We start from the raw sequence: 56,500 nt of genomic DNA, 5'->3' as shown, positions 1-56,500 counted from the left end.
GGCTCGATCGTCTGCAGTCCGTCCGTGGTGGCGACGACATGGACCTCCCCGTCCAGCACCGCCGCCTCCACACTCACCAGGGGCCCCTCCAGGAACTCCTCGATGATCACGTGGTGGTAGGCCGACGGCAGATAGCTGTACGGCTCGCTCGCCCACTGCCAGGCCTGCGGCAGTGCGGCGGCGTCCGACAGCTTCGTCACCCCTTGGCCACCGGAGGCGGCCACCGGCTTGAGGACCACGGGCAGCGTCAGTTCGGCCAGCGCCGCCCGCGCCTCCTCCAGGGAGGTCGCGATCCGGTGCCGCGGTCCGGGTACCCCGGCGGCGGTGAGGAGTTCGCGGGTGATGCCCTTGTCCATGCAGGAGTGCACGGCGGCCAGGGAGGCGCCGGGCAGGCCCAGCTCCTCGCTCAACGCGGCGCTGAGCTCGACGAGTTCGTCCTCGTGGGTGAGGACTCCGGCGATGTCGTGCTCGCGGGCGTACCGGGCGAGGTCGGAGACCCACAGCACGGGGTCGTCGTAGAGGCCGGGCAGCACATGGACGCGGTCCACGCCCTCGGGCAGCGGGTCGAGCGGCTCCCGCAGCACCAGGTGCACAGTCAGGCCGAGCGCACGGCTCGCCTCCAGCACATAGGAGCGGTAGCGCTCGTCCCAGTCCAGTAGCAGCAGTCTGCGTGTCACAGGAACTCCACCTCGCGCTCGGTCACGGGACGGGCCTCGACCGAAGAGAACATAGGTGCTCCGAAGTGCGTCGTGTCGATGTCGGGGCGCGCCGAGAAGACATTTCCGACCAGGGTGGATTCCGTCGGGTCGAAGCCGCTGTAGCTGACGCAGAAGGACGGGTCCTCACAGCGCGCCAGGGACACCACCCGTTCCAGCACGGGCGGGTCGTCCGCCTCGAAACGCCACAGGGGGTCGGCCCGGAAACCGAGCCTCTTCTTCAGCCGGTACAGACCGGTGGCGACGTCATGGCCGTAGAAGTTCGGGTCGGCGCCGGCGGAGAGCTTCCCGTAACCGAGTTCGGCCGCGACGACGCCCGCCTGGACGTACATGTACGGCGTGATGCCCGGGTCGGGACGCTCCTGGTCGGCGGCGAAGTAGGTGATGCGCAGCATGTCGTTGCGCGGCACCTTCAGACAGATCAGCCCCGCGGCCATCCGGTCGCCGTCGTACAGGTAGAGGCCCACCACCCGGTCGGGGTGGGCGCGGAAGTCGGCCAGGTCCTCGGCGGCGTACAGGGTGCCCCTCGGGAGGGAGGCGATATGGCGCTCGTACAGGCGGTACCAGACGTCGAGGCGTGCCGGGTCGATCGGCGTCTCGACCTCCAGCCGGTGCCCCTGCGCGGTCTTCCGCAGCGCCTGGCGGGTGTGCTTGCGCGTGCGGGCGCCGAGCGTGTCCAGGTAGGCCTCGACGGTGGGGTGCACCGGGCGCGACCAGAAGAGCCACTGGGGCTTGAACAGGAAGCCCCTCGGGGCCAGTTCGGCGCACAGTTGCGGGGTGGGATCGACGATCCGCACCATGTCGATGCCGGGCTCGTCCGGCAGGGTGTCTCCGCTCTCGGCCTCCCGGGCGTCGAGTACGGCGATACGCAGGTCGTGTTGTTCGACTATTTCCATGGTCATCCCTCGTGCGACGGGCCGCCCGCCCCCTGAAGGGCTTCCCTGCGCCACCATTCCTGGCCTTCCTCCGGCAATGTGTGGATCGGGTCCAGGTACTCGTGTCGACGCGCCAACGCGTCCGTGTCGTCCGCTTCCAGAGGAGTTCGGTAGTTCTTGTCCCAGTACGAGATGCCGCGCGTCCGGTCGTACTCGACCGTCTGATGCACCCAGCGCTTTCCGACGTAGGGGACGTCGCAGACGATCCTCGGCGTCGCGAACCCGGGGAGATATCCCATGATCTCGTCCTGGAGCCGCTGTGCCCGGGACAGCGGGATCCGCCAGTGCTCACTGAACGGGATCATGTCGCAGAGGTAGAAGTAGTACGGCGTGATCCCGGCGCCGTCGACCAGGGCGAAGCACAGGTCGAGCAGTTGCTCCGCCGAGTCGTTGACGCCGTGCATCAGGACGCCCTGGTTGCGTACGTCCCGGATGCCCGTGCCGAGTACCGCGCGCGCCGCCCGTGCGGCCAGCGGGGTGACCGACCGGGCGGAGTTGGCATGGGTGTGCACGGCGATGTGCACATCCCGGTCGCGGGCGACCTTCGCCAGGCGCTCCATCCCGGAGAGGACCTCGCTCGACAGCCAGTACTGGGGAAGGGTGACGAGCGCCTTGGAGGCCAGCCGGATGTCGCGGATGCTGTCGATGTCCAGCAACTGCGCGGTGAACGCCTCCAGCCGGCGCCAGGGGACGTTCGCCACGTCACCGCCGGAGACGACGACGTCGCGGACCTCGGGGTGGGCGCGCAGATAGGCCAGGATGGCGGCCAGCCGGTCCGTCGGCTTGATGGTGAACTTCGTCTTGGTGACCTGGGGCGTGTTCTGCCCGACGAGGTCCATCCGGGTGCAGTGTCCGCAGTACTGCGGACAGGTGGGGACGACCTCGGCCAGCACCTTCGTGGGGTAACGGTGGGTCAGCCCCTCGACGGTCCACATCTCCTGCTCGTGCAGTGCGTCCCGGGTCGCCCGTGGATGGGACGGCCAGTCGGCACGCCGGTCGGAGAAGACGGGCAGGATGTAGCGGCGTACCGGGTCCGAGTAGAAGGCGTCGGTGAGGCTGCCGGCCCCCGCGACCGGCTCCCCGCTCGCCATCGTGTTGAGGATCTGCGGCGGAACGAGCAGCGACATCGTCGCGCGCTCGGCGCGGTCGCGCGCCAGGTCGGCGTAGAAGGTCTCACCGACCAGATCGCCGAGGACGGCCCGTAACTGGCGGGCGTTCCTGACGCTGTTCAGGCGCTGCCACTGCTCCGACTCCCATTCGGCCTGGGTGACGTGCCGCCATCCCGGGAAGCGCCGCCAGTCGGGTTCCCCGAGCAGCGGGCGACGGTATGTGTACGGCTGGACCGGTGCGTCACTCAAGTGACGTGCTCCTTCCTTCGGAGTGCTGTGCGCCGTCCCTGAAAGGGGATCCGTGCGCCGGCTGCCACTACGCGTCCGCGGTCCACCAGAGGCTGAAGACCTCCAACGGGCCGGATCCGGTGTTGGTGACCTGGTGCGGCACCCAGGGCGGGTAGTAGAGGGCGTCGCCGGGCCCCACCTCGGTGCTGGTGTCCGAGGAGACGACGGTCCCGGTGCCGGAGCGGATCAGCCAGATCTCGGCGACGGCGTGCTCGTCGCGCACGCTGGTCGCCCCGGGCGGGACGCTGAAGCGTGACCCCTCGAAGGGAAGGGAGAGTGGCGAGCCGGCGTCGGCGGCGATCTCCTCCACCACCATGCCGGGCAGGTTCTGCGGACGACCGAAGGCCGCCCTGATGGGCTGGGGCATCAAGAGCTCCCGGTGGTCGGTGAGTGGTCGGCCGGTGCGGGGTCGTGGTCCCACGCGGCCGTGGTCGTCACGTGGTCGAGGCGGTACACCTTGCGCCCGGTCACGGAGTTGAGGATCTGGGCGCTGCGCCAGGCGGCCAGGCTGAGGTTGGGGTCCGCCACGCCATGGGTGGGCTCGGCGAAGTTCTGCACATAGATGCCGACGCCGGCGGGGCCGTCCCAGCGCAGGGAGTAGTCCCGGCGGACCTCGGGCTCACCGTCCTCGCCGGACAACCGGTCCGACAGCGGGGCCAGGTACGTGGGGAGCTGTCGGCGGTAGCCGGTGCAGAGGACGACTATGTCCGCCGCGTGTGCCTCCTGCCGGTCGTGGTCCTGGTCGTGGACGGTGGCCACCAGACGGTCGCCGTCGGGGTCCAGGGCGAGGACTCGCCGGCTGGAGAGCAGCCGGTGGCGTACGGGTGCGCCGGCCACGAAGTCCAGCTGGTACAGGCGCCGGTAGATGGCCTCCAGCAGGGACTCTGTGATCCCGTCGCTGGCCAGGCGCTGGTGGCGCAGCAGCTCGGCGCGGCGCCGCTGGGGCAGTGAGTGGAAGTGGTCGACGTAGGGCGGTGCGAACCATTCGTTGGTGAACGGCGAGTCGTCCAGGGGCTGGAATCCGGGGCGGCTGGAGATCCAGGTGAGCCGGTCGGGCAGCTCCGTGTCCGTCGCCAGCAGGTGGTTGACGACCTCGGCGCCGCTCTGGCCGCCGCCGACCACGAGGACGTCCTTGCCCCGTGTCCGCGGCCGGACGTGCATGAGGTCCGCGCTGTGCAGCACGCGTGGACCGCGTAACGGCTCGGCGAAGGCCGGCAGCGCGGGCACCCGTCCGCTGCCGAGGACCAGTGACGTGGTGGTGCGGCGGGCCTGGTCGGTGCGCACCTCCAGGCGGTCGCCGCGCAGCCGGACCTCGGTCACCTGCTGTTTCCAGCGCAGGCTGGGCAGTTGGCCGGCCGCCCACCAGTAGTAGTGCTCGAACTCCTGCCGGGAGCAGGTGTCACGGTTGGCGACCAGAGCGCGGAACAGACGCCCGCTCTCGGCCAGGTAGTTGAGGAAGGAGAACCGGCTCGTGGGATCGACCGTGGTGACGAGGTCCTTCAGATAGGACACCTGGAGTTCCGCGTCGGGCACCATCATTCCGGAGTGCCAGCTGAATTCCGGTTTGGCGTCGAGGAAGCGGGCGGAGATGCCGCGTATCGGCTCGGCGAGCGCGGCGAGGCTCAGGTTCGAGGGGCCGATCCCGATCCCCACGAGGTCGTGGTCTTCCATGTGACCCCTTCTGTCGGTGAGTCGTGGCCGCCGTCACCGCGGCGCGAACAGGGAACACACGCCGCCGAGGTCCGCGATCTTGGCGGGGACGGAGATCCCTTCCAGTGCCTGCGCCCAGCGCACCTCGGCGACGTCGCCGGGCAGTTGCAGCCCGGCCCACAGCTGCTGGGCCATGGCCGGAGCCACGGGATGCAGGCCGACCGCGAGGGCCGCGGCCGCCGACAGCTGGGCGGCGACGCGCTGGGCGAACTCCTCGCGCAGACCGGGCTCGTCGGCGATGTGGTCGGCGTCCTCACCGGCCTCGGCGGCCTCCCGTACGAGCACGTCGAGGAGCTGGATGGCGGTGCGCGGCGAGAAGTCCGGCAGGGCGTACGCCTCGTCGACGAGCTCCAGCAGCCGCCGGGTACGGGTCCGCAGGCGCCCCGCCGGTCGGTCCCGCGGGCCGGGGTCCTGCTGCTCGGCCCCCGCGGCCGCGGTCTCGGCGCGGCCCGCCAGTGCGGTCAGCCAGCCGTGCCAGCGCGGCAGCAGGTCACCGTGGAGGAAGGAGTCGAACTCCTCCCGGGTGAAGCTGCTCTGGGCGGCGGTGGGCCGGTCCCAGCACAGATACAGGCGCAGATGGTCGGCGGGTACGGTCTTCAGCGCGTCCAGGATCCAGATCGCGTGCCGTCGGCTGGTCGAGATCTTGAGCCCGTCGAGCCGGTAGAACTCGTTGGACACGAACGCCACGGGCAGCTTCACCGCCGGGTCCCAGGCGGAGAAGATCGCCGGGAAGAGCACGGCGTGGAAGAGGCCGTTGTCGTAGCCGAAGAACTGGACGACCCGGCCGTCGCCGGACCACCAGTCCCGCCAGTCGCCGAGTTCGTCCGCGGCGGCCAGATATCCGGCGGCCATCTCGAACCAGACGTAGATCCGCTGCTCGGTGAAGCCCTGGACGGGTACCTCGATCCCCCAGTCCGCCGGGTGGGACACGGCGATCTCGGGGAGCCCGCCGTCGGCCAGGGACCGGCACAGGGCGGTGAGGTGGCCGTTCATGTCGGCGGTGTGCCAGAACTCCTCCAGTGCCCGGCGGTGCCGCTCCAGCGGGAGGTACAAGCGCTCGCAGTCGCGCGGTTCGCAGGGCTCGCCGCAGATCGTGCAGTGCGGGTCGGCGAGGTTGCCGCAGTCGTTGGGCCGGCCGCAGACCTCGCAGGCGTTGCCACCGGACTTCGTTCCGCAGTGCGGGCAGGCACCCGCCACGTAGGCCTCGTAGGCCCAGCGGTCGCACGGTACGCAGTAGGGCAGGGGTTTGACGCGGGCCACGATGTCGCCGCGCTCGTACAGCGCGGTGAAGATGTCCCGGGTCAGCTTCCGGTGCAGCGGGAGCCGCCGGGGGTGGCCGACGACATCGAACGCGACACCGGTCTCGGTCCAGGCCCGCTCGATGAGTGCGCCGTACCGGTCGGCGGTCTCCTCGGCTGTCGTGCCGTCGAGTACGGCGCGGGACTCGGTGTAGCTCTGGTTGTCGTCGATGCCGGAGAGATAGGCGACGTTCACGCCCAGCTGGGTCTGGTGCCGCGCGAAGACGTCGCCGGAGAGGTAGGGGCCGGAGAGGTGGCCCAGGTGGAGTTCCCCGTTGGGGGTCGGTGGTGTGGCGGTGACCAGCAGATTCGTCGTCACTTCAGAACCTCGTGTTCCGTGGGGCGATGGGCGCGAGGCCGGGGTGGGGAGCAGACCGTGGTGCCGGTGCCCGCCTGTGCCACGGTGGTCGCGCCCTGCCGGACCCGGGCGTAGGCGCGGCTCACCGAGGACACGACGTCGTGCAGGGGCTGGTCCACCTCGGCCACGCGGGGCAGTACGGCGTCGATGCGGGCCGTCAGCCGCGCACGCAGCTCCGGGTCGTGCCCCTGTTCGGTGGTGATGGCGCCGCGGCAGCCCGGCAGGCCGCAGTTGCAGGTCATCGACCAGCCCTCGTCCTCGGTGAACGTGGCGTAGTCGCAGGTCACCTCGTCGCCGGGGGCGATGTCCCGGACGGCGAGACCGAAGTCCAGGCCGGTGTCGAGCACATTGGCCTCGCAGGAGTGGTTCATGAGGAACGCGCCCATGCAGGGCAGCAGGAGGCTGCCGTCGGTCAGCAGATGGCCGTACTTGTCCAGCAGCCCGAACCGGTCGGCGGGCACCGCGTCGAGCTCGCCGGCGGACCAGGTCGGGCACTTGGCGCAGGGGAGCCAGACCACGGTGCCGGCCGGGATCGGTTCCGTGGCGAACAGGCCGACGTTGTCGGTGGTGCTGGGGCGGATGTCGATTCCGGTGGTCAGCATCGGGGTCAGACCAGTTGGAGCGTGGCGGCCAGGCGGCTCTCCAGTTCCTCGACCCCTCGGTGGCTGTCGGCGAGGATCAGGTAGCGCCACTTGCCGTCGAAGGCGAGGGTGTCGGCGGTGAGCACCACGCCCTGCTCGCCGCCCGGTTCGAAGGCCAGGCCCGCCTTGCGGACCAGGTCGAGGCCGGTGGCGAAGTCGGGGGTGCCACCGCCGGCCCGGGAGTCGGCGAGCCATACGGCGTCGGCGGCCTTCTCGGTGCCCAGCAGGCGCCTGACCAGCAGATCGAGATAGGTGCAACCGGTCCGGCGGAGGTTGCTCTCGGTCGTGTAGAGCTGTCCGTCGGTCGTGATGCCGCCGTCGATGTCGAAGGGGCCGCGGTAGCCGAGGCGGTGCAGATGGCCGCCGAAGGCCATGCCGTCCGCGACGAGCTTGTCCACGGCCGGCGAGTTCTCCTCGATCGGGGTCACCTGACCGCTGAAGCTGCCGTTCGGGGTCCGCATCTCGCCCACGTGCAGCACCTTCGGGCCCTCGGCGGTGGCCTCCATCTCCACGGTCACCACGCGCGCCAGGTCCAGCCGCTGTTCCACGAGCCAGCCCGTCGGCTGATCGGCGACGGTGGCCAGATACGCGTCCACCGTGGCTTCCAGGCCGGTCAGGTCCTCCTTCGACAGGAAGCGCACCCCGTAGCCGTTGGAGCCGCGGACGGGCTTGATCACCGCCCCGCCGTACTCGGTCACCGTCTCCCGGGCCGCCTCCAGCAGTCCGGCGCGGTCCTGTGCGACCCGGCCGTCCGCGACCTTGATGCCGAGTTCACCGGCGGCGGCGCGGAAACCGGGCTTGGTGTTGATCCGGTAGACGGCCTCGACGGTCTCGTCCGAGGGCCGGCCCCCGTCGTAGCCGTCGACGGGCGCACCGATCTCGGCGGCCAGTTCGAGCGCGGGCCGGTCCATGGCGAAGGGCTGGAACCGCAGTCCCGGGGCGCCCGCCACCAGTTCCCTGAGGCGGTCGACGAGTCCGGCCCGGCGTACCGCCTCGGTGAGGGTGACCAGGTCGTCGGTGGGGGCGGCCACGGCGGTGACGTCGGACCGGGAGAAGCCCAGCAGTCCGGTGGCGTACTCCCAGAGGGGTTCGGCGGGCGGGGTCGGGAGGACCACCACGTCGCCGGGGCGGGTCAGCCAGACCTTGCGGGGTGAGACTGCGACGAGCGCCTTGGCGTGGCGCGCTGTCGGGACGGTGACCATCAGTTCGTTGACGAAGTTGCCGAAGAACATCCGGGGGTGGGCGCGGTCGGTCATGGCTCAGTGCTCTCCCTGCTTGATGCCGCCGAAGATCGCGTGGCCGGCCTTCATCCAGTACGCGTCGACCTGTGTGAACCCGGCCTCACGCAGCCACTGGAGCTGGTCGCCCAGCGGCGAGGGCCGGTCCAGGGGGTCCGGGTAGTGGTAGTGGCTCCACTGCAGTTCGTGGAACTTCTCGTACGCCTCGGGGGCGCCCGCCGCCTCGCTCTGCCGGCGCACCGACTCGTCCCACATCCGCCGGGCGAGTTCCACGCCGAGCGGGCCGGTGGGGTCGATCAGGTCGGCCAGCACGAGGGCGCCGCCCGGCCGCAGCATGCGGTGCGTGTCGGCGAACAGGCGCTGCTTGCCCTCGGCGTCGAGGTGGTGCACGGCGAGGGAGGAGACCACCGCCCACGGAGCCTCGTCCCGTACGCGCCAGTCGGCGGCACCGAGGTCGAACTGCTCGGTGCGGAAGCGGTCGCCGAACCCGGCGAGTTCCTGCTCGGCACTGCTCAGCATGGTCTTGCTGATGTCGAGGCCGGTGACGTGCGCCTCGGGGAAGGCCCGCAGCAACGCCTCGCTCAGCCGGCCCTGGCCGCAACACAGGTCGAGGATCCGGGCCCCGGCCGGTGGCCGGGGGACGACCGAGGTCACGACGTCGGCCTGGACCTCCCGGTCCGGGACGAAGTACTTCCCGTACGCGATGAAGTCGGCGGAGTCCTGTTCGGTCCAGTCCTGCTCGGACTCGGTCATGCTGGTCCCTTCTGTTGTGGTGACGCCTTCTGTGGACGTGCCCGCTTGGGCCGTCGCCCGGGCGGGCGGGGCCGGGGCCTGTCCGAGAGCCTGCGTCTGCTTCGCGGGCCCGGTCTGGGTCGAGACACAGGCTCTGACGATCCCCCGGCCGTGCCCGCGACGCCTGGCACCGTGCGCCGCCGCGTGGTCGGGCGCCGCGCCCCGCCGCGTGGTCGGGCACCGCACTCCGCCGCTTGGTCGGGCACATCCGGGTACCCCCGTACGAGGGCAGCCCTCCGCCGTGCGACGCACGGCACCGGACGCCGCGGGCTGATCCGGCGCACATGGCCGAACCGGCGCCGGCGGCGACGGGGGTCAGGAGCCGTCGACCAGCGAGTGGCGCTCCAGCCAGCGGGCCAGGTCCCTGGTCGCCGGGGTGACGGCCAGTTCCTCGTCGGTACCGCGGGCCGCAAGCTCGGCCACCCAGTCCGCGGTGGCGGCGGGGAACCGCTCGACCGCGCCGTGCGTCGCGACCAGCGCGTCCTCGCCGCTGCGGACCCACAGCAGGGGTGCGGGGGTGCGTCGGCGGACGGCGGCGGGTGCGGCGTCGGGCAGCGGGTTCCGCGTGGCGATGCCGCGCATGCCGATGGATGAGGCGAGGGCCAGCGCCTCCTCGTCGGAGTCGGCGATCCGGGCGAAGTCCCGGTACTCGGCGAGCCACTCGGCGGGCAGCTGCCCGTCCGCGCCGACGGGCACGTCGATCCACGGCCGGGGGTTGTCGAAGCTGCCGGTGTACATGGCCACGTTGACCGAGAGCGAGGGCTCGGGGGTGTCGCCCACGTGCCAGATGCCGCTGCGCCAGAACATCGCCTGGCCCGGGCCCGGCCGCAGGGTCGTGGTGGTGAGGTGCTCGACCTCGCTGAAGCGCAGGTCGGGGAGGTACTCCTCCTCGACGTTGCCGAGCGGGTCGACGTCGGCGCGGATATCCGTGCCGGCCGGGATCCAGTCGTTGCTGTCCCACAGGTGCATGACCTTCTTGCCCTGGAGGACCATGTGCAGGTTCGTGCACCCCTCCCGGTGGATGCCACCGGGGGTGGCCGCGTACCGGCCGAGGAAAAGCTCGGACTCTATGTAGCCGCAGGGCAGCCCGATCCGGGTGAGGAGCGGAGCCAGCCCGCCGAGCAGTGCCTCGAACAGACCCCGGTGGTACTCCTGAAGGCCCCGGGCGTAGTAGAGCACGGCGTCCGCGCCGCCCTCGGTGGACCGTACGGCACGGTCGAGCCACTCCCATGGCGTTTCCGGCGAGCCGAGACCTCCCGGCCAGGCCTTCGGATCCTTGACGAACTCGCCGTCGACCAGAAGCTTGAGGGCGTCGGTGAACCGGCCGGACGTCTGTGCCGCGCCGGCCGCCAGACCCGCCTGCCACACCAGGTCCTCGTCGAGTCCGGAGTAGTCCCAGTCGCAGACCGTCCAACGAAGGTTTCTGTCGGCGATGACCGGGTTGACCAACGTTCCACGCATAGTGCGTACCTCCCCGTACGAGTGGCTCATTGCTTTCGATGGCGCATGTGCGTGACGGGGCGGGGCCCCGAGGAAGTGGTGGGTGTGGCGACCGAACGTTCACCTCTAGTCCACCGGTATAAACATCGGTGTCGGCCGGAAATTTACTGCTTCGGCCGAGTCCGGATCTACGAGCGATTCTTGCCGGCTCGATAAAGAAACCGAATGGACGTCGAATGGCAAGTTAGCCTGCGCTCCATTCCCGGGTCAATCTACTTTTCAATTATCACGGATGTCCAAATTTTGCCGGATTGCCGAATATAAGGTGAGTGATCCGGGTCACATCGACGAAATCCGCTGCCGCCTGTTGACAGATTCGATCGCCGCACAGTTGACTGACGCAAGTTGCAGCCGCACACCACGGCCCGACCAGCACGTCCAAAAGATGCACGGGGGAGCAAGAATGACCATTTCGTCATGCTTAGAGAGCCGTCTGCCGCAGCGTGAGCGCCTTCTGCCGCTCCGTGCGGGGCAGGTATGATACGCGTCGACATCGCGGTATTAGGTGCGGGAATCATCGGCGGCATGACCGCCCGGGAAATCGCCGCCCGCGCCCCATCGGCATCGATCGCCCTGCTCGACCGGGCGGAGGTGGCCGGTGGCGCCAGCCGGAGATCCGCAGGTTTGCACTTTCCCCGCGGGGGAAACGCTCGCGTCCGCGAGTCGACGGCCTACAGTCACCGTTTCTACGAACAGCTCAGATCCGAGCAGCCAGAGCTGCCCATCTTTCCCGTTCCCATGTCCGTCATCGCCTCGGCGGACACGTTCGAGGCCGAGCGGGAGAAGTATCTGCCGCTTGCCGGTCTGACCCCCGCGGCGGATTTCACCCATCGCTTCGCGAAGGCACCGGCCGAGACCTCCGTCTGGCACGGACACGGCTGCCACTACGCCGACGTCCCCGCGCTGACGGCGCACCTCGTGAACCAGCTGCGCGACCGGGTCGTCGTCCGCGAGGGCGTCCACGTCCAAGGCCTGGAGCAGACCCCCGACGGCATCGAACTCCGCCTCGCGACGGGTGAGTCCATCCGGGCCGGCCGCGTCGTCCTGGCCCCCGGGCCCTGGCTGCACGCCGATGCCTGGGCCCCGCTGGTGGGCCCACTGGGCGCGCGGGTGAAGAAGGTCGTCGCCCTGCACATCGCCGACCGCCCCGGTCCCGACGACCGGCTCGTCGTCCTCCACGACGAGGACGCCTTCCTGCTGCCGCTGCGGGAACGCGGCTACTGGCTGTTCAGCTACACCTGCCAGGAGTGGGACGTCACCCCGGACACCCTGCCCACCTGCCTGACCGGCCAGGACATCGCCGAAGCGCGCGCCGTGCTCGGGCGGTACGCGCCGGACCTCGCCTCGGCCGCCTCGTCCGGCCGCGTGTTCTGCGACGCCTACAGCCCGGACCGGACCCCGCTGGTGCAGCCCCTCGCGGGCGACCCCCGGCTGGTCTTCGCCGGCGCCGCGAACGGATCCGGCTACCGGCTGGCACCCGCGATCGCCAAGGCCGCGGCCGACCTCGTACTCGGGTAGCCGCGCACCCGGGCAGTCCGGTCCGCCCGTACCCCACGCGATCCCCGATCCAACGATGAACTGGAGCACGGACCCCACCATGGCGACCACGCATGGCGATGCGCTGCTGCTCGGACGGCAGATCGAGAAGATCTCCTGGAAAGAGTCGCTCATCAACGAGCTCGAACGTCACCACAACACGGTCGACTACTCGAGCTACCAGGGCGGCACGGTCCATATGATCTCGTCGGGCGTCAACTATCTGCGCCCGCCGTCCGTGATACTGCGCAGCATCGCCGAAGACGCCCGAGACTGGAAGTACATCAACTGCTACTGCGGTCCGCTGGGCGAGTCGATACTGCGCTGCGGCGCGCTCGTCTACGAGGAGAGCCTCAAGGGAAGTCCCCTGGACGCCCCGATCGACTCGGCCCTCACCGTGGGCGCGGCGGAGGGAATCCGGCTGGCGTTCGAGTTTCTCCGCCAGGAGCGGAATACGGAAACCGTACTCGTCGCCGGACCGCAATACTCCATCGTCCACCAGACGATCCTTTCCGCCGGACTGAGATTCCACGAAGTATTTTCCGGAAGCGAAGGGCGTTTCCTTCCCGATCCCGCCGAGATCGACGCCGCGCTGGAATCCACCGGAGCCACCGCACTACTCCTCACCGAGCCGAACAACCCATCGGGCGAGCAACACACCGAGGCGGAGTTCGACGAGATCATCGGTATTCTCGAAAGACGCGGTGTCCAACTCGTCCTGGACAAGATCAGTACCGATTTCGCGGCCCATGAGGAAATCCGCACATTGAATTACGGAGCCGCGCTGGACCGCCATGACCATTGGGCCCGGACTCTCGTCGTGGACAGCCTTGCCAAAAGGCGCGCGGTGAGCGGCCTCAGATTCGGCTATGTCCTCGGCCACGCGGATTTCATCACCTTCATAGAGAACCGGCGCTTCGGCGGCTGCCCGCCCCTGGTGGCGGTCCTCGGCATCGCCCGCGACCTGGCCTTCTCCGGGTACCTGCAGCGGCGCAGACATGGCGTCACCGGGATCTCGGACACCCTGTGGCAGCGCTTCGGGCACCTCAACGAGGAGTCGCGCGCGCTCCTGGCCGTGAGCGACACGTCCCAGCTGGACGAGTACGCCGACGAGGTGCACGACATGTACCAGCTGATCTTCGACAACCGGCGGCTGGTCGAGGACGCCCTGGCCCCGTGGAACGCCGTCACCACGCCCATGGCGGCGGGGTTCAACCACCTCCTCCGCGTGCCCCTGCCGGACCCCGACCCCGCGGTCTTCGGGCGCAGCCTGTACGACGAGGCGCAGGTGGCTTGCTTCCCGCTCGCCTGTTTCACGGGCGACACGGGTCTCGCGGAGGCCAAGACACCCGGCGGGTTCGGCTGGCTGCGGGTCAGCTGCGCCACCGAGCGCCCGGATTTCGAGCGTCAGGTCGAAGGACTGGCCTCATTCCTGGGGAAGTACAGCTGACGACGAACGGGGACATGATCGCCACGGATGACAAGGGAGTTGGTCGGCGCAGATGACAACTGAAGGAACCGCGTCCTCCCCCGCTCAGGAGGACGGCCCGGCACCGGAGGCCTCCGGGGCGGCGAAGGGCCGTTGGCGCGGCGTGCTGACCAACCGGGACTTCATGCTCCTGTGGAGCGGCTTCACCGTCTCGTCGGTGGGGACCTCGCTGTCCAACCTGGCCGTGCCGATTCTCGCGCTCGGCATCTCGGGCTCGCCCGCGCTGGCCGGTCTCGTCGGAGCGGCCCGGCTCGCCCCCTATCTGCTGCTGACCCTGCTGGCCGGCGTTCTCGTCGACCGGTGGGACCGCCGCAGGGTGATGATCGTCGCCGACTTGGGCCGCTTCCTGGTGCTGGCGACCGTGCCGCTCGCCTACGCCATGGACAGCCTGACCGTCCTGCACCTGGCGGTGGTGGCGTTCCTCGAGGGCATCGGGCACGTCTTCTCCAACATCGCGCACCTGTCCGCCCTCCCCAAGCTGGTCACCGACGATCAGCTGGCGTCCGCCAACGCCCTCAACGAGATCGGCGACTCCGCCGCCGGCGTGGGCGGATCCGCGCTCTCCGGCGTGCTGATCGGGCTGGCCCGCAACTCCACCCTCGGCGCGGTCTACGGCTACGCGGTTGACGCGGTGACGTATCTGTTCTCAGGGGTGTCCCTGCTGTTCGTCCGCAGTGGCTTCCAGGACGAGCGGACACCCAAGGAGGACGGCTCGATCATGGCCGACCTCAAGGAAGGCATGTCCTTCCTCTGGCGTCAGCGCCTGCTCCGGCTGCTCATGATCATGGTCACGCTGATCAACTTCCTCCAGGCGCCGTTGAACCTGGCCACCATCGTCCTGGCCACCGACGAGCTGGACGTCAACGCCGGGGTGATCGGCCTGATCCTGGCCGTCGTCGGTCTCGGCACGGTGCTCAGCGCGCTGGCGGCCTCCTGGCTGCGCGACCACGTCGGGCTGCGTGGACTGACCCTCGGCTCGGTGTTCCTGTGGGCGGCCGCGGCCGCCATGATGGCGAGCGCCTCGTCGATCTACATGCTCACGGCGGGCTTGCTGATCACCAACCTCCTCTGGCCGGTCTTCGCGGTGTCCCTGGTCACCTACCGGCTCTCCGCCACCCCGGACGCCCTCCAGGGCCGCGTCAACAGCGCCTTCCGCACGCTGTCGTTCGGCGTGGAGCCGATCGGCGTGGCCCTCGGCGGCGTCCTCATCGCCTCCGCCGGCCCGCGCTTCCTGTTCTGGGGCGCGGCGGTGGGCCTCGTGCTCGTCCTCATCGGCGGGATGGCCGTCTGGGGACGCGACGAACAGGAAACGACCAAGTAGGACCACGACAACGGCGGCCGGCCTCCTGCGAAGAGGCCGGCCGCCGCCGCCGTGCTCGTGGAACCGGGTTGCTCGTGGAACGCCGTCCGTGACGTCAGATGAACGAGTTGATCTCGATCGTCTCGTCCCGCCCGGGACCCACGCCGATCGCGGAGATCGGAGCGCCAGACATCTCCTCCAGCGCCTTGACGTAGTTCTGGGCGTTCTTCGGCAGGTCCGAGAAGGACTTCGCCCGGGTGATGTCCTCGGACCAGCCGGGGAGCATCTCGTAGACCGGCTTCGCGTGGTGGAAGTCCGACTGCGAGTACGGCAGCTCCTCGACGCGCTTGCCGTCGATCTCGTACGCCACGCAGACCGGGATCTCCTCCCAGCCCGTCAGAACGTCGAGCTTGGTGAGGAAGAAGTCCGTCAGGCCGTTCACACGGGTCGCGTAGCGGGCGATGACCGCGTCGAACCAGCCACAGCGACGGTCGCGACCGGTGGTCACACCCCGCTCGCCGCCGATGCGCCGCAGCGCCGCGCCGTCCTCGTCGAACAGTTCGGTCGGGAACGGGCCCGCGCCGACCCGGGTCGTGTAGGCCTTGAGGATGCCGATGACCCGGCTGATCTTCGTGGGGCCGACGCCCGCGCCCGTGCACGCCCCACCGGCGGTGGGGTTGGAGGACGTGACGAAGGGATAGGTGCCGTGGTCGATGTCGAGGAGCGTGCCCTGGCCGCCCTCGAAGAGGACCACCTTGTTCTCCTCCAGGGCCTGGTTGAGGACCAGGACCGTGTCGGCGACGTACGGCTGCAGCTTCTCCGCGTAGCCGAGGAGTTCCTCGACGACCTGGTCGACGGCGATGGCGCGACGGTTGAAGAGCTTGGTGAGGATCTGGTTCTTGGCGTCGAGAGCCGCCTCGACCTTCTGCGTCAGGATCGACTCGTCGTAGAGGTCCTGGACGCGGATACCGACACGGTTGATCTTGTCGGCGTAGGTGGGGCCGATGCCCCGGCCCGTCGTACCGATCTTCCGCTTGCCGAGGAACCGCTCGGTGACCTTGTCCACCGTCACGTGATACGGCGTGATGATGTGAGCATTGCCGCTGATCAGGAGCTTGGACGTGTCGACGCCGCGCTCGTTCAGACCGCTCAGCTCGGAGAGCAGGACCGACGGGTCGACGACGACGCCGTTGCCGATGACCGGGGTGCATTCCGGAGTGAGGATTCCGGAGGGAAGAAGGTGGAGGGCGTACTTCTGGTCACCGACGACGACCGTGTGGCCGGCGTTGTTACCGCCTTGGTAACGGACCACGTAGTCGACGGATCCGCCGAGCAGGTCGGTGGCCTTCCCTTTACCCTCGTCACCCCACTGAGCACCGAGCAGCACAAGTGCGGGCACGCGCGTACACCCCTTCCGGGCGGGGCATGTCCAAGGTCGAGGGCGTACGCGACGGTCGTACCGCCGCGTGCACCGCGACCGCCGTTGGTCGCAGACTGTGGACCCGGATGCCCCGGAATAGACGAAGCCCCTGGCGCAATAGCGCAAGGGGCTCTTGCACAAAGATGCTACCCGAGGAAGCGAGGCAGGACCGAGGTGGCGACTGACGACCAGCTTCTCGTGGTCATCGACCCCCTCGCCCGTCGCACGGACGGTGAGGCGGTTCGGATCGTGAAAGACGTGCTCAGCGCGGGTGCCGAGCACACCAAGGTCTGCCTTCCCGACGGGCCCGAGGAATTCGCACGTGCGCTCGCCAGGCGTGGTTCCCGGCGGCCCGTGGTCGTCGGTGACGACCGTGCGCTGCTGCGGGCGGTGGCTCATTTGCATCGCCAGCGGGAGCTGGCCGGATGCGCGCTGTCGGTGGTGCCGGTCGGGGCCGCCCAGTCCTTGGCGCGTTCCCTCGGGGTGCCGACGGGCGCGGTGGCCGCGGCCCGGGCGGTGCTCGACGGGGTCGAGCGGCGCCTCGACCTGCTGGTCGACGACAGCGACGGGGTGGTGCTGGGCGCGCTGCGCATCCCGGCGCCGCCGCCACCGCCGACGCCCCCAGTCGGGCCCGGGGTCCCACCCCATCCCCCCTCCTGGCTGCGCGTCTGCCGAGAGTCCCTGGTCCGCACCCTCTCCCCGCGCCCCGCACGGGTACGGATCGCGCCCCCGGCCCGGCTCGGCCCGTCCCGGCTGCGGGTGGAGGTGGACGGGGTGACCCTCGTCGACCTGGACCAGCCGGTGGAGGCGGTGTCGATCGCCCCCGCCACGGACGGGACCGGCGGCGCGGACGTCGAGATCCGGCCGGTGTCGGTGGGCGCCGAGGCCACGCCCCTGCGGGCCGTCGGCCATCGCGTCACGGTCTCCGGGGCGGACTTCCGCTACGGGGCGGACTCGATGGTCTCGGGCCCGGTACGGACGCGGACGTGGACGGTACGGGAGGGGGCCTGGGGGCTGACGTTGCCGGGCTGAGCGACGGTGCCGGGCTGAGCGACGGTGCCGGGCTGAGCGACGGTGAGGGCGCCCGGCGAGCGGGCGCCCTCGGTGGTGGTGTCAGCAGCGGACCGACCAGGTGTGCGAGCTGCCCCGGTCGTTGGCGCCCGCGTTGTAGCCGACCTCCTGGCCCGGGGCGAGGCAGATGGTGACGGCCCCGAGCAGCTCACGGCCGTCGTACACCTTCACGTGGTCCGGGACGCCGGGGCCGGAGGTGCCGTGGTTGGCCCAGGAGGAGTCCTGGTTGGACATGTTGCCCTCCCACCAGCGGTCGTCGCCGCTGTGGTCGATCTTCATGCCGTCGAAGTTGGCGTGCGTCCACACGCAGAAGTAGCCGCTGCGGCACTCGGCCGCCTGGGCGTTGACGGAGGTCACGAGGACGGCTCCGGCGGTGAGCAGACCAGCCCCGAGGAGGGCGATGAGTCGCTTCACTGTGGTGCGTTTCCTTTCGGTGGGGGGTTGTCGACGGCGACCGTCGCTACGGGTACGTCGTCGATGTCGATCACGGTGGTGGCTTCGGTGAGGGCGTGGGCACGCAGCCGTCGCCACTCGGCGAGTTCGCTGCGGCGGCCGGCGCGGACCTCGGCGAGCGTGCGGTGGCTGTGGGCGGCTTCGGGCCCGAGGTTGTTGACGATGACGGAGGTGCGGAACCAGCGGCGCTGGTCGCCGTAGAGCCGCCGCTGGGCGGAGGCCAGACAGCCGTCGGTGTGGGCGCGGACGACGTATCCGGTGGTCAGGCGGACCGACAGTTCGGCTTCGCCCGCGCCGAACAGGGCCTCGGTGACCTTGTGGGACGCCTTGGGGGGAGGGCTCTGGCCCGGGCGGGGCGGGGTGAGGCCCCGGCGGGCGAGACAGGCGTCGGTGAGGTGCTGGGTGGCGGCCTTGATGACGTCGTCGGGGGCGGGGCGGTGCGGCGGGGCGTCCGTGCAGGAGGTCAGCGGGCCGGCGGTGAGGAGGAGCAGCAGCAGGGCGGCCGTCGGGCGGTGGACGGGCTGGCGCATGCGGTGTGTTCCCCACTTCGGCACTTCGGCACTTCGGCACTTCGGCACTTCGGCACTTCGACGTGCTGAGGAGCGAGGCATGCCCCGGGTTTGTGGCGGTATGCGCGGCGCCATTCGATCGAGTGAAGGGCGGAATCGGCGCGGAACACTGGGCGAAAAAATTTCTAATGGTCTGGTTGACAAACATTTAACGCCCCGAGACCCTTACTCGACTCATTCGGGCCAGAGAGTTCCGGTTCAGCGCGTAGTGGACGGGCAAGGAGAGGGGCCACCCGATGGCAGTGGACGAGGGCGTCGCCCCGGCGGCGGGCACAACGGGACAAGGGGCTGTTCACCGGCTCAAGCCCAATGCGGTCGGCCTGCTCGGTGTGGTGTTCATGGCCGTCGCCACGGCCGCCCCGATCACCGCGATGACGGGCAACGTGCCCTTCATGGTCTCGTCCGGCAACGGCATCGGGGCCCCTGCAAGTTATCTCGTCGCAATGGTCGTCCTGGCGATCTTTTCCGTCGGTTTCACCTCGATGGCGAAGCACATCACGTCAACCGGAGCCTTCTACGGCTTCATCTCCTACGGCCTCGGCCGCACGATCGGCCTCGCCTCCGGCCTCCTCGCGACCTTCGCGTACGTCGTCTTCGAACCGGCCCTCATCGGCATCTTCTCGGTCTTCGCGGAGACGACCCTGAAGGACCAGACGGGGGTGTCGGTGCCCTGGTGGGTCTTCGCGGTCCTGATGCTGGGCATCAACGCCATGGGCACGTGGTTCGGCGTCTCGGTGGCCGAGAAGCTCCTCGTCGTCCTCCTCGCCACCGAGGTCACGGTCCTCGCCGCCATGGCCGTCTCGGTCGCGTTCCACGGCGGCGGCCCGCACGGCTTCACCTTCGGCCCCGTCAACCCCGTGAACGCCTTCCAGGGCACCTCCGCGGGCCTCGGCCTCTTCTTCGCGTTCTGGTCGTGGGTCGGCTTCGAGTCGACGGCGATGTACGGCGAGGAGTCCCGCGACCCGAAGAAGATCATCCCCAAGGCGACGATGATCTCCGTCCTCGGCGTCGGCGTCTTCTACGTCTTCGTCTCCTGGATGGCCATCATCGGCAACGGCGAGAAGGAGGCGGTGGCCGCGGCCTCCTCCGCGAACCCCCTCGCCATGTTCTTCAACCCCACCGAGCAGTACGTCGGCCACTGGGCGGTCGTCATCATGCAGTGGCTGATGATCACGGGCTCGCTGGCCTGCGGCATGGCCTTCCACAACTGCGCGGCACGCTACATGTACGCGCTCGGCCGCGAAGGCGTCCTGCCCTCGCTCCAGCGCACCGTGGGCCGCACCCACCCGAACCACGGCTCCCCGCACATCGCGGGCCTGGTCCAGACGGTGGTGAGCGGCGTGCTGCTCGCCGCGTTCGCCGTGGCCGGAAAGGACCCGTACACCGGTACGTACGTGCTGCTCGCGATCCTCGGCACGATGGCCATCCTGGTCGTCCAGGCGGTCTGTTCCTTCGCGGTGCTGGCCTACTTCCGCTCCCACCACCCCGAGAGCCGCCACTGGTTCAGGACGCTGGTGGCTCCGCTGGTGGGCGGGGTGGCGATGCTCGCGGTGGTCGTGCTGCTGGTGTCCAACATGGCGGTCGCCGCCGGGCCCGAGTCCGGTTCCTTCGTCCTGCGGGCCACCCCGTGGATCGTCGCGCTGGTCGCGGTGGGCGGCATCGTGTACGCGCAGTATCTGAAGCACCGGGCGCCCGAGCGGTACGCGCTGCTGGGGCGGACGGTGCTGGAGGAGACGAAGGAGCGGTAGTCAACGGGCGGCGGCCGTACGGCAGTCGGGCCCGCACCGGCGTCGGTGCGGGCCCTGGGGCCTGTCGCAGACGGGACTTTCGAAACACGCCCTAGGCTGGGGCCGGTCTCCGCCGGTGGGCTGGGGCCTTCGGCGACAGCCGCCTGGGGGGATGTCGGTGGCCAAGCAGGAGCTCAAGGGTCTCAAGGCCGCCGCGTCCCGGACCGACCGCCAGTCCATGATCCGTTTCGCGGCGGCGTTGCACGACCACGGCTGCACCGACCGCGAGGTCGTCCGCCGCTGCTACGGCGTCGAGTTCCCCGACGAGTTCTTCCTGTTCGCCCGGACCGACCCCGAGGCCTTGGAGTTCGAGTTCGTGGACAGCGGCTGCCTGGTGTGGGACCTCGCCGTTCCCATGAGGACGGGTGATCCACGGTGGGAACCCGGTCCGATGTGGGGCGTCGAGATGCGGGCGTTCGCCGTCGACCCCGGGTTGATCCCGCTCACCGCCCTCGGCCACCACGGGCGGTACGGCCGTTCCCTGCTCTGCTACCACTCCGGTGAACTCGCGGCCGGCCGCAGCACGGTGTTCGGTCTGTCGGATCGCAGCCGCCGCGAGTACCTGCCCGCCTTCGGCCCGGACGCCCGGCCCGAACCGTGCGGTCCGTCGCTGCTCGCCGTCCTGCACGAGCACGAGAGCGACAAGGTCCGCATGGTCCAGGCACAGGCCGACGACCCCATGAACCACACCGGGTTCGGTGCCGTCACCTCGGACCAGGTCGAGGAACGACGCGAGTGGGTACGGCTGATCGAGGACATGCAACGCCGCCTCGCCACACCTGAACGCCCCCGTCCCACGGACCGAATATCACGCGACACGCGGCGAGGACTCTGAAACTCTGCGCACCCGGTCGGTAGGTGTGTTTGAGCCTCGGTTGGTGATCGATGAGTTTCGTGTTCGAGGGACCGGTTCTGGAAGGCACGCTCGTGCGTCTGGAGCCCCTGGCCCACCGCCATACGGCCGATCTGGCCGTGGCGGCGGAGGAGAACCGGAGTTCGTACGGGTTCACGTGGGTGCCCACGGCGGACGACGTCGAGTCGTACGTCGAGGCCCAGCTCGCCCGTGTCGCCGCCGGGCAGGTCGTCCTGTACGCGCAGGTGGACCGGGCGTCGGGGCGGGCGATCGGGGTCACCGGCTACTGGGACCCACGGCGGTGGCCGACGAGGGACGGCCTGTACGCGGTCGAGGTGGGCGGCACCTGGCTCGCGGCGTCGGCGCAGGGCACGGGCGTGAACACGGAGGGCAAGTACCTGCTGTTCCGGCACGCGTTCGAGGAGTGGGACGTCGCACGGGTCGACCTGAAGACGGACGCCCGCAACGGCCGTTCGAGGGCGGCGATCGCCGCAGTGGGCGCCCGCTTCGAGGGCGTACTGCGGAACTGGTCCCTCTCCTGGGCACCCGGCGAGGACGGCAGGCTCCGCGACTCGGCGATGTTCTCCGTCACGGCGGAGGAGTGGCCGGAGTGCCGCAAGCGGCTCGAAGAGCGGGTCGCGCGGGGCCGGCGAGATCCGGAAGGGACCGGACGAGACACGGGAGCCGTAGAGGAAACGTAGGAGACGTAAGGGTTCTGAGGTCCCGTCAGTCATCCGGGGTGTGCCGCCGTACCGTGCGAAGCATGGTCGCTGGGTTACCGACTGGCCACTTACGGTGGCGCACCGCCCGTACGGTCACGGCAGTGGCCCTCGCGGGAAGTACCGGTCTGTTCGGAGCCGGGTCCGCGTCGGCGGACCCGGCTCCGCGCTCTCTGCGCTACACCTGCCCGTTCCCGCTGATCGGCGACCAGCCGATGACGGCGTCGGTCGTGTGGAACGCCTCGGACACGCATGTGGTGGGCAAGGCGACCCCGCGGATGCCGATCGACACGACGGCGAAGGTCGGCGCCGATGTCACCAACACGCTCCGGGTCGTCGGCGCGAGAACCGTCGAGGGCACGGCGGACGTGCACGCCGTCGTGGCCGCGCCGGAGGGCCGGATCCCGGTGAAGGTGACGCTCAGGGTGCCCAGGACGGCCGTACCGGAGTCCGGCCCGCTGACCGTCCCGGCGAACGGGACCATCCCCTCGCTCACCTTCCGTCGGCCGGGCCCGGCGAAGATCGTCGTCGGCGCGATCGACCTGCACCTCACGCCACGGGACGGGGACGGCGACGAGACGCTGGCGGGCAAGGTCGACACGTCGTGCGACCTGAACGGCGGGCAGGACGGGGTGCTGGCGTCGTTCACGGTCGTACGTCCGCCGACGCGCCCGAGCCCGACCGCGTCGGGGACGGCGAAGGAGCCGGACGAGTCGGGCACGCCAGGGAAGTCGAAGCCGCCGGGCGCCTCCAGGGCACCGGGGACAGCCGACCCTGAAGCATCTGGGTCGGCCTCGGGCTCGGCGTCGTCCTCCGCCGCCGCCTCCGCCTCCGCCTCGACCGAGGTCCGGGCCCCCTCGGGCTCCCCCAGCGGTACGGCGTCGGCATCGGCCTCGCTCTCCGGCGCCCCGGACGTCACCTCCCCCGACGCCTCCGCGACCGGCGGCACGGACTTCGCGGCGCCCCTGCGGGCGATCGCGGCGTTCCTCGCGGTGAGCGCGGCAGCGGTCGGGGCCGGCTGGTGGGGCAGGCGGCGGCGTCGGGCGGAGGGCCGGGATGACTGACGTGTCCCCCGAGCCCGACGAGTCCCCCGACATCACGGTGAACAACGAGATCAGCGGGGGCACCTTCAACGGGCCGGTGACTCAGGTCGGCACACAGAACAACCACACCCACCTCTACGGGGCACCGGGCCGGTCGCCCGAGGACGTACTCGCCGACGAGGTCAGATACCGCTGGCAGCCCGAGCTGGAACAGCGCGGCCTGGTGGGCAAACGGCGGCTTCCCGTGCACTGGACGACGGCGCGCGACTCCCTGATGGACCACTGGGAGAACATCTGTGACGTCCCACTCGGGGAGAAGGCCGTTCCGCTGGTCCTGGCCGGAAATCTGCGCGAGACCGCCGCGATCGCCGAGGTCTACCGGCGCGTCCCCACCCGCCGGCTCGTGGTGCTGGGCGAAGCCGGCTCGGGGAAGAGCAGTCTGAGCCTGCTGCTCGTACTGGAACTCCTCAAGCACCCAAGCCCGGGCGAACCCGTTCCGGAGATCTTCAGCCTGGGGTCGTGGAATCCCGAGGAACCGCTGGAGACGTGGCTGACCGGCCTGCTGATCCGTGACCATCCCAACCTGGCGAGGCCCGCTGCCGGCGGCGGGACACTCGCCGCCGAGCTGCTCCGCAAGCGGCGCGTCCTGCCCGTACTGGACGGCTTCGACGAGATCGCCAAAGGCCTCCGGGTGAAGGCGCTGAAACGACTCTCCCGCATCGACATGCCCTTGGTCCTGACAAGCCGCACCGGACAGTACGCCTCCGCGACGGACGGCACCCGGGGTCTGGAGCGGGCCGCCGCGATCAGGCTCACCCCGCTCGTCCCGGAGGACTCGGCGGAGTATCTGGAATCCGGCAGCGCCAAGGTCGTCAAGCCCGAGTGGAAGGAGGTGCTGGCCAGGCTGAGCGACCCGGCCGGCGCCCGGGCCACCAAGGATCTCCGCAGGGTGCTGACCACGCCGTTGATGGTCGCCCTGGCCCGTGACATCTACCGCGAGCGGCCGGGCGGAGCGGACGGAAGCAGGCCCGAGGGCGCGCGACGCAGCCCGAACGAACTGCTACGGAAGGGCCGGTTCCGCACCCGGGAGAGCATCGAGGAACACCTGCTGAGCAGCTTCGTCCCGGCGGCCTACGAGGACAAGCAGGTCCACGGGGCGAAGCGGGTCGGCTGGGACCCGGAACGGGCCGAGCACTGGCTCGGGTACCTCGCCGAGCATCTGGCCGGCCGGACCGACCTGACCTGGTGGGAGCTCGGCACGTCGATGAGCCGCCGGGCACGCACCGCCGTGATCGCGTTCATGGCGGGGCTGTCCATGGCGCTCACCACCGCGATCGGGAACATCCCCGTGAACCTGGTCGCCACCTCGTACGGACTCGGGTTCGCGATCCGGCGCGGCCTGGTCGTGGGGCTGCTGCACGGACTCGTGTTCGGGCTGGCCCTCGGCTATGTGTACTGGCGTGCCGACGGCACCGACTCCGAGCTGCTGAAGCCACGGCCCGTACGGGCCCGGCTGTTCACCCGTGATCGGCGGCCGGACAAGGGGTTCTCGCACAAGGTCGTGCTGGGCAGCCTGCTCGGCTTCGGGATCGCGCTCGCCTTCGTGCTCATGGACCGGCTTCTCCTGCCGTCGGCCGGGCTCGACGACGGACTCGGGGGCGGGCTCGTGGCCGCGGCCCAGTTCCCGCTCACGATCGGGCTCTCGGCCGGGATCGCGATGGCGCTGATGGCCTGGCTGGAGACCCCCGTCAAGTGGAAGAAGTCCCCCAGCTGCGCCGACCTGTTGCGGGAGAACCGGGCGAATGTGATCTCCCATCTCCTCGGCTGGGCCCTCGTGTGCGGACTCGTCGCGGGGCTCGGGGCGACGTTCACCGAGACCCCGCTCCGCAGCCTCCAGCTCGGGCTCGTCTTCGGCATCGAGGGCGCGTTCGGCGCCGGGCTCGGCTACGGGCTGTGTCTCACGGCGTGGGGCCAGTGGGTGGCGCTGGCCCGTATCTGGCTGCCGTTGACGGGCCGTCTGCCCTGGCGGCTGGTGGCGTTCCTGGAGGACGCCTGCGACCGGGACGTACTGCGCCGGGCGGGGGCGGTGTACCAGTTCCGCCATGCGCGGCTCCAGGACCATCTGCGGGTACGCCGGGACCTCAGCCGTCGCTGAAGCTCGTCGGCGACCCGTCGTGCGACGCTGGATCATGGTCAGCCCGGCCTCGTCGGCGAGCTCGGCCAACTACTCGACGGCGTCGAGCCGGGCCCGGTTGGCGGGGAGGACGGTGTCGAAGCGCTCCGGTTGGATGGGCGGTGACGTTCGTTCTGGCTGTTGGAGGTGTAGTGGCTGAGCCTGTGGGGTCGGATCGGACCTCACCGACGTTAAGCGTCAAGCTCAGTACACCGCACCACCGGCATCGGCCCTAGGAGGCGTCCTGCGGCTCCTCCGGTGCGGACGGTGCGGACGGTTCGGCGAACCGGGCGAGTGCGGCGAGGTCCGGGACCATGGCGGCCAGTTCGTTCAGGAGACTGCCCAAGTCCACCACGTCCGGCATCGGGTAGACGAAGCACACCCCGAACTTCGCGTGCGAGACCGCCGGTCCGGCGAACCGCGTCAGCCGTTCCGGCAGATCCGAGGCGTAGAACCGCTCGGTCATCGCCGCACGGTCGTTGCTCAGTACCAGGTACGGAATCTCCCCGGAGAAGCGGAGGTCGAGCTCCGCCGCGCTCCAGTGCCGCTCCAGACGCAGCATCGGCCCGCTGTCCGGCACGTCGAAGCAGACGACCAGCCAGTGCTGCATGTCCCGTTGCCCGACGGGTTCCCAGAGCCTGGCGACGGTGACCGGATGCTCGCCGAGACGGCCGGCGACGGCGGTGCCGTAATGGGTCCGCAGCAGCCAGGGGAAGTGGCCCGCGTACTCGGCCCACGGTAGGCCGTCCTTGGCGGGCACGAGCCGCCTCCAGCCGGGACGTTCGGCCAGCACGCGCATCGCCCGGTCCGCCTTGCTCGCCCGGCGCGCGGCACGGAACGCGAGGGTTCCTCCGACGACGGACGGCGCCAGGATGATGACCGACCACATGATCCACGGAAGCATCGGAACTGACGCCCTCTCACTCAGGCCGGGAAAAGTACGTGAGCACGCAATCCTCGCCGGGACGGGCGTGTCGGCACATCAGGGGTTCTACGTAGAGGCCTATGCAGACGCACGTCCGCCCCGGCGCCGTGAGGCCGACCACGTGTCTCCATCGGTGGCCTTATAGGCCAGAACCTGACCTAGAGGCTGCGTAGCGTCGGAGGGAGAAGCACTCGCTCAGGAGGGATCAGGAGGGAAGCGGATGACCGTGAAACCGATCCCGGACGGCTACCACACCGTCACGCCGTGGATCATCTCGCGCGACACAGCCGGGCTCATCGACTTCTTGAAGGTGCGGCCGGGCCGTGTCACGCCGGAGAACAGGGTACGGCCCTGGTGATCGCTGAACCTGGTCGTCTTGATGGTGTTCTGCTTCTTCTTGCCGGAGACAAACGCCTTGCGTCCGGGGCGCCCGGCCTTTCGCATTCGCCCGCGACGCTCATGTGAATTCATCCCATGCCGCCCGGCAGGGCAGCATGCGAGGATCGAACGATGAACAATCCCCGCCGTGAGCTACTGAGTTGGCAGTTCGACATGACCTGGTCACTGTTCACGTACCACCTGGAGCGGCTCGCACCCGAGGACTTTCTGTGGGAGCCCACTGACTTGTCGTGGACAGTGCGCCCGGACACCGCCGGAAACTGGCTGCCGGACTGGGCCGACACCGAGCCCGACCCCGTTCCCGTTCCCACCATCGGCTGGCTGAGCTGGCACATCGGCTGGTGGTGGAGCACTGTCATCGATCACGCGCAGGGACGTATGCCCCGGAAGCGTACCGACATCACCTGGCCCGGCAACGGACCGGCGGCCGTCGCCTGGTTACAGGAGCTGCGTACCCAGTGGCTGACGGTCCTCGACAAACTCACCGACGCCGATCTGGATGCAGCCTCCACACTGCCGTGGCAGACCCCGCCGGACAACACCATCGGACACATGATCGCCTGGCTGAACGCCGAACTGATGAAGAACGTGGCTGAGATCGGGCAGCTGCATCTGATCCGAGCGGCCTCGAAGTCGCGGCCGGGGAAGCAATAGGGCTCAGGAGAGGGAACGTCGCCCAACACGGCCGCCGCGACGTCGAGCTCAATTGCTCCCCAGGTCGTTACAGGCCGAGGGTGCCGTCCTTGGTGGCGGTGAGGAAGGCACGCCAGCCGGTGGGGGTGAGGTGGAGGAGGGGGCCGTGGGGGTTCTTGCTGTCGCGGATGGCGCGGCCGCCGGTGGAAGTGAAAGCGACCTCGACGCAGTTGCCCTCGCCTGCGGTGTACGACGACTTCCAGAAGGGGCTTATGACCTCGGTCACGATGCGTCTTCCTCGCTACTTCGCAGTGCGCTCCGAATGAGCTGCGCACTGGCGTCCGGTGCCAGCGCTGCCGATCGTAGATGGTCGTATGTATTGGCGTAACAGCCTTGGGAGCGATTGAGTTCGGGGCGTGCTGGCCTGGCGGGTTGGCTGGTGGGTGATCAGCAGGCGGCCTGCCGGGCGAGCACCAGCTCAGTGCTCGCCTTGCGGCGGGTCGCCCGCCGGGCGGAGCGGTCAGAGACCAGGGTGGCGATCGCGAGGTGAGTCTCGGCGTAGGTCTCGCGGCGGCCGGTGAACCGCTGCAGGGGCCGCCACTGCTTGTACTCGGCATTGGTGTGCTCCACACAGATCCGCGCGGAGGACTGGCGGCGTCGCTGCTCGCGCCAGGCGTGGTGCTCGCCCAGCGGCGCGTCGTCCTTCGGCTTCTTCGGCGGGGCACTGACCTGGCCGGGGAACTCGTTGGCCAGGCCCCGGTAGCCCTCGTCGACTACAGCCTTGACCTTGGGGTGCCGGAGGAACTGCTCGGCGATGCCCTCGGTGCGCACGGCGGTCTGGTCGTGCATGCGGCCCGGCCGGACCACGCCGCTGAACAGGGTGCGACCCTGCGGGTCACTGAAGGTGGTGGTCTTGATGGTGTTCTGCTTCTTCTTGCCGGAGACGAACGCCTTGCGGCCGGAGCGGTGGGCGCGGGGGCGGCGGACCTGCACTTCGGTGCCGTCGATGCGCAGGTCAACGCCCTCCGTGCCGGCGTAGGCGAACAGGTCCTCCAGCGTGCGCAGCCGCACCCCCGGCCGGTCCGGGACGGCGAAGCCGCGGGCCGCCAGCAGCGGGCGGACCTCGCGAATCGCTCCGGAGACGGTGGAGCGGTCCACTGCGTACAACTCGGCTAGAGCGGCGTGCGGGATCCCAAGCCGCAGGTGGACCAGCGTGACCAGAAGTCGGTCGACGAAGACCAGGCGCTGCTTGGGCCCGGCGCCGGCCGCCCGTCTCCGGTCTCCGCCACGCCGCTCGTGTAGCGCCGACTCCCGCGCGGCCTGCCATCGGGGCGCGAGTTCTTTGAGCAACTCGCCGAAGTGTGCGCGCGGGACCCCGGACAGGGCAGGATGGGAACAGGCCGCACGGGCCCAAATAAACCTCACAACTTACCCAACCCGTAAGGCCGTTCTCATGTCACGGGCCAGTGCCACAGCACTCTTGATCGTTTACTGAGTGGAGCCTAGGCTCCTGTGCCCATGGAGATGGGGGAACCGGACCGCGGGCGGCGGGCATGGCGCGACGGGCTGGTCAGGCGTCGTGCAGCCGTGGCTCTGCTGGCCGGGGCGGCGGGGCTGGTCGTTCTAGGCACGGTGTTCGTCGTACTGCCGGGTGTGGTGGTCGACCACGATCTCGCCGGGGCGAGCGTCGCCGCACAGGATCGACTGAAGGCGGTGAACGATGTCCGTACGACGCTTCTGCAGGTGGTCGGCGGCCTGGTCGTGCTCTTCGGCGCGTACGCCACCTGGCGGCAACTGCGGGTGAGTCAGGACGGTTTGCGCGCCACCCAGGAGGGCTACGTCACCGACCGATTCAGCCGGGCCGTCGACCAGCTCGGCAGCGACAAGCTGGATGTGCGCATCGGCGGGTTGCACGCGCTGTGGCGGATCGCCGAGCAGTCCGCCCGCGACCGGGAGGCCATCATCTCCATCCAGGCCGCGTATCTGCGTACGCACCTGCCCTGGCCACCCGCCGGGCCGGAATCACCGGCGGCAGACGTGCCCATCAACGACATCGCACCCCTGGAGACTCGCGCCGCCGACGCCCAGGTGGCGCTGACCGCGCTCGGCGTGCTGTGCCAGCACCGGGAGCAGTCCTGGGTCAATCTCAGCATCACCGACTTGCGCCGGGCCGACTGCGACGGACTCTGGTTCCCCGAGGTCAACTTCGACCGCGCTTGCCTGGAGGCCGCGGGCCTGTACCACGCCAATCTGACCCAGGCGTCCCTGGTCTCGGTCAACCTGCGGCACGCCGACCTCACGACTGCGATTCTCCGCCGGGCTCGCTGCATTCTGGCCGACCTACGGGGCGCGAAGCTGGTCGAAACCGACTTGCGTGACGCCGACTTCACTGAGACCGACCTGCGCGAGGCGAACCTGCGCAAGGCCGTCGCCCACGGAGCGGTCTTCCAACGCGCTGATCTCCGCATGGCCGACTTGCGCGGCACCGACTTGAGCACCGCCAACCTTGTCGAAGCACGCCTGACCGGCGCCGTGGCCAGCGAGCACACCCGCTGGCCCGCCGACTTCGACCACACGGCCGCCGGAGTCGTCGACACCGATGACCCTGGCCCCGAGCCCTCGCCCCTACTCCAGCCCCCGGGGATGACGTGGCAGGCGCCACCGCTGCGGTCCACTCCCTGACCAAGACACGCCGGTCAAGACAGCGGCGACCGCGATCCGCCTGACGGCACCACTCCTCCTCAGCGGCGTCCTGATCGCGCAGGGGCCCAGACCGCCAGGCAGATCCGGGGCTGGTATCGCTCCCAAGGTCGTAAGCCGCCAGATCCTCGGGAGCTTCAAGAACCGAAGTCCCCCGCAGGTTCTCCAGGGTTACGGCTTCGACGGTCGGCTCGGCTTCGAAGCTGAAGGAGGAGAAACCGGAGGTGGCTCCCACAATCGCTCCCGCGCTGAACGGCAGCACCTGCACGGTGACATTCTGCCGCTTCCCCACGTCAAGGATCGCGGACAACTGCTCCCGGTGAATCTCGCCGCTCACGACCGGGTGGGCGATGGCCGCTTCCCAGACGATGGCAGCGTATGTGGCCCCGCCTTCCTTGATCTTCGCCTGTCGCCCCTCGCGCACCTTCACCAGTTGAGCGATTCGTTCGGGCGCGATGTAGTGAGGCGTCGCCGCGATGACTTCCTCTGCGTAGGCTGGAGTCTGCAGAAGCCCCGGCACCAGAAGCGGCTGCCACTCCCGGATGTACGTCGCGTCGTCCTCCAGAGCGATGTAATCGAGGTAGTCGGCCCGCAGGTGCGCCGCGTGTTCCAGCCACCAGCCCCGATTCTTCGAGTGTTTGGCCAAGTCCTCCAATTTGTCACGGACTTCTAGGTCCGCGATGCCGTACGCGTCCAGCAGCAGGCGAACCTCGATGACGCGAGGCGTCGCATGGCCGGTCTCAATGCGGCTGATCCGGGCCTGACTTGAGGCGATCACCTCGGCCGCCTGCGGCTGGTCCAGCTTGGCGGCATGACGATACGTCCTCAGCGCGGAACCCAGGCGCCTACTACGCACGGTCGGCCGTCCACCTGCAGGCATGAGTACTCCCCTCTCCACCGGAAACGATGCCACGCCGGTCGTCACCATGAGCCAGCATCACACGATCGAATGACACCTCTGCATGTATTCAGTCGTCCTCATTGCACCGGTCTCGAATTTGGACCTAGCTTCGAAGTACGCGCAGTCTTGACGACAGTCAGGGGGTCTCATCGCCATGCCCACCTCCACCACCCACCCGCGTCGCGACACGTTCCGCATCCCCAAGCGCAGAAGACACGTGCCGGAGGCGCGGGCGCACGTGCGACGCGTCCTCAAGGACTGGGCCCTCGACGGCGAACTCGCCGACGACATCGCCACCATCGCGACCGAACTGGTCACCAATGCCGTACGGCACTGCCGGGTGAGTCACGCCCAGGTCGAGGTGACGTTGTCGATCCGGGGGTGCGGCCTGCTGCTTGAGGTGTCGGACCCCGACAAGGACAAGCTCCCGGCATCTCGCACAGCGGACGGCCCGGAGGGCGGCGGCGGACTCGGGCTGGTCCTCGTCGACGCGCTCACCGAACGCTGGGGGCATGAGCTGCGGCCGTACAGCAAGTGCGTGTGGGCGTACTTCCTGCTCCCCGAGGCGCCCCCTTGCCCGAACTGAACCCGGCGCGTGCCCGGTGGCGCCGGTGGGCGCGGTACTGGGAGAAGCACAGGCGGTGGCTGCCGCTGCTCCCCCGCGAACCGTGCTGGGAACGCCCGGCCCCGCCAGCAGTAGAGCAACTCGAATACCTGGACGAGGAGGACATCGTGCGGCCGTACGTCACGGCGTACTTGCGGGAGGAGTGGCCGGCATGAGCGAGGAACCGACGCGGGCGTGCCCGGGCAATCCGACCGATCCGGTCATGGTCACCTACAAGGACCTGCTCGACCACGCCGTGGCGTGCACGGGCGACTGCCGCAGGGAGGGAGTCTCATGCCTCCGGGTGGCACGGCTGATCAGACGGCACCTCGAGGCGAGGCGGGCAGCTCGGGCTGCCCGGCAGTAGAAATAAGTCGTTGACAACAGATTGTTTGCACGGCAGCCTGACGGCATGTCGTCGTCAACTTCTCCTCAGCCGACCGACCCCTTCACACCCCCGAGCGCGGACGAGGCGCGAGCCCAGCGCACGTACACCTCCCTCTTCCGCATCGCCGAGCGGCACGCGGCGACCGATGAGCAGCGGCGGCGCCAGACGCACCCGCACATGCTCAGCCCGCACGAGGCGATCCGGCTGGTGTCGTTCCTGCTCAGCGGCGCCGCACTGCCGGAGGGCGGCGAACCGGAGGTGGACCGCGCGGACATCACGGCGGCGCTGACCCTCATACCTCTCGCGCGCGGCGAGATGGACGAACTGGAGATCGGCCTCCTGCAAATGGCCCGAGGTCGGGGCATGACCTGGCCGGAGATCGCCTTCGGCCTCGGCCTCCAGACCCCCCAGGCGGCCCGGCAGCGCTATGAGCGGCTGGCCAGCCGTACCGATACGGGTGCGGAGAAGCAGGAGAAGGGGGACAAGTAGGGCGAGCGCAGGGCGGCGGCGATCGGATGGCGCTCGCGGCGGACAGCACCGCACCTGTGGAGCCGGGCGGCGCTCAGGCGCGGCAGTCGTGAGCCCGGCGCGAGCGGCACGAAGACCACCACGAGGACGGGCGGCCCCGATCCTGCCGCACCCCGCACCATCCGTAACCTCTTTAAGCGGTTACACATGACACAACCGCCCTCCCGGGCGCGGGCGGAGTTCGAACGGCCCCGCGTGCGGCGCGTACGGGGCGGCCGTCGTTGTCGAAACCGGAGGACCACCAGGAGCGCGGAAACCATGATTGCGCCATGGGAACTGTGACAGCGCTCTACCGGTATCCGGTGAAGTCCATGCTCGGCGAGGCTCTGACCTCGGTGGAGGTCACCGAAGGCGGGCTCCACGGAGACCGGGTGGCCGCCGCGCTCGACGACGGGACGGGGGCCGTCGCCAGCGCCAAACATCCCCGGAAGTGGGGTGGGTTGCTGCGCTGCCGCAGCAGATTGGCCGACCCTGACACCGGGCGCGGCACTGTCCTGGTCGAACTGCCGGACCGTGTCGTCCTGCCCGTCGGGGATCCCGAACTCGACGCGAGGCTCTCCAAGTTGCTGGGGCGGCCGGTGTCCCTGTCCGACACCCCGCCGACGCACGGGGGCACGCTCGAACGGGCCGTACCCGCCTACGAGGGCGGCGTCCCGGACGCCCTGCGCAGCACCGCCGCCGTGGACGCCACCGGCGCGGCCATCACCTCCGGGCGCGTCGCGGCGGGGACGTTCTTCGACTACGGCACCGTCCACCTCGTCACGACCTCCGCCCTGGACCGGCTGCGGGCCGCGCACCCCGCCGGGGACTTCGACCCGCGCCGCTTCCGGCCCAACCTCGTCGTCGCCACGCCCGACGGGACGGGGTTCCCCGAGGACACCTGGGTCGACGCGAAGCTGCGCATCGGCGACGCACTCTTCCGAGTCGTCGTGCCCACACCCCGGTGCGTCGTTCCCACCCTCGGGCACGACGATCTGCCGCCCGATCCCGAGATCATGCGCGCGGTCGCCAGGGAACACCGGGTGCCGGTCCACGACCTCGGCCGGCTGTCGTGCGTCGGTGTGTACCTGGATGTCCTGGAGCCCGGCACGGTGCGTGTCGGTGACACGTTCGCGCGGGAGGGCTGACCGGCCTTGCCCTGTGTGCCCGGCTTCGAAGTCCCGTCCGGTGAAGCCCTTGTCGCGAATCAGCGAAAGGGCCGAAGGGCTTCTGACTCATTCGTCTAACGTGTCCGGTCCGACTGTTCGCCGAACCGGGGGAGGCGCCGTGCGAGCCGCCGTGCGCGCGGGAATAGCAGGCCACGCCGTCATGCTTACGGCCCTTCTCACCGGGTGCGGCGGCACGGAGTCACCGCCTGATTCGGGGCGTCCCGCCACGTCGGGTGACCCGTCGGGCGCCCCCTCGACGGCACCCGGCGTCGACGGCGAGGCCGACCCGGAACAGGTCTTCACCGAAACCGAGTTGAAGGCTGCGCTCCCGCCCGCCGGGGCGTTCGGCAGGCACGCGAAGGTCACCGGGACCGACCTGGGGCTGTTCGGCCGGTACGGGGGAGGCGACTGGACCCAGTGCGAGCCCGGGAACGACCTGCGCGTGGAGATGAGGGGCTTCGAGGGGGCCAGCGCACAGCAGACCGTGCGCCTCGCACGCGCCCCGGAGAACGGCCGGATCGTCACCGTACAGTTGGTGTCGATGCCCGCCGAGCGCGCCGAACGCTATCTGGAGATCCGGCGCCGGCTCCACGAAGCCTGTCCGGATGTCACCGTCGACACGGAGGCCGCCCCCGTCCGGGAGCACCGCGAAGCCCAGGAGATCACCGCGCTCGGCGACGAGGCGCTGCTGGAGTCCTCGCGGCAAACAGGCGGCGACGAGCCCGACGGCACTCTGTCCTACGCCGTCGACGTCCGCGTCGGAGGCGTGCTCGCCATCGTGTCGTCCGGCGGTGACAAGGAAACCGGCATCTCGCTCGCCGCGCGGACCGCCCAGCGGATCCGGGCCGAGCTGTACGCGGCGGACAGGACTTCGGGCTAGCTCGTCCAGGTGAGCGGACGCCCCGGCGGCAGTCGACATGACCACCGCCCGATGAACGTGTGCGGTCCTTGATGAGGAGGGGCGGTGACGTGACGACAGGGCCCTACGGATCAGTGCCCGGGGCGGCTGCGCCGCAGTTCGGACGCATACTTGGCCACCAGACGGGACAGACACCTTCTATTCGCCCAGTGAGACGAACACCGGGCGGAAATCCGCCCGCGCCGGTGCCCGCACACGTACCCCCACGCGGCGGAGGAACCTCCCGGCCGCTCAGTGAACGTCCCGAAACCGTCTCCGACCTCGTTCGTCCAGGAGGAGAAGTGCCCTCGTTCACCATGCCGAAGTTCAAAATGCCCCTCCCGGAGGTCAAACCGTCCCCCGCCATGGACTCCGTCGTCGAGGACATGTGGGAATGGGCCGACCGCCACCACCTCATCGCCGGCGAGGCGGCGCGCAGGCACGTGGTGCGTACCCGCCCCGCCTGGACGACGGCCGTGTACCTGCCCCTCGCCGACGAGGAGCACCTGCGCATCCCCAACCGGTTCATGATCTGGGCGTTCATCCTGGACGACAACCTCGACGACAGCATCAGCGGCGGCGGTATCGAGGCGGCCGCGGCCTTCCTGGACGAACTCATCGCCGTGTGCCACGCGGAGCGGCGACCGCGCACGGACACCGGACGCGCCCTCGAAGAGATATTCGACGGCCTGTCCGAGGGCCGGTCACCGCAGTGGCGCGCGCTGCTGGGCGAGTCCGTCGCACTCTGGCTGAACACCTTCGTCCCCGAGGCCCTCGCCAGCCGGGCCGGGCGGGTCATGACGATCGAGGAGTTCCTGCCGCACCGCAGGAACGGCGTCTGCGAGTTCATCTTCGCGCATCTGCAGGAGTATGTGCGCGGCATCGAACTCCCCGTAGCCATAAGGAACTTGCCCGCCCTGCGGCAGGCCCGCGAACTCGCCTGCGAGTGGACCGGGCTCTTCAACGACATCTACTCCGTGGACAAGGAGGAATCCGTCGGCTACATGCACAACGCCGTCCTGGTCACCCGCACCCACCGCCGGTGCTCGACGCAGGAAGCCGTGGACATCGTCGCCGCCGTGGTCGACGGCCTTCTCGACCAGTTCCTCGCCGCCTGCGCCGCCGCCCCCGCCCAGATCCGCGCGAGCGCCGACTACAGCCCGCACGTCTTCGCGGACGCCCTGGAGGTCGTCGAGGGCTACCAGGGCCTGGTGCGGGCGAACTTCGACTACCACCGAAGTGCCGCCCGCTACAACGACGTCGCCACGTACATGCCCGCCGCGCTGGCCGAAGGAGACGGCATTCGCCCCGACTGGAGCGTCGCCCCGGCCCTCACTCCCGCTCTTCTGCCCGACCGGTCCTCGGCCTGCGTGGCGAGGTGAGGGACAGGAGGCAGGGCTCACTCACACCGCTACCTTCAGCCCCTCCAACCCCCGGATCACGAAGTTCGGCTTGCGCTGCGGTTCGGCAGCCAGGGTCAGGGTCGGGGCCTTCTCCAGCAGGGCCGTCATGGAGGCGGCCAGTTCGATACGGGCCAGGGGGGCGCCGATGCAGTAGTGGATACCCGCGCTGAACGAGATGTGCGGGTTGTCCTCGCGGGTCAGGTCCAGCCGGTCGGGGGCGGTGAAGACCGCCGGGTCGTGGTTGGCCGAGCCGAAGAGCATCGCGATCTCCGCGCCTCGGGGGATCGTCGTCCCGTCGATCTCGATGTCGTCCAGTACCCACCGCTCGAAGAGCTGCAGCGGGGTGTCGTAGCGCATCAGCTCCTCCACCGCCGACGGCACGAGCGAGTGATCGGCACGCAGGGCCGCCAACTGCTCGGGGTGGCGGAACAGCACCGCCCAGCCGTTCACCGTCGCGTTCACCGTCGCCTCGTGCCCCGCGTTCAGCAGCAGGACACAGGTCGAGATCATCTCCTGCTCGGTGAGCCGGTCGCCCTCGTCGTACGCCGCGATCAGGCCCGAGATCAGGTCCTCACCCGGCTGCTCCCTACGGTGCGCGATCAGCTCCCGGAGATACTCCGAGAACTCCACCGACGCCCGCACCGCCTTCTTCGCGGTCTCCTGCGACGGGTCCAGCTCGTACATCCCGCAGATGTTCGCCGACCAGGGCCGCAACTGCGGCCGGTCCGACTCGGGGATGCCCAGCATCTCCGCGATCACGGCCACCGGCAGCGGCTCGGCGACATCCGCCAGCAGGTCACCGCCGCCCGCCTCGACCAGCTCGGCCACCAGTTCCCCCGCCAGCCCGTGCACGTACGGCTTGAGCTGCTCCACCGTGCGCGGTGTGAACGCCTTCGACACGAGCCGCCGGATACGCGTGTGGTCCGGCGGCTCCAGGTCCAGCATCCCGTGGTCGTTCAGCGTGTGGAACGGCTCGTGCTCCGCCGGCGGCGCACTCCGGCCGAAGTCCTCATGGGTGAACCTGTGCTGATACGTCCGCCCGAGCCGCCGGTCCCGCAGCAACGCCGAGACATCCGCGTGGTGCGACACCAGCCACTGGTTGGTCCGCTCGAAGTAGTGCACACGGCCCAGCTCCCGCAGCTCGGCGTAGGCCGGGTACGGGTCGGCGACGAACGCCGGGTCCCAAGGGTCGAAAGCGAGGTCGAAAGCAGCTGCCATGGTCGGACGCTAGCCCGGCGAACCCCTTCCTGACCAGGGGTGTCACGGTGCGTGGCCTTTCGGTGGCACCCCTCCGGGGGTCCCTCCCCTCCCGTCGGCGGCGCCTCGGCCCTGCGGAAGCCGCTCATTCCCCCGAGGCCGACTTTCAGGACAAGCATCAGCCCCGGCAGGTGAAGACATCGCCGGCCTGACTTTTCGGTACGTCGCAGTAGGTCGTCCGAGACGAAGCGTCGTCCATGAGCCAGTTGATCCTCACGCGTCCCTGCCACCAGCCTTCTGTGTCAGTGACACAGCCGTTGCTGCCGAAACGCCAGTACCTGCCTATTGCGGGTTTGCCGTTGTGGTCGTTGCCGTCCGCAGTCGCGTAACCGGCCTTGCCCGCAGAACTGCAGAACTGGATGCGCTGGCCACTGCTCCCCGCCAGCGCGGTCTGGGGGAAGGCCAATCCCGCTGCGGCCATGGCGGCGACGGTGAGGACAAGTATGGCCTTGCGGCCGTGGGGGGTGGTGGGCGACGGCATGGGACGACTCTCCAGTCCTGTGGGGGTAGCGATCGCAAAGATCATTTTAAAGCGCCCCCCAGCCTCAGCCGGTCACCGAGGGGTGCCATTTGAAGCCAAACCTTGCGGAGAATCTCAGCCCGGTGTGACCAGCCGCGCCTCGTAGGCGAACACCGCCGCCTGCGTGCGGTCGCGCAGGCCCAGCTTGACCAGGACACGGCTCACATGGGTCTTGATCGTGGACTCGGCGACCACCAGTCGCTCCGCTATCTCCGCGTTCGACAGGCCCTGCGCGATGAGGACCAGCACCTCCGTCTCCCGTTCGGTCAGCTCCCCGTACGCCAGCTGGGCCGCCGCCGAGGGCCGGGGTGTGTCGGCGAGCTTGGAAAACTCCGTAATCAGCCGCTTGGTGATGGACGGCGCCAGCAGGGCCTCGCCGGCCGCCACCACCCGCACCCCGTCGGCCAGCTGGCGCGCCGAGGCGTCCTTGAGCAGGAACCCGGAGGCCCCCGCGCGCAGCGCCTGGTACACGTACTCGTCCAGGTCGAACGTCGTCAGCACCAGCACCTTCGCGCCGCCGTCCGCCGCCACGATCTCCCGGGTCGCCTCGATGCCGTTCAGCTCGGGCATGCGGATGTCCATCAGGACGACGTCCGGGGAGAGCTCCCGGACCCGGTCGACCGCGTCACGGCCGTTGACCGCCTCGCCGACCACCTCGATGTCCGGCATCGCACCGAGCAGCACCGAGAAACCCTCGCGGACCATCATCTGGTCGTCGGCGATCAGCACTCGGATGGTCATGCGTCGGCCTCACTCATGGTGGCGACCGGCAGGAACACCGTCACCTCGTAACCTCCGTCGTCCGTCTCGCCCGTCGCCATCTCGCCGTTCAGCATCGTGACGCGCTCGCGCATGCCGGTCAGGCCGTGGCCCGCGCCGTGGGTGGACTTCACCAGGGTCACCTCCGGGGAGGGGCCGTTGACTATGCGCACGCCGAGACCGCCGAGCACATGGGCTATCTCCACGCGGGCCGTCGCGCCCGGGGCGTGCCGCAGGGTGTTGCTGAGGGCCTCCTGGACGATCCGGTACGCCGACAGCTCCACGCCCTGCGGGAGTTCGCGCACCGCTCCGGTGACCACCTTGTCCACCGTCAGGCCGGCCTCGCGCACATTGGCGAGCAGGCCGTCGAGGTCGGCGAGGGTGGGCTGCGGGGCGTCCGGGGCCTCGTAGTCCTCGGCGCGGACGACTCCGAGGACGCGGCGCAGTTCGGTGAGGGCCGCCACCGCGTTCTCCCGGATCGTGACGAAGGCCTGCTCCAGCTCGGGCGGCGGGTTCTCCACGCGGTAGGGGGCGGCCTCGGCCTGGATGGCGACCACCGACATGTGGTGGGCGACCACGTCGTGCAGTTCGCGGGCGATCGTCGTGCGCTCCTCCAGCAGGGTGCGCCGGGAACGCTCGTGGGCCGTCACCGTCAGCTGGGCGGTCACCTCCTGCGCGGCCGTGCGGCGTATCTGCAGGACGGAGACGAACAGGAGGGCGAAGGCCGAGACCGTCAGCATCGGACCGGTGTTGGTGCTGTAGTAGTAGTCGTCGTAGCTGTAGTCGTAGCGCGAGCTGAAGAACGTCTCGGCGAACATGCTGTAGAGGGCCGTGATGCCCCACATCCAGGCGGCGATCCGGGGCCTGGTGCGCAGTGCCACCACGGTGAGGACCACGAGGTGGGTCGCGAAGGCACCGGGGATCCACGGCCAGTCGCTGAAGTTGCTGCCGAGCATGCTGCTGATCAGGGTCGCCGCCATCGAGGCCCAGAAGGCACCGACCGGCCTGGCGAGGGTCAGCAGGACCGCGGCCAGGGAGCAGAGGCCGGAGAGCAGTTGGGTGAAGTCATTGCCGCCGTTGCCCTCGACGGAGATGAGCATCGCGAGGAGTCCGGCAGCCACCACCACCGCGTGTGGGGCCCAGACCGCGCGCTCGCGGATGCGCGGGGGCAGCTTTCGGATGAGAGGGCCGTCCATGTGCCTGCGAGGCAACGGGCGGTAGACGAGGGCGTCCTGGAACATGTCCTGCCACAGCCCGCGCAGGGCGTTGACCGCCAGCCTGAATTCCGGGCTGCGTTCCTTGGCCCCGCCCCGTGATGGCGTGCTCTGCGTGTGGGTTGTCTCGGTCACAGTGAAAACGGTAGGCGGGGGCGGGGTCGGAGTCGTCACCAGTGAGGAGGGTCCTTCTAGGTCCCTCTCAGGTACTACGGGTCGTCCGGCTCCGGAGCGGCCGTCCGCTCGGCACTCCCGGCGCGTCCCTCAGTACCCCGCGGGTCGGACCAGTCCCGACTCGTAGGCGAAGACGGCCGCCTGGGTGCGGTCGCGCAGGCCCAGCTTGACCAGGATGCGGCTCACATGGGTCTTCACGGTCTGTTCGGCGACGACGAGGCGCCCCGCGATCTCGGCGTTGGACAGGCCCTGTGCGATGAGTGCGAGGACCTCCGTCTCACGTTCGGTGAGGTCGCCGACGCGCTCCTTCAAGGGGGCGCGGGGTGTGCTGCCCAGGCGGGAGAACTCCGCGATCAGCCGACGGGTGATACCGGGGGCGAGCAGGGCGTCGCCGGCTGCCACCACCCTTACCGCCTCGGCGAGTTGGTCGGCGGAGGCGTCCTTCAGGAGAAACCCGGAGGCTCCCGCGCGCAGCGCCTCGTACACGTACTCGTCGAGGTCGAAGGTGGTGAGGACCAGGACCCTGATGTGGGGTCGCTCGGTGGTGATGCGGCGGGTGGCCTCGATGCCGCCGAGTTCGGGCATGCGGATGTCCATCAGGACGACGTCCGGGGCGAGTTCGGCGACCTTGTCGATCGCGTCGAGGCCGTGCACGGCCTGGCCGACGACGTCGATGTCGGGCTGGGTGTTGAGCAGCACGGAGAAGCCCTGCCGGACCATCTGCTGGTCGTCGGCGATCAGTACGCGGATGGTGCTGCTCGTCATGTGGGTCCCGTCTCCTGTCATGTCCGGCGCCGGTCAAAGTACCGGTGAGGTGCCGGGAGTGTCGGTGGGTCTGGTGAGGCTGATGGGGCTGGTAGGGCTGGTGTCCTCGGCGCCGGGGGCGGCGGCGCGGGGCAGGAACGCCACCACCGCGAAGCCTCCGTGCGAGGTCTGGGCCGCCATGAGGGTGCCGCCGAGCATCGTGGCGCGCTCGCGCATACCGAGCAGGCCGTGACCGGCGCCGGGTGACGGCGGGGCGGCCCGCTGCGGGCGGGAGTTGATGACGCGCACCTGCAGGCCTCGTGGGAAATGGGTGAGTTCCACCCGTACGGTCGACCCGGGCGCGTGCCGCAGCGCGTTGCTGAGCGCCTCCTGGACGATCCGGTACGCCGACAGCTCCACGCCGGGCGGCAGCGGGGTCACGTCCCCGTGGATCTCGGTGGTCACCGTGAGGCCCGCGGCGCGGGTGTTCTCGATGAGCGCGTCGAGGCGGTCCAGGGTCGGCTGTGGGGTGTGCGGGGCGGTGCCCTCGGCGGCGGCGGTTATCGCGGGCGGGTCGTCGGCGTCCGGTGGGTTCTCGGACCGCAGGACGCCGAGGACGCGGCGGAGTTCGGTGAGCGCCTCCAGCGCGTTCTGCCGGATGCCGTGGAGGTTCTCCTTCAGCTCCTCGGTGGGGTTCTCCACCAGGTGCGGGGCGACCTGGGCCTGGATGGAGATCACCGACATGTGGTGGGCGACCACGTCGTGCAGCTCGCGTGCGATACGGCTGCGCTCCTCCAGAAGGGTGCGGCGGGCGCGCTCCTCGGCGGTGATGCTCGCCTGCTCGACGAGTTGTGTACGGGCCTCGCGGCGACCGCGCATCGTGCTGCCGAGGAGGACGACGCCGGCGAAGAGGGCCGTCGCCACCGTGCTCGTCGACGAGTAGTGCGCGTCGCCGCCGAACCACTGCATGCCGTACGTGCCCAGGGTGGTCAGCACCAGTGCCTCGGCCGCCACGCGGGTGGGCACGCGCAGCGCGAGCAGGAAGAGGATCATCGCGTGCGCGACCAGGCCGGACGGTCCCCATGGCCAGGGGAGCATCATCTCGGCCAGCCCCGAGGAGAGCCGGGGCAGCACACCCATGGCCACCACGAAGGTGACCAGCATCGAGGCCCACCACGCCGGAACCGGCCACCACAGCGCGAACGCCACGGCCACGCCCTGCGCCAGCGAGCACAGCACGGTGTACTCCATGCTCATCTCGTACTGGCCGGCGAACTGGTTGAGGTTCGCGATCGTGGTGCCGAACGCCACCAGGAAGACCAAGCCGTGTGGCAGCCAGCGCAGCCACACCGACGGCGGCAGCGGCCGGGCCTCACCGCTCAGCAAGTCCTCGCGCAGCGTACGCAGTCCTCTGGTCAGCCACTGATTCACCACCGTGCTCATCGGGACCACCCTAGGCATGGGGCACCGGCCGGGGGCGGGGGTTCTCGGGGTGCCGGGTCGCTTGCGGATGCTGGGTCGCCTGCGGATGCTGAGTCGCCTGCGGGTGCAGGGTCCGCTTCGGGTGCCGGCGCAGGCGTACGACTCGCGAGCCCTTCCCGAAGCGGGGACGAGGACGAGGACGGGGACGGCGGTGCTCGTAGCCGTGGAACGCCGTCCAGCAGAGGAGGAGGGCCAGGGCGAACACCGGGAGCCAGGCTAGGCGGGCGGCCACCCAGGCCAGGTTGTCGGGGGGTGTGTGCAGGCCGGGGAGGTGGCCCGCGGACAGGCCTGTGGCGGTGGTCGCCATCAGGGCGGTCTGGTGCCAGAGGAATATCGTCATCGCGGAGAGGTTGGCGAGGGCCACCACCGCCCAGGCCATGGGGCGCCGGGTCAGTGTGCGGCGGAGCGGGCCGCGCAGCAGCAGGGCCAGGCCGCACTGGGCCAGGCCGAAGGTGACCGCGGCCAGCGTCGGGGGGTTCAGGTTGGAGACGGACGCGCCGGGGACGCCGACCATCGAGGCCGGGTAGCCGGCCCAGACGATCAGGGCAGCCGTCGCCGCCGTACCTCCGGTGAGCAGGAGCCAGCCCGCCCGGCGGCGGTCCAGTTCGCCTCGGGTCCAGGCCGCGCCCAGGGTGTACGGCACCAGCCAGCCCGCCGCCAGGTTCACCCAGCCGAGTGCCTCGGGGCCGCCCAGGCCGAAGCGGATCAGGTCCACGTGGAGGACGACGGCCAGGGGCCACAGGGGGTTGAGGCGGGTGATGAGGGGCGTGGCCGCGGTGAGGGCGGCGAAGACCAGGAGGAACCACAGCGGGGACAGGGCCAGCTTCAGGAGCGCGTGGACCGTGGTCATGGGGGCGCCGGTGACGAGGAGGCCTGCCGCTACGGCCGTCCAGAGGAGCAGGACCGCCGCCACCGGGCTGAACAGGCGGGTCAGGCGGGTGTGGAGCCAGTGGGTGTACGGGGTGCCGTGGGCTCGGGCCGATGCGTAGCTCTTCGTGGCGACATGGCCGCCGACCAGGAAGAACACCGCGAGGGTCTGGAAGAGCCAGGAGATGGGGGCGAGCCAGGGCATGTGTTGCAGGGGGCTTGCCGCGTGGAGGGTGCCGCTGTCGGGCACGAGGGCGGTGACCAGCCAGTGGCCCAGCACTATGCCGGTGATGGCGAGGGCCCTGAGGGCGTCCACCGCGCGGTCTCGGGTGGGGGGAGTCGCGTGGTGGATGTGGGTGGTGGTTCGGCGCAGTGCGGTGCGTGCGGCTCGGAGGGGGTGCGCCCGGACTTCGGCCGGGTTCGTTTTCCCACCCGCACCGTCGGCGGCTGCGGGTCCGGTAACAGCTTCGGTCGCGGTGGGGGCGGCGACGGTCGTCGGCCTATGCACCGGTTACCTCCTCGGTGTCGCCCCGGACGATTCGGGTGAGGTTGGTGAGCGAGGGCGTGCCCGGGGTGAAGTAGTCGCTGTGGCCGCCGGGGCCCGCGTCGAAGACCTGGGCGCCGAAGGAGCGGGAGACGGGGTCGGTGCCGAAGCCGAGCGTCGTACCGAGCAGGTCGGCCCGGGCGTGTGGGACCAGGGCCACCCAGTCGTCCGCGCCTCGTGCCGCCCATACGCGGGCGGGAGTGTGCAGTGCGGCGGCGTTGTCCGCGCCCGTGCCGGGGCTGCCGACCAGGGCGATGTCGTCGACGTCCAGGCCGGAGGCGGCGCGGCCGCAGACGACCGAGCCGTAGGAGTGGCACAGGAGTGAGAGTCGGGCGGAGTCGCCCACCAGGCCGCGCAGTTCGCGTATGAACGCGCGCAGGTGCGGGGCCGCCTCTTCGGCGCGGTCCGGGGTGAGGACCGTCGTGCTGATCGTCCCGGGCGTTTCGTAGCCGAGCCAGGCGATGACCGCCGTCCCCGGGCCCGTGCTGTCGTGCAGGGCGGTCGCGGCTCTGCGGAAGCGGTCGTAGGTGTCCAGGCTGGTGTCGGAGCCCGGGACGAGGACGGCTATGCGGTCGGCCTTCACCAGGTCACCGAGGACCTCGACGGCCTGGCCGGGGCCACGGCCGTCGAAGGCCAGGAACTGGCGGGACGGCCCGGCCATCGAGCGGTCCGTGGCCGCTCGGCCGGTGTCGCCGTGGTCCGCCGCCATACGGGCCGCCTCGGCGGCGTTCGCTCGATTCGCCTGGTACGTCTCCGTGAGCGTCGCCGCCGTCACCGGTGCGAGGGACGCCGGGCGCGGGGCCGGGACGCTCGGGCGGGCCGCGGCCGATACGGGCACAACGACCGCGGTCGCGATCAGGAGGGCGAGCAGCGTGCGGCGCAGGCGATGCCGTACCGCCGCCTCGCTCCGGCCCCGACGTCGACCCGGACCCGGACCCAGGCCCAGACCCGGACCTGGCCCCAGGCCCCGATCCTGGCCCCGATTTTGGCTCGTCGGTGTGGGTTCGGGTGAACCCTGCCATGTGCCGACACCCATGGCGTCCGCCCCCTCCCCTTCAGCCCGCCCGCTCATCGGGCCGCTCTGGGAAGGAAATTACGAACACCGGTCTGTCGTCGGCGTCACGCCAGGGAGCTCACTTGGGTCGTAGCTCTCAGGTACTACGGGTATCAGCCGGGGTGGAGCGAGGGGACCAACCGGCTCACCAGGCCAGTTGGGCGATCTCCTCCGCCACCACCGCGCACGCGTCCGCCGCCGGGTCGATCAGGGGGAAGTGGCCGACGTCCTCCAGCAGCGTCACGCCCACCACCTCGCCCGCCTTGGCCGCCGCGTCCGCGTACGCGTCGGCCACGGCCTGCGGGACGACGATGTCGGAGCGGCCCTGGACCAGGGTCGTGGCGATGCCGGTGGGCAGGAGGAGTGCCGGGTCCGCGTACGGGCGCCGCTCGGTGAACTTGTCTGCTCCGCCGAGGAGTTGGGTGCTCGCGCCGCCGCAGACGTCCAGCTTCTCCGCCACGGCGAAGTCGGCGATCGGGGCGAGGGCGACGACGCCGCGCAGCGGGGCCGGGCGGGCGATGCGCCACGGGGCGTCGGGCGGGAGTACGTGGCGGGCGGCGGCCCACAGCGCGAGGTGGCCACCGGCGGAGTGGCCGGTGAGGACCGTGCGGCGGGGGTCGGCCTGGGGCAGGTGCCGACGTACGAGGTCGGGGAGCGCGTCGACGGCGGCGGCGATGTCGTCGAAGGTCTCCGGCCAGCGGCCCGCCGACGGGCCCGTGGGAGCACCCGGGGTGTCCGGGCCGCCGTTCTGACCCGGGAGTGAACTGCCCCTTCGGTACTCGACGTTGGCCACGGCGAAGCCTCGGCGGGCCAGGTAGTCGGCGAACGGGGTGATGTGGTGGCGGTCGTACGGTGCGCGCCAGGCTCCGCCGTGCAGGACGACGACGAGGGGGGCGCTGGCCTTCTCCGTGGTGCCGCCGTCGTCCGCGCCGGTGCCGGTGTTGCCCGCGGCGCCTCGTGGGGCGTAGAAGTCGATCACCTGGTCGGGGTGGTCGCCGTAGGGGGCGGTGGTGTCGGGGGCGACCGGTGGGTGCGAGAAGGCGGACGCCTCTTCGGCGGCATCGCGGGCTGCGGCGTCGTCGTCCGGCATGCTCCAACCTCTCAGGGGTGAAACGGAGTTGAAAGTAATGGGAAGGGTTGAGAAGAGTTCAGAAAGGTTCAGAAGGGTTTTGACACGCTTTTGGGCACGCTTTTGGGCAGGATCGAGCAAGGGTTGAGCTTGTGGGTGGGCCGGGAATGGGGATGGGCCGTTGGCGGGGACGGTATCAGGCCGGTGACGTGCGTCGACACGCGGATGTGACGCAGGGTGAGGGATTACCGGTTCTGTCTGATTCGGGGTGGGGACGGGGGGTGGTCGGCCCGGGGTGAGGCCGGGCGGGAGCTGCCCTGTGGGCCGGGGTCGGCACGACTACCGCGGCTACGACGGAGTGAGGGCAGCACCCCGGCCCACCCCGGCTACACGAGCATCTCCCCCAGCACGCGCGCCGCCCGCTCCACATCCCCGTATCCCACGTACAACGGCGTGAAGCCGAAGCGGAGGACGTCGGGGTGGCGGAAGTCGCCTATGACTCCCTGGGCGATGAGGCGCTTCATGACCTCGCCCGCGTCGGAGCAGCGGAGCGCTATCTGGCTACCGCGTTCCCGGTGTGCCGTCGGGGTGAGGGACTCGACGCGGCCCTCGGGGACGTACGCCGCCACGCAGTGGAGGAAGAAGTCCGTCAAGGCCAGGGACTTGGCTCTGATCTGGTCGATCGAGACTCCCTCCCAGACGTCCAGGGCCGCCTCCAGGGCCAGCATCGACAGGATGTCCGGCGTGCCCACGCGACCCCGCGGCGCGCCCGTCGCCGGTTCGTACGACGGGTTCATGCCGAACGGCTCCGCGTGGGAGTTCCAGCCCGGCAACGGGGAGTCGAAGCGCGGCTGGAGGTCGCGCCGTACGTAGAGGTACGCGGGTGAACCCGGGCCGCCGTTCAGGTACTTGTACGTGCAGCCGACCGCCAGGTCCACGCCGTGCTCGTCGAGCCCCACCGGCAGGGCGCCCGCGCTGTGGCACAGGTCCCAGACGGCGTACGCGCCCGCCTCGTGGATGGCCGCCGTCAGGCCGGGCAGGTCGTGCAGGCGGCCCGTGCGGTAGTCGACGTGGTTCAGCAGGACGGCCGCCGTACGGCCGCTCAGCGCGTCCCGTACCTCCGACGGGGTCACCGGGCGCAGCGTACGGCCCGTCAGCCGGGCGGCCGACTCGGCGATGTAGCCGTCGGTCGGGAACGTCGTCGCGTCGACCAGGATCTCGTCCCGGGCGCCGTCACCGGCGGACTCCGCCAGGCGTACGGCCGCCACGACCGCCTTGAAGACGTTGACGCTCGTGGAGTCGCCCACCACGATCTGGCCGGGGGCCGCGCCGACCAGCGGGGCGATACGGTCGCCGATCCGCTCGGGCGCGGTCCACCAGCCGCTCTCGTCCCAGGAACGGATGCGGAGGGAGCCCCACTGGCGGCGTACGACGTCCTCGACGCGGGCGGGGACGTTCGCGGGGAGCGCGCCGAGGGAGTTGCCATCGAGGTACACCGCGTCGTCGAGGGCGAACTCCGCGCGCTTGGCGGCCAGTTCGTCGGCCGCGTCCAGCTTCTCGGCCTGCGCCGTCAGTTCGGTCACGAGCTCGGACATACGGAGTTCAGACATGTGACCGCGCCGTCCACAGCTCGGGGAAGACGTTCTTCCGGGCCCGCTTCTCCAGCCAGGCCACACCGGCGGAGCCGCCCGTGCCGGCCTTGGCGCCCATCGAGCGGCGGGTGGCGACGAGGTGGTCGTTGCGCCAGCGCCACACCAGCTCGGCGACGTCCGTCAACGCCTCGCCGAGGCGGGCGAGTTCGGCGGTCTCGTCACCGGAGTACAGGGCCGTCCACGCCTCCTCGACCTCGGGCGAGGGCTCGTAGCGCTGCGAGACGTCACGGTTGAGCACGGACTCGGGGATGGCGTGGCCCCGGCGGGCCAGCAGCCGCAGGACCTCGTCGTAGAGGCTCGGCTCGTGCAGCGCCTTCTCCAGCTCGGCGTGGACGCGGGGCGCGCCCCGGTGCGGTACGAGCATGGACGCGGACTTCTCGCCGAGCAGGAACTCCATGCGGCGGTACATCGCCGACTGGAAGCCGGAGCCCTCGCCGAGGGCTCCCCGGTAGGAGTTGAACTGGGCCGGGGTGAGCTGGCCGAGCGGCTTCCAGGAGGCGTTCAGGGCCTCCAGCTCGCGTACGGAACGCTTCAGCGCGGCGATCGCCGTCGGTACGTCCTGCTTGCGGATCGCGGCGGTCGCGGTCTCCCACTCGTGGACGATGACGGTGAACCACAGCTCCATGACCTGCGTGGTCACCAGGAACACCATCTCTCCGGGGTCGTCGGAGAGGGGGTGCTGGAGGTGGGTGAGGACGTCCGCCTGGACGTAGTCCTCGTAGGGAGTGGTGCCGTTGAAGTCGAGATGCGGGGTCTCGGGCTCCGAAGCCTCGATGGGCTGAGCCGACTGGGACATCGCTGTCTCCTGTTGTGTGCTCCGGGTAGCGGTCCGCCCCTGCCGTTACCGACACGGGGGCCCCGGTCCCCTACCCGCATCCTGCGGTCTCGCCCCCCGAAAGCGCAAGGTCCGCCCGCGTCACACCGGGCGGACCTGCGTGAACGTGCCGGGGATCAGCTGAGGGTCTGCGCCGCCGTCGGCGAGGAGTCCTTCAGGAACTGGGTGCAGCGCTCGTACTCCTCCTGCTCGCCGATCGAGCCGGCGGCGCGGGCGAGGGCGTGCAGGGAGCGCAGGAAGCCGCGGTTCGGCTCGTGCTCCCAGGGGACCGGGCCGTGGCCCTTCCAGCCGCTGCGGCGCAGGGCGTCGAGGCCGCGGTGGTAGCCCGTACGGGCGTAGGCGTACGACTCCACGACCGAGCCGCGCTCGAAGGCGTCGTCGGCGAGCTGGGCCCAGGCGAGGGAGGAGGTGGGGTACTTGGCGGCTACGTCGGCGGGGGGCGTGCCGTTCGCGAGGAGCTCGCGGGGCTCCGGGTCGTCGGGGAGGTGCGTCGGGGGCGGGCCCCCGAGGAGGTTCTCGTGAATCGTCATGGGTTCCAGTCTGGCCCATGCGGGAGGGGCATGTGTGTCGGCCGCGGCCCCGTGGGGCTTGTCGCGCACTCACGACCCGGCCCCGGACCCCTCCCCCTCCCGCTCCCCCTCCAACGGCGGAGCCGTCACGCACCCGTGGGTACGGCATTCGGGGTGGTTGCAGTCCGGTGCCGGGCGGCGGATCGTCGTGTGGGCCAGGGCCGCGCCCGCGACCAGCGTCGCCGCGCACACGACCATCGCCGTGCCGAACGCGTCGTCGAACTGGGCCGCGGAGCGGTACGCCTCCGGCCCCATCCCCGCGATCAGCGGCAACGCGGCCACGGCGATGAGACCGGCCGCGCGGGCCGCCGCGTTGTTGATGCCGCTCGCCAGCCCCGCGTGCTCGGTGGCCACCGAGGCGAGGACCGTGGCCGTCAGGGGCGCGACCAGGGTGACCATGCCCAGGCCCAGGACCAGCAGCGCGGGCAGCACGTCGAAGACGTACGACGCGTCCGGGCCGACCCGCAGCGCCAGCAGCATGCCCGCCGCGCACAGCAGCGGGCCGACGGTGAGCGGGATGCGCGGGCCGATCCGTTCGCCCAGCGCGCCCGCCCTGGACGAGAGGAGCAGCATCAGGACCGTGATCGGGAGCAGCGCCGTGCCCGCCGCCAGCGCCGAGTAGCCCGACACCACCTGGAGCTGGAGTGCGATCAGGAAGAAGAAGCCGCCGAAGGCCGCGTACACGCACAGGGTGACCAGGTTGACCACCGTGAACTGGCGGGACGCGAAGATCTCCGGCGGCATCATCGGGTCGGGGCGGCGCCGTTCGACGTGGACGAAGGCCACGCCCGCCGCGACCCCCGCCCCGGCCGTCACGATCACCGGCAGCGAGCCCTCCCGCGCCTCGATCAGCGCGTACGTCACCAACGCCAGGGACAGCGCGCCCAGCGCCGCGCCGAGGACGTCGAAGCGGCCCTGGTGGGCCCGGCCGTCGCCCGACTCGGGTACGTGGCGGGTGGCCACGGGGACGCAGAGGAGCGCCAGGGGGACGTTCAGCAGGAAGACCCAGCGCCAGCCGGGGCCGTCCACCAGATAGCCGCCCACGAACGGGCCGACCGCCGCGCCGATACCGCCGAAGCCGGACCACAGGCCGACGGCCCGCGCCCGGTCGTCGGGGTGGAACGAGGCCTGGATGAGCGCGAGCGAGCCCGGGGTGAGGAGCGCCCCGCCCACGCCCTGCAGCGCACGGGCCGCGATCAGGATCCCCACGTTCGGCGCGAGGCCGCACAGCAGGGACGCCACCGCGAACCACACCACGCCGATCACGAACACCTTGCGCCGGCCGAAACGGTCGCCGAGGGCGCCGCCGAGCAGGATCAGCCCGGCCAGGGTGAGCATGTACGCGTTGACGGTCCACTGGAGGGCCGCGAGATCGGCGTCCAGGTCCTGCCCCATCCGGGGCAGGGCGACGTTGACGACGGTCGAGTCCAGCAGGGCCATGCTGGAGCCGAGGACCGTGGTGAGCAGGATCCATCTGCCTTGGGGCGAGGCCAGCCGGACGTCGGGCATCTCTCAGGTATACAGCGAGCCCGGTGCCGAAGCACCGGGCTCACCGAGAAACGCCTGTAACCGCTTATACGGGTTACCGGTAACCCGTATACCCGTAACCCGCGTACGGGCTACTTGATCCGCTGACCCGCCGAGCGCAGGTTCTGCGTCGCCTCGACGACACGCGCGGCCATGCTCGCCTCGGCCAGCTTGCCCCACGTACGCGGGTCGTAGGTCTTCTTGTCGCCGACCTCGCCGTCGACCTTCAGGACGCCGTCGTAGTTCGCGAACATGTGCGCGGCCACGGGACGCGTGAAGGCGTACTGCGTGTCCGTGTCGATGTTCATCTTGACCACGCCGTTCTCCAGCGCGGTGCGGATCTCCTCCTCCGTGGAGCCGGAGCCGCCGTGGAAGACGAAGTCGAAGGGCTGCGCGCCGGCCGGCTTGCCGTACTTGGCGGCGACGCCCTCGTTCAGCTCCTTGAGCAGCTCGGGGCGGAGGACGACGTTGCCCGGCTTGTACACGCCGTGCACGTTGCCGAAGGAGGCCGCCAGCAGGTAGCGCCCCTTCTCACCGAGACCGAGAGCCTCGACCGTACGCACCGCGTCGTCGACCGTCGTGTACAGCGAGTCATTGATCTCGTGCGAGACGCCGTCCTCCTCGCCACCGGTCGGGGTGATCTCGACCTCGAGGATGATCTTCGCGGCGACGGCGCGGGCGAGCAGCTCCTGGCCGATCGCCAGGTTGTCGGCGAGGGTCTCGGCGGAGCCGTCCCACATGTGCGACTGGAACAGCGGGTTGCGGCCGGCCTTGACGCGCTCCTCCGACACGGCCAGCAGCGGCCGTACGTACCCGTCGAGCTTGTCCTTCGGGCAGTGGTCCGTGTGCAGGGCGACAGTGACCGGGTACTTCTCGGCGACGATGTGCGCGAACTCGGCGAGGGCGACCGCGCCCGTCACCATGTCCTTGCTGTACTGGCCGCCCAGGAACTCGGCGCCACCCGTGGAGATCTGGATGATGCCGTCGCTCTCCGCCTCCGCGAAGCCCCGCAGCGCCGCGTGCAGGGTCTGGGTCGAGGTGACGTTGATGGCCGGGTAGGCGAACTTGCCTGCCTTCGCCCGGTCGAGCATCTCGTTGTAGACCTCGGGGGTTGCGATGGGCATCTGTCCGCTCCTTGGATATGTGCGGGTTGGCGATCTACGTACTTACGTACTACGGCCCTGACCTAGACCTTGGGGTGTGACGTCGTCGTCGTCCCCATCTTTCCAGACATGCGCGAATGGTCCACGCCCTGTCCACGGTCGACCCACCAACAGGTCAAACCGTGTTCAAAGGTGCTGGTCAGTCCAGGCCCAGTTCGTCCTTCGAGAAGGCGAACAGGTACGGCACGCCCGCGCCCTCGCGGATCTTCTGGTCGGCGCCGGTCGCCCGGTCGACGATGGTGGCGACGGCCACGACCTCGGCCCCGGCCTCGCGCACGGCCTCGACGGCGGCGAGCGGCGAACCGCCGGTCGTGGAGGTGTCCTCGACGACGAGGACACGCCGGCCCGCGATGTCCGGCCCCTCGACCCGCCGCTGCATCCCGTGCGCCTTGGCGGCCTTGCGTACGACGAAGGCGTCCAGCCTCCGGCCGCGCGCGGCGGCGGCGTGCAGCATGGAGGCGGCGACGGGGTCGGCGCCCATGGTCAGCCCGCCCACGGCGTCGAACTCCAGCGCGTCGGTGAGGTCGAGCAGCACCTGCCCGACGAGCGGGGCGGCCTCCCCGTCGAGGGTGACGCGCCGCAGGTCGATGTAGTAGTCGGCCTCCAGCCCGGAGGAGAGGGTCACCTTGCCGTGGACCACGGCCTTGTCCTTGATCTGCTGCAGCAGCTCGCCGCGTACGTCGTCCGTCATGCCTGTCAGCTTAGATGTGCCGCCAGGTCCAGGTCGTCGTGGCTTCGAGGGGCTCGATGGGGGTGACGAGGCGCGGCGCGGTGTTGAGCCCGTCGGGCGGCCCGGTCTGCGGCTCCACGCACACGGCCTCGGCCTGCTCGTCGTAGACCACGACCCACTCCTCGCGGGAGGCCACCTTCAGCTCCAGCCGCCCCGGCCAGGTGAGGGTGACGTCGACGCCCCCAGGCATCCCGAAGCAGTCGTCCCACGGCCCGGGGAGCGGCTCGATGCGCTTGCCGGTGGGGAGATGATCGTCGCCGCGCTCCTCCTGCCAGGCGGGGGCGAAGTCGATCCGCACGTCCTCGCCGTCTCCTCCCAGGTTCCGGTTGAACCAGGGGTGCCAGCCGATCTGGGCCGGGAACGACGAATCGTACGTCTCCACGGACATGGTGAGCGTGAGCGCGTCGGGGGTGAGGCCGACGACCTGGGTGACGCGGGCGGGATACGGCCAGGGCTCGACGAGGTCGTACGTGAGGACGGCCTCGGCGTCGGTACGGCGGGCCACCCGCCAGGCCCCGTCGCGCGCGGTGCCGTGGATGGCGTTGGGCGGCGCGTTGAGCGGCATCTGCTGAAGGCTGCCCCCGTTGCGGAACCGCCCGTCCCGGATCCGGCCGCACCACGGCACCATCGGGAAGCAGCCGAACCGCTCGCCCTGGCGCAGCAGCTCGACCCCACCGACCCTCAGGCTCGCCACTCTGCCGCCGTTCCCCGGCGCCAGCACGACCTCCGCGTCACCCGCGGCCAACGTGATGTCTTCGCTAGTCACGGGGCGACCCTACTGGGCGTACGGCCGGGGGCTCTTCGGGTACGCCGCGTTGGTGGGCCCGGAGCCTGCGTTCAGCGGCGCCGACGCCAGGCCCGCCCCACGACGATGGCCGAGGCCAGGACGAGGGCCGCCGCCGGAGCCGCCCAGCGCAGGGCCGTGTTGGCGACGACGGACTCGGGGGCCGGGATCGGGGCGTAGCGGCCGCGCGGCGGGGCGTGGTCAACCTCCTCCGCGCTGCGCCCGATCATCGTGCGGCGCGCGTGCGCGGCCTCGGCGGGCGGCTCACCGGCGGCGGTGAAGTCGTCGTCCGCGAAGGGGTCCAGGGCGGAGGGGGGAACCTCCGCCTCGTGGAGGGGGGTTGAGGGCTCCGCGTCCCCCGCTTCTTCGGCGACCTCGGGCTCGGGCGCGGTCTCCGCCTCGGGGCCGGGTTCGTCCGCGGCGACGGCCTCCGCCTCATCGACGGTCTCCGCCTCATCGACCGACTCGACCGGCTCGACCGGCTCGACCGGCTCGACCGGCTCGGCCGCCTGGGCCTCCTCCGCCCCGGCCCCCAGGTTCTCCGCGAAGCGGCTCAGCAGCCGTGTCACCGCCCCCGTCACCGCCTCCGCCGGCAGTTCGGTCACCCGGCCGTCCGCCGTCGCCGCGCCCTCGAAGGACACCGTCGTGCCCTCGGCCTCCGACGTCAGCCGTACCGTCAGCGCCGCCTTCACCGAGCCGGTGCCGCGCGCCTCCGTCGCGTCGCCCTCGATCGCGTACGAGCCGTCGTCCAGGCCCGTCACCCGCAGCGTGCCGCGGTAGGTGATGGTGTGGCCGGAGACGCGTACCTTCAGGCGGCCGGCGACCGGTGGGGTGCCCGCGTCCTGTTGGAGCCCGGGGACCGCTCGGGCCACCCGCTCGGGGTCGGACAGCGCCTCCCGGAGGCGGCCGACGGGAACCGGAACGAACACCTCATGCTCCATGGCAGTCGAGCCTACCCAGCGGTTGGCACCCCGCACCCGTACATGCGCGCTTTCGCCACCACTCGGGCTCAGTCGGCGTACCGGGGATGGACCAGTGTCGACGGCGGCAGTCCGGTCACGCGGTCGGCCTCGATGCCCACCACTCCCGGCACGCCCGCCACGCCCACGGCGCTGCCCCCCGGCCCCGCGAGGACGAACCCCCAGTCCTGCGGTGCGCCGGTCGTCGTGTCGGCGGTGCGGTCGGGGCCGGCGACGAAGCCGGGGGCGCGGGTGCCGATGCGGTACGGGGCGGTGCGCAGGCCGGCGGCGCGCAGCGTGGCGTCGACCGTCCAGAAGACATGGTGGCGGCTGGACAGCGGGCCCGCGTGGACGACCAGGCGGCCCTCGTCGGCCAGGACCGTGGCGGCCAGGCCGTAGAACTCCTGGGAGTAGAGCTTGGTGCTCGCCGTGATGCCGGGGTCGGGGAGGTCGCAGATGACGACGTCGTACGCCGCCCGCGGGCCTACGTGGCGCAGCCAGGCGAAGGAGTCGGCGGTGATGACGCGCACCCGGTCGTCGTCGTAGGCGTGGCCGTTCAGGCGGGACAGGGCCGGGTCCTCGCGGGCCAGGCGTACGACACCCGGGTCGATCTCGACGACGTCCACCCGGTGTACGCCCTCGTGGCGGAGCACCTCGCGGGCGGCGAGGCCGTCTCCGCCGCCGAGGACGAGTACCCGGGCGTGCGGGCCTCCGGCCATGGCGGGGTGGACGAGGGCGCGGCGGTAGCGGTGTTCGTCGCGGCCGCTGATGCGCAGCCTGCCATCGAGGAAGAGGGAGAGGGGGCGGCCGTCGGTGCCGCCGGTGAGGACGACCTCCTGGATACCGGTGTGGAGCGCCACACGGACGTCCCTGCCGTAGACCGCGCGGCGGGCGGCCCGTTCGAAGTCGTCGACCTGTACGGCAGCGGCGGCGAGGAGGCCGAGGACCGTGAGGTTGGTGAGGACGAGCAGCAGGCGGGAGCGGCGGCTCAGGTCCCGGTGGAAGAGGCCGAGTACGAGGGCGCCGCCGACCAGCGCGTTGACCGTGCCGGTGAGCAGGGCGCCGGTGAGCTGGCCGAGCCAGGGCAGCAGGAGGAAGGGGAAGGCCAGGCCGCCGACCAGGGCGCCCACGTAGTCGGCGGCGAAGAGGTCCGCGACCATGCCGGCCGGGTCCTGTCTGCGGATGCGCTGGATCAGCTCCATGAGCAGCGGGACCTCGGCGCCGATCAGCAGGCCGATGGCCAGGGAGAAGGCGACCAGGAGGTAGCGCGAGCCGCTCGCCCACATGCCGCCCCAGTCGCCGGTCCACGCGAACGCCGCGTACAGGGCGAGCGCGCTGCAGCCGCCGATGAGGGCGAGGGCGGCCTCGATGGCGCCGAAGCCGAGCGCCGCGCGGGGGCGCAGGCGTTTGGCGGCGAGGGACCCGATGCCCATCGCGAAGACCATGACGGAGAGGACGACGGAGGCCTGGGTGACCGAGTCGCCGATCAAGTACGAGGCGAGGGCGACGAGTTCGAGTTCGTACACGAGTCCGCAGGCCGCGCAGACGAATACGCCGGCGAGGACGAGGAAACGGGCCACGCCGGGGCGGACCGGGAGCCACGCCTGGCCGCCGCCCGGGGCGCCTCGGGTGCGCCAGGGTGGGGGGGCACCGGGGGGTGCGGGGGCGTGCGGTTCGATCACGCCTGGCACCGTATCGTCACGCCTGCGCTCGGCCGGGTCACCCACACGAGTGTTACCGCGACGCCGGTGAGATCCATCAGATGGGCCCCGGCCCCCACGTAGGAGTGGTGTGAGGCGTGGTGTGCCGCAGGTGGGTGCCGTCGGGATTTTCGCCCCCGCCGACCCTGCCCGTCCCCGCAGTCGCACAGTCTCCGTAGACACCTCTCCTCAAAGCGCCGCAGGCACCCGTACCCCCACCCGCGTCCGCGTGGCCACCAACTGGCCGTCCTGGGGGTACGCGTGCCACGTACGCCAGTGCACCTGGCCCTCGTGTCGTTGGGCGAGCATCGCCGTGAAGGCGTGGGGGCTGCCGGGGAAGACGCCGGCGAGGCCGTGGGGGTGGTCGGAGACGAGGGCCAGCAACTCCTGGGCGCGGCCTGCGAAGGAGCCGGGTGACAGGACCTCGACGCGTGCCGCGAACTCGTACTCCCAGTCGTCCACTCGCTTGGCGACGCCGAGCGGGAGGGGTGTGCTGGAACCGGGGATGCACGCGACCGTCTCCGAACAGTGGCTGCCCCGCTCCTCGTCGAGCAGCACCTGGTGGGACGCGCCGAGCAGTCTCAACTGCAGCTTCGCCCCGGTGAGTTCCAGGTCGAGCGTGGCGAGCGCGGGCAGCGGTTCGCGGCCCAGGGCCCAGGCGAGGTCGGCCGCGCGCGTGTCGGTGTAGGCGGTGTTCAGGGTCGTGAGCATGGGTCGGCTCCGCTAGCACGCAAAGAAGAAAGAGGAGTGGTCCGGCGCGCCCCGTCGGCACCGGGAGAGTGGCCCGGTCGGCCAGGCCGGGTGAGGACGACGTCCAGCTGGCCGAGCCGGCCAAGTTGGCCCGGTCAGTCCGGTACAGGCCTGCCGGGAGGGACGTCCGGGGGCTGTGTCGGCGATTTATAGGGAATCATGAACTGTGGCGCCACCACAGCGTTTTTACCCAACTTGACTGGGTTTCCATCCCCCCGAGGGCTGCCCAGCTCAACTGTTCAACCAGGCGTACGCTCCCAGCCCCGATGCGCTCCTCACACGCCTGTCGGACCGGGCGTACGGATCGGCGGGGGCGCCCACCGGACAACCGAGCCCTCCCGGCGTGCCCAGGGGTTCGCGATCGGGCGCCCGCCGCGTCCTCTCCTCCGCGTCAGCTGCTCGAACCGCAGGAGGAGCCCCCGCCACAGGACGAGCTGCTGCCGCACGAGGACGAACTGCTCCCGCACGACGACGAGCTGCTCCCACAGGACGACGAGCTGCCGCCGCACGAGGACGAGCTGCCGCCGCAGGACGATCCGTGCCCGTGCCCATGCCCGTGCCCATGGTGGCCTCCGTCGTCGTTCGACGAGCCGGACGATCCGCCGTCCCACACGGTCGGCGT

55 protein-coding genes and 1 pseudogene (1 of these 56 running past the window's edge) are annotated in these 56,500 nt (G+C 70.5%); 18 read left to right on the top strand and 38 right to left on the bottom strand.

What is annotated here, in order from left to right; translation table 11 throughout:
- The 10 genes from SGFS_RS32660 to SGFS_RS32615 all read right to left on the bottom strand — a co-directional run.
- Positions 1–677, bottom strand: the 5' portion of a protein-coding gene (locus SGFS_RS32660) for an ATP-grasp domain-containing protein (RefSeq protein WP_286255622.1). It extends 595 nt beyond the left edge of the window; the window shows 677 of its 1,272 coding nt (coding positions 1–677); the start codon lies at positions 675–677; its stop codon lies off the left edge, out of view.
- A complete protein-coding gene (locus SGFS_RS32655) occupies positions 674–1,612 on the bottom strand; it encodes a GNAT family protein (RefSeq protein WP_286255621.1) in 939 nt (312 codons plus the stop codon). Before SGFS_RS32655 ends, SGFS_RS32660 begins: the two co-directional genes overlap by 4 nt.
- Positions 1,613–1,614: 2 nt before the next feature.
- Positions 1,615–3,009, bottom strand: coding sequence for a KamA family radical SAM protein (locus SGFS_RS32650; protein WP_286255620.1), 1,395 nt, complete (start codon positions 3,007–3,009; stop codon positions 1,615–1,617).
- Between the two features lie 67 nt (positions 3,010–3,076).
- The gene (locus tag SGFS_RS32645; RefSeq protein WP_286255618.1) at positions 3,077–3,415 is read right to left on the bottom strand and encodes a cupin domain-containing protein; all 339 of its coding nucleotides are present in this window, start codon (positions 3,413–3,415) and stop codon (positions 3,077–3,079) included.
- Positions 3,415–4,719, bottom strand: coding sequence for a lysine N(6)-hydroxylase/L-ornithine N(5)-oxygenase family protein (locus SGFS_RS32640; protein ID WP_286255617.1), 1,305 nt, complete (start codon positions 4,717–4,719; stop codon positions 3,415–3,417). The genes SGFS_RS32645 and SGFS_RS32640 overlap by 1 nt, the downstream gene beginning before the upstream one ends.
- Positions 4,720–4,752: 33 nt before the next feature.
- Positions 4,753–6,375 (bottom strand): class I tRNA ligase family protein, encoded by a 1,623-nt coding sequence (locus SGFS_RS32635; RefSeq protein ID WP_286255616.1) that lies wholly within the window; start codon positions 6,373–6,375, stop codon positions 4,753–4,755.
- On the bottom strand, positions 6,372–7,016 hold the full coding sequence (locus SGFS_RS32630) for an SET domain-containing protein (protein WP_286255615.1): 645 nt from the start codon (positions 7,014–7,016) through the stop codon (positions 6,372–6,374). Before SGFS_RS32630 ends, SGFS_RS32635 begins: the two co-directional genes overlap by 4 nt.
- 5 nt (positions 7,017–7,021) lie before the next feature.
- Positions 7,022–8,311 carry a preATP grasp domain-containing protein gene (locus SGFS_RS32625; protein ID WP_286255613.1) on the bottom strand — a complete coding sequence of 430 codons (1,290 nt, stop codon included), beginning with the start codon at positions 8,309–8,311 and terminating at the stop codon, positions 7,022–7,024.
- Between the two features lie 3 nt (positions 8,312–8,314).
- Positions 8,315–9,046, bottom strand: a complete 732-nt coding sequence (locus SGFS_RS32620; protein ID WP_286255612.1) for a class I SAM-dependent methyltransferase — start codon at positions 9,044–9,046, stop codon at positions 8,315–8,317.
- A 354-nt stretch (positions 9,047–9,400) separates the two neighbouring features.
- Positions 9,401–10,546 (bottom strand): hypothetical protein, encoded by a 1,146-nt coding sequence (locus SGFS_RS32615; RefSeq protein ID WP_286255610.1) that lies wholly within the window; start codon positions 10,544–10,546, stop codon positions 9,401–9,403.
- 516 nt (positions 10,547–11,062) lie between these two features.
- On the opposite strand from SGFS_RS32615, the gene SGFS_RS32610 reads away from it, so the two are divergent.
- From SGFS_RS32610 to SGFS_RS32600, 3 genes are all read left to right on the top strand, one after another.
- Complete coding sequence (locus SGFS_RS32610; RefSeq protein WP_286255608.1) at positions 11,063–12,103, top strand: NAD(P)/FAD-dependent oxidoreductase; 1,041 nt, start codon at positions 11,063–11,065, stop codon at positions 12,101–12,103.
- Positions 12,104–12,182: 79 nt separating this feature from the next.
- Complete coding sequence (locus SGFS_RS32605; protein WP_286255607.1) at positions 12,183–13,571, top strand: pyridoxal phosphate-dependent aminotransferase; 1,389 nt, start codon at positions 12,183–12,185, stop codon at positions 13,569–13,571.
- 52 nt (positions 13,572–13,623) lie between these two features.
- Positions 13,624–14,931: an MFS transporter gene (locus SGFS_RS32600; protein WP_286255604.1), complete on the top strand. Its 1,308-nt coding sequence runs from the start codon at positions 13,624–13,626 to the stop codon at positions 14,929–14,931.
- 94 nt (positions 14,932–15,025) lie between these two features.
- On the opposite strand, the gene SGFS_RS32595 is transcribed toward SGFS_RS32600, so the two are convergent.
- Positions 15,026–16,309, bottom strand: a complete 1,284-nt coding sequence (locus SGFS_RS32595; protein ID WP_286255603.1) for an adenylosuccinate synthase — start codon at positions 16,307–16,309, stop codon at positions 15,026–15,028.
- Positions 16,310–16,504: 195 nt separating this feature from the next.
- Here SGFS_RS32595 and SGFS_RS32590 point away from each other — a divergent pair, with 195 nt between their 5' ends.
- Positions 16,505–17,362, top strand: a complete 858-nt coding sequence (locus SGFS_RS32590) for a diacylglycerol kinase family protein (RefSeq protein ID WP_286255601.1) — start codon at positions 16,505–16,507, stop codon at positions 17,360–17,362.
- A gap of 81 nt (positions 17,363–17,443) precedes the next feature.
- On the opposite strand, the gene SGFS_RS32585 is transcribed toward SGFS_RS32590, so the two are convergent.
- Entirely contained in the window at positions 17,444–17,815 is a 372-nt protein-coding gene (locus SGFS_RS32585; RefSeq protein ID WP_286255599.1) for a peptidase inhibitor family I36 protein, read from the bottom strand.
- Positions 17,812–18,384 (bottom strand): hypothetical protein, encoded by a 573-nt coding sequence (locus SGFS_RS32580; RefSeq protein ID WP_286255597.1) that lies wholly within the window; start codon positions 18,382–18,384, stop codon positions 17,812–17,814. Before SGFS_RS32580 ends, SGFS_RS32585 begins: the two co-directional genes overlap by 4 nt.
- Positions 18,385–18,659: 275 nt before the next feature.
- On the opposite strand from SGFS_RS32580, the gene SGFS_RS32575 reads away from it, so the two are divergent.
- The 5 genes from SGFS_RS32575 (at position 18,660) to SGFS_RS32555 (ending at position 24,980) form a co-directional block, all read left to right on the top strand.
- Positions 18,660–20,171, top strand: a complete 1,512-nt coding sequence (locus SGFS_RS32575; protein WP_286255595.1) for an APC family permease — start codon at positions 18,660–18,662, stop codon at positions 20,169–20,171.
- A 157-nt stretch (positions 20,172–20,328) separates the two neighbouring features.
- On the top strand, positions 20,329–21,045 hold the full coding sequence (locus SGFS_RS32570) for a hypothetical protein (protein ID WP_286255594.1): 717 nt from the start codon (positions 20,329–20,331) through the stop codon (positions 21,043–21,045).
- A 50-nt stretch (positions 21,046–21,095) separates the two neighbouring features.
- Positions 21,096–21,764, top strand: a complete 669-nt coding sequence (locus SGFS_RS32565; RefSeq protein WP_286255593.1) for a GNAT family N-acetyltransferase — start codon at positions 21,096–21,098, stop codon at positions 21,762–21,764.
- 122 nt (positions 21,765–21,886) lie between these two features.
- On the top strand, positions 21,887–22,846 hold the full coding sequence (locus SGFS_RS32560) for a DUF6801 domain-containing protein (protein WP_286255592.1): 960 nt from the start codon (positions 21,887–21,889) through the stop codon (positions 22,844–22,846).
- Positions 22,839–24,980 (top strand): NACHT domain-containing protein, encoded by a 2,142-nt coding sequence (locus tag SGFS_RS32555; protein ID WP_286255591.1) that lies wholly within the window; start codon positions 22,839–22,841, stop codon positions 24,978–24,980. The genes SGFS_RS32560 and SGFS_RS32555 overlap by 8 nt, the downstream gene beginning before the upstream one ends.
- A 250-nt stretch (positions 24,981–25,230) precedes the next feature.
- Here the strand turns inward: SGFS_RS32555 and SGFS_RS32550 are convergent, their stop codons facing one another.
- Together SGFS_RS32550 and SGFS_RS32545 are read right to left on the bottom strand one after the other, a co-directional pair.
- Complete coding sequence (locus SGFS_RS32550; protein ID WP_286255590.1) at positions 25,231–25,902, bottom strand: hypothetical protein; 672 nt, start codon at positions 25,900–25,902, stop codon at positions 25,231–25,233.
- Between the two features lie 267 nt (positions 25,903–26,169).
- Positions 26,170–26,367, bottom strand: a complete 198-nt coding sequence (locus SGFS_RS32545; RefSeq protein ID WP_286255588.1) for a hypothetical protein — start codon at positions 26,365–26,367, stop codon at positions 26,170–26,172.
- A 66-nt stretch (positions 26,368–26,433) separates the two neighbouring features.
- Here SGFS_RS32545 and SGFS_RS32540 point away from each other — a divergent pair, with 66 nt between their 5' ends.
- A complete protein-coding gene (locus SGFS_RS32540) occupies positions 26,434–26,976 on the top strand; it encodes a DinB family protein (protein ID WP_286255586.1) in 543 nt (180 codons plus the stop codon).
- Positions 26,977–27,043: 67 nt separating this feature from the next.
- On the opposite strand, the gene SGFS_RS32535 is transcribed toward SGFS_RS32540, so the two are convergent.
- Together SGFS_RS32535 and SGFS_RS32525 are read right to left on the bottom strand one after the other, a co-directional pair.
- Complete coding sequence (locus SGFS_RS32535) at positions 27,044–27,241, bottom strand: DUF397 domain-containing protein (protein ID WP_286255585.1); 198 nt, start codon at positions 27,239–27,241, stop codon at positions 27,044–27,046.
- Between the two features lie 161 nt (positions 27,242–27,402).
- Positions 27,403–28,305 (bottom strand): transposase family protein, encoded by a 903-nt coding sequence (locus SGFS_RS32525; RefSeq protein WP_286246902.1) that lies wholly within the window; start codon positions 28,303–28,305, stop codon positions 27,403–27,405.
- Positions 28,306–28,473: 168 nt separating this feature from the next.
- Between SGFS_RS32525 and SGFS_RS32520 the strand changes: the two genes are divergently transcribed.
- Positions 28,474–29,637, top strand: a complete 1,164-nt coding sequence (locus SGFS_RS32520; protein ID WP_286246900.1) for a pentapeptide repeat-containing protein — start codon at positions 28,474–28,476, stop codon at positions 29,635–29,637.
- A 130-nt stretch (positions 29,638–29,767) separates the two neighbouring features.
- Here SGFS_RS32520 and SGFS_RS32515 read toward each other — a convergent pair.
- Positions 29,768–30,535, bottom strand: a pseudogene (locus tag SGFS_RS32515) (helix-turn-helix domain-containing protein); the annotation flags it as partial.
- A 175-nt stretch (positions 30,536–30,710) separates the two neighbouring features.
- Between SGFS_RS32515 and SGFS_RS32510 the strand changes: the two are divergent.
- The 7 genes from SGFS_RS32510 (at position 30,711) to SGFS_RS32480 (ending at position 35,504) form a co-directional block, all read left to right on the top strand.
- Positions 30,711–31,142, top strand: a complete 432-nt coding sequence (locus tag SGFS_RS32510; protein WP_286255584.1) for an ATP-binding protein — start codon at positions 30,711–30,713, stop codon at positions 31,140–31,142.
- Complete coding sequence (locus tag SGFS_RS32505) at positions 31,130–31,336, top strand: hypothetical protein (protein WP_286255582.1); 207 nt, start codon at positions 31,130–31,132, stop codon at positions 31,334–31,336. The genes SGFS_RS32510 and SGFS_RS32505 overlap by 13 nt, the downstream gene beginning before the upstream one ends.
- The gene (locus tag SGFS_RS32500; RefSeq protein ID WP_286255581.1) at positions 31,333–31,527 is read left to right on the top strand and encodes a hypothetical protein; all 195 of its coding nucleotides are present in this window, start codon (positions 31,333–31,335) and stop codon (positions 31,525–31,527) included. Before SGFS_RS32505 ends, SGFS_RS32500 begins: the two co-directional genes overlap by 4 nt.
- Before the next feature lie 45 nt (positions 31,528–31,572).
- A complete protein-coding gene (locus SGFS_RS32495) occupies positions 31,573–32,037 on the top strand; it encodes a DNA-binding protein (protein WP_286255580.1) in 465 nt (154 codons plus the stop codon).
- A gap of 308 nt (positions 32,038–32,345) precedes the next feature.
- A complete protein-coding gene (locus SGFS_RS32490; protein ID WP_286255579.1) occupies positions 32,346–33,203 on the top strand; it encodes an MOSC domain-containing protein in 858 nt (285 codons plus the stop codon).
- Between the two features lie 181 nt (positions 33,204–33,384).
- On the top strand, positions 33,385–34,104 hold the full coding sequence (locus SGFS_RS32485; protein ID WP_286255578.1) for a hypothetical protein: 720 nt from the start codon (positions 33,385–33,387) through the stop codon (positions 34,102–34,104).
- Positions 34,105–34,424: 320 nt separating this feature from the next.
- Complete coding sequence (locus SGFS_RS32480) at positions 34,425–35,504, top strand: terpene synthase family protein (RefSeq protein WP_286255576.1); 1,080 nt, start codon at positions 34,425–34,427, stop codon at positions 35,502–35,504.
- A 21-nt stretch (positions 35,505–35,525) separates the two neighbouring features.
- Here the strand turns inward: SGFS_RS32480 and SGFS_RS32475 are convergent, their stop codons facing one another.
- The 20 genes from SGFS_RS32475 to SGFS_RS32380 all read right to left on the bottom strand — a co-directional run bounded on the left by SGFS_RS32475 (position 35,526) and on the right by SGFS_RS32380 (position 56,489).
- On the bottom strand, positions 35,526–36,743 hold the full coding sequence (locus tag SGFS_RS32475; protein ID WP_286255575.1) for a cytochrome P450: 1,218 nt from the start codon (positions 36,741–36,743) through the stop codon (positions 35,526–35,528).
- 157 nt (positions 36,744–36,900) lie between these two features.
- Positions 36,901–37,263, bottom strand: a complete 363-nt coding sequence (locus tag SGFS_RS32470; protein WP_286255573.1) for a hypothetical protein — start codon at positions 37,261–37,263, stop codon at positions 36,901–36,903.
- A 114-nt stretch (positions 37,264–37,377) separates the two neighbouring features.
- Positions 37,378–38,043 (bottom strand): response regulator, encoded by a 666-nt coding sequence (locus SGFS_RS32465; protein ID WP_286255572.1) that lies wholly within the window; start codon positions 38,041–38,043, stop codon positions 37,378–37,380.
- Complete coding sequence (locus tag SGFS_RS32460) at positions 38,040–39,410, bottom strand: sensor histidine kinase (protein WP_286255571.1); 1,371 nt, start codon at positions 39,408–39,410, stop codon at positions 38,040–38,042. Before SGFS_RS32460 ends, SGFS_RS32465 begins: the two co-directional genes overlap by 4 nt.
- Positions 39,411–39,539: 129 nt before the next feature.
- Positions 39,540–40,214, bottom strand: a complete 675-nt coding sequence (locus tag SGFS_RS32455; protein ID WP_286255570.1) for a response regulator — start codon at positions 40,212–40,214, stop codon at positions 39,540–39,542.
- A 33-nt stretch (positions 40,215–40,247) separates the two neighbouring features.
- Complete coding sequence (locus SGFS_RS32450; protein ID WP_286255569.1) at positions 40,248–41,636, bottom strand: sensor histidine kinase; 1,389 nt, start codon at positions 41,634–41,636, stop codon at positions 40,248–40,250.
- A 10-nt stretch (positions 41,637–41,646) separates the two neighbouring features.
- A complete protein-coding gene (locus SGFS_RS32445; protein WP_286260171.1) occupies positions 41,647–42,915 on the bottom strand; it encodes an acyltransferase family protein in 1,269 nt (422 codons plus the stop codon).
- Between the two features lie 127 nt (positions 42,916–43,042).
- Positions 43,043–44,026 carry an alpha/beta hydrolase gene (locus SGFS_RS32440; RefSeq protein ID WP_434028221.1) on the bottom strand — a complete coding sequence of 328 codons (984 nt, stop codon included), beginning with the start codon at positions 44,024–44,026 and terminating at the stop codon, positions 43,043–43,045.
- 259 nt (positions 44,027–44,285) lie between these two features.
- Positions 44,286–45,230, bottom strand: a complete 945-nt coding sequence (locus SGFS_RS32435) for an alpha/beta hydrolase (protein WP_286255568.1) — start codon at positions 45,228–45,230, stop codon at positions 44,286–44,288.
- A 365-nt stretch (positions 45,231–45,595) separates the two neighbouring features.
- Positions 45,596–46,804, bottom strand: a complete 1,209-nt coding sequence (gene kynU / locus SGFS_RS32430) for a kynureninase (RefSeq protein WP_286255567.1) — start codon at positions 46,802–46,804, stop codon at positions 45,596–45,598.
- Positions 46,805–46,811: 7 nt separating this feature from the next.
- Positions 46,812–47,657 (bottom strand): tryptophan 2,3-dioxygenase family protein, encoded by an 846-nt coding sequence (locus tag SGFS_RS32425; RefSeq protein ID WP_286255566.1) that lies wholly within the window; start codon positions 47,655–47,657, stop codon positions 46,812–46,814.
- 155 nt (positions 47,658–47,812) lie between these two features.
- Positions 47,813–48,226: a DUF3151 domain-containing protein gene (locus tag SGFS_RS32420; RefSeq protein ID WP_286255565.1), complete on the bottom strand. Its 414-nt coding sequence runs from the start codon at positions 48,224–48,226 to the stop codon at positions 47,813–47,815.
- Positions 48,227–48,295: 69 nt separating this feature from the next.
- Positions 48,296–49,774 (bottom strand): MFS transporter, encoded by a 1,479-nt coding sequence (locus SGFS_RS32415; protein ID WP_286255564.1) that lies wholly within the window; start codon positions 49,772–49,774, stop codon positions 48,296–48,298.
- Positions 49,775–49,884: 110 nt separating this feature from the next.
- Positions 49,885–50,916, bottom strand: coding sequence for a class II fructose-bisphosphate aldolase (gene fbaA, locus SGFS_RS32410; RefSeq protein ID WP_286255563.1), 1,032 nt, complete (start codon positions 50,914–50,916; stop codon positions 49,885–49,887).
- A 178-nt stretch (positions 50,917–51,094) separates the two neighbouring features.
- The gene (pyrE, locus tag SGFS_RS32405) at positions 51,095–51,646 is read right to left on the bottom strand and encodes an orotate phosphoribosyltransferase (protein WP_286255561.1); all 552 of its coding nucleotides are present in this window, start codon (positions 51,644–51,646) and stop codon (positions 51,095–51,097) included.
- Positions 51,647–51,656: 10 nt separating this feature from the next.
- Positions 51,657–52,451 (bottom strand): aldose epimerase family protein, encoded by a 795-nt coding sequence (locus SGFS_RS32400; protein ID WP_286255560.1) that lies wholly within the window; start codon positions 52,449–52,451, stop codon positions 51,657–51,659.
- Between the two features lie 71 nt (positions 52,452–52,522).
- The gene (locus SGFS_RS32395) at positions 52,523–53,410 is read right to left on the bottom strand and encodes an SRPBCC family protein (RefSeq protein WP_286255557.1); all 888 of its coding nucleotides are present in this window, start codon (positions 53,408–53,410) and stop codon (positions 52,523–52,525) included.
- Positions 53,411–53,478: 68 nt separating this feature from the next.
- On the bottom strand, positions 53,479–55,110 hold the full coding sequence (locus SGFS_RS32390) for a polyamine aminopropyltransferase (protein ID WP_286255556.1): 1,632 nt from the start codon (positions 55,108–55,110) through the stop codon (positions 53,479–53,481).
- 207 nt (positions 55,111–55,317) lie between these two features.
- A complete protein-coding gene (locus SGFS_RS32385) occupies positions 55,318–55,839 on the bottom strand; it encodes a DUF2617 family protein (protein ID WP_286255555.1) in 522 nt (173 codons plus the stop codon).
- Positions 55,840–56,153: 314 nt separating this feature from the next.
- Positions 56,154–56,489 (bottom strand): hypothetical protein, encoded by a 336-nt coding sequence (locus SGFS_RS32380; RefSeq protein WP_286255553.1) that lies wholly within the window; start codon positions 56,487–56,489, stop codon positions 56,154–56,156.
- Positions 56,490–56,500 lie beyond the last annotated feature (11 nt).

It is taken from the genome of Streptomyces graminofaciens (assembly GCF_030294945.1).
In the GTDB taxonomy this organism is placed as follows: domain Bacteria; phylum Actinomycetota; class Actinomycetes; order Streptomycetales; family Streptomycetaceae; genus Streptomyces; species Streptomyces graminofaciens.
The sequence above is the reverse complement of the archived record's forward strand: the minus strand, read 5'-3'. Positions and strand labels throughout refer to the sequence as shown.

Excerpts from the sequence above, each read along its gene's own strand:
- SGFS_RS32655 (WP_286255621.1), bottom strand. The coding sequence starts at position 1,612 with ATGGAAATAGTCGAACAACACGACCTGCGTATCGCCGTACTCGACGCC.
- SGFS_RS32645 (WP_286255618.1), bottom strand. The coding sequence starts at position 3,415 with ATGCCCCAGCCCATCAGGGCGGCCTTCGGTCGTCCGCAGAACCTGCCC.
- SGFS_RS32640 (WP_286255617.1), bottom strand. The coding sequence starts at position 4,719 with ATGGAAGACCACGACCTCGTGGGGATCGGGATCGGCCCCTCGAACCTG.
- SGFS_RS32630 (WP_286255615.1), bottom strand. The coding sequence starts at position 7,016 with ATGCTGACCACCGGAATCGACATCCGCCCCAGCACCACCGACAACGTC.
- SGFS_RS32625 (WP_286255613.1), bottom strand. The coding sequence starts at position 8,311 with ATGACCGACCGCGCCCACCCCCGGATGTTCTTCGGCAACTTCGTCAAC.
- SGFS_RS32620 (WP_286255612.1), bottom strand. The coding sequence starts at position 9,046 with ATGACCGAGTCCGAGCAGGACTGGACCGAACAGGACTCCGCCGACTTC.
- SGFS_RS32615 (WP_286255610.1), bottom strand. The coding sequence starts at position 10,546 with ATGCGTGGAACGTTGGTCAACCCGGTCATCGCCGACAGAAACCTTCGT.
- SGFS_RS32610 (WP_286255608.1), top strand. The coding sequence starts at position 11,063 with ATGATACGCGTCGACATCGCGGTATTAGGTGCGGGAATCATCGGCGGC.
- SGFS_RS32605 (WP_286255607.1), top strand. The coding sequence starts at position 12,183 with ATGGCGACCACGCATGGCGATGCGCTGCTGCTCGGACGGCAGATCGAG.
- SGFS_RS32600 (WP_286255604.1), top strand. The coding sequence starts at position 13,624 with ATGACAACTGAAGGAACCGCGTCCTCCCCCGCTCAGGAGGACGGCCCG.
- SGFS_RS32580 (WP_286255597.1), bottom strand. The coding sequence starts at position 18,384 with ATGCGCCAGCCCGTCCACCGCCCGACGGCCGCCCTGCTGCTGCTCCTC.
- SGFS_RS32575 (WP_286255595.1), top strand. The coding sequence starts at position 18,660 with ATGGCAGTGGACGAGGGCGTCGCCCCGGCGGCGGGCACAACGGGACAA.
- SGFS_RS32565 (WP_286255593.1), top strand. The coding sequence starts at position 21,096 with ATGAGTTTCGTGTTCGAGGGACCGGTTCTGGAAGGCACGCTCGTGCGT.
- SGFS_RS32555 (WP_286255591.1), top strand. The coding sequence starts at position 22,839 with ATGACTGACGTGTCCCCCGAGCCCGACGAGTCCCCCGACATCACGGTG.
- SGFS_RS32550 (WP_286255590.1), bottom strand. The coding sequence starts at position 25,902 with ATGCTTCCGTGGATCATGTGGTCGGTCATCATCCTGGCGCCGTCCGTC.
- SGFS_RS32545 (WP_286255588.1), bottom strand. The coding sequence starts at position 26,367 with ATGCGAAAGGCCGGGCGCCCCGGACGCAAGGCGTTTGTCTCCGGCAAG.
- SGFS_RS32540 (WP_286255586.1), top strand. The coding sequence starts at position 26,434 with ATGAACAATCCCCGCCGTGAGCTACTGAGTTGGCAGTTCGACATGACC.
- SGFS_RS32520 (WP_286246900.1), top strand. The coding sequence starts at position 28,474 with ATGGAGATGGGGGAACCGGACCGCGGGCGGCGGGCATGGCGCGACGGG.
- SGFS_RS32510 (WP_286255584.1), top strand. The coding sequence starts at position 30,711 with ATGCCCACCTCCACCACCCACCCGCGTCGCGACACGTTCCGCATCCCC.
- SGFS_RS32500 (WP_286255581.1), top strand. The coding sequence starts at position 31,333 with ATGAGCGAGGAACCGACGCGGGCGTGCCCGGGCAATCCGACCGATCCG.
- SGFS_RS32495 (WP_286255580.1), top strand. The coding sequence starts at position 31,573 with ATGTCGTCGTCAACTTCTCCTCAGCCGACCGACCCCTTCACACCCCCG.
- SGFS_RS32490 (WP_286255579.1), top strand. The coding sequence starts at position 32,346 with ATGGGAACTGTGACAGCGCTCTACCGGTATCCGGTGAAGTCCATGCTC.
- SGFS_RS32485 (WP_286255578.1), top strand. The coding sequence starts at position 33,385 with ATGCTTACGGCCCTTCTCACCGGGTGCGGCGGCACGGAGTCACCGCCT.
- SGFS_RS32475 (WP_286255575.1), bottom strand. The coding sequence starts at position 36,743 with ATGGCAGCTGCTTTCGACCTCGCTTTCGACCCTTGGGACCCGGCGTTC.
- SGFS_RS32470 (WP_286255573.1), bottom strand. The coding sequence starts at position 37,263 with ATGCCGTCGCCCACCACCCCCCACGGCCGCAAGGCCATACTTGTCCTC.
- SGFS_RS32465 (WP_286255572.1), bottom strand. The coding sequence starts at position 38,043 with ATGACCATCCGAGTGCTGATCGCCGACGACCAGATGATGGTCCGCGAG.
- SGFS_RS32455 (WP_286255570.1), bottom strand. The coding sequence starts at position 40,214 with ATGACGAGCAGCACCATCCGCGTACTGATCGCCGACGACCAGCAGATG.
- SGFS_RS32450 (WP_286255569.1), bottom strand. The coding sequence starts at position 41,636 with ATGAGCACGGTGGTGAATCAGTGGCTGACCAGAGGACTGCGTACGCTG.
- SGFS_RS32435 (WP_286255568.1), bottom strand. The coding sequence starts at position 45,230 with ATGCCGGACGACGACGCCGCAGCCCGCGATGCCGCCGAAGAGGCGTCC.
- kynU (WP_286255567.1), bottom strand. The coding sequence starts at position 46,804 with ATGTCCGAGCTCGTGACCGAACTGACGGCGCAGGCCGAGAAGCTGGAC.
- SGFS_RS32425 (WP_286255566.1), bottom strand. The coding sequence starts at position 47,657 with ATGTCCCAGTCGGCTCAGCCCATCGAGGCTTCGGAGCCCGAGACCCCG.
- SGFS_RS32420 (WP_286255565.1), bottom strand. The coding sequence starts at position 48,226 with ATGACGATTCACGAGAACCTCCTCGGGGGCCCGCCCCCGACGCACCTC.
- SGFS_RS32415 (WP_286255564.1), bottom strand. The coding sequence starts at position 49,774 with ATGCCCGACGTCCGGCTGGCCTCGCCCCAAGGCAGATGGATCCTGCTC.
- fbaA (WP_286255563.1), bottom strand. The coding sequence starts at position 50,916 with ATGCCCATCGCAACCCCCGAGGTCTACAACGAGATGCTCGACCGGGCG.
- pyrE (WP_286255561.1), bottom strand. The coding sequence starts at position 51,646 with ATGACGGACGACGTACGCGGCGAGCTGCTGCAGCAGATCAAGGACAAG.
- SGFS_RS32395 (WP_286255557.1), bottom strand. The coding sequence starts at position 53,410 with ATGGAGCATGAGGTGTTCGTTCCGGTTCCCGTCGGCCGCCTCCGGGAG.
- SGFS_RS32385 (WP_286255555.1), bottom strand. The coding sequence starts at position 55,839 with ATGCTCACGACCCTGAACACCGCCTACACCGACACGCGCGCGGCCGAC.